The sequence below is a fragment of the Lelliottia sp. JS-SCA-14 genome (genome assembly GCF_035593345.1).
GTDB classification, from domain to species: Bacteria; Pseudomonadota; Gammaproteobacteria; order Enterobacterales; family Enterobacteriaceae; genus Enterobacter; species Enterobacter wanjuensis.
Map to the genome: position 1 here is coordinate 4,822,961 of NZ_CP141606.1, position 57,671 is coordinate 4,880,631.

A 57,671-nucleotide genomic window follows, 5' to 3' on the forward strand; every position below is an offset into this window, starting at 1 on the left:
AGTGCGGAGCTGAAAGAGGTGTTTTTCCTCGAGTAAGGTGTTGTGTGATTGCCGGGTGGCGGCTGCGCCTTACCCGGCCTACGAAAGATTATGCTGCCGCTCTTGCGGCAGCGATTTCCTGCCTGCTGCTCAGCGTAAACGCCGAGATGACCGTCACCGCCAGCACGAAACATCCGAGCATCAGATAGGTGTCCTGGAAACCGATCCGGTCATACATATTCCCGGCGAACGCCGAAAGGAATATGGCCGCCGACTGTTTGGCAAAGTTGAAGCCAATCAGATAGATGGTCGCTGACAGACGGGTATCAAACACACCGGTGATGTATTTAAACGCCCCCACCAGCAGGAAGGGTACTTCCAGCGCATGGAGCATTTTCAGAGCGATCACTTCCACCACGGTGGTGGCGAAGGACGAACCGATAATGCGCGTCGCCATAATCAGCCCGGCAATCAGCAGGGTGTTTTTCGCGCCGATGCGGTTAATGATCCACGGCGAGCAGAACATGATGATCGCGTTACAAATCTCCCCGGCTGTGGTCGCAAAACCAAAGGCGCGCGTTCCCTCTTCCGGCGTCGCAAAGAACGATTTGAAGAAGGTGGCAAACTGCTGATCGAAGACGTCATACACGCAGGCCACGCCAATTACGTACAGAATAAACATCCACATTTTGCGCTGACGGAACAGGGTGAAGACGGTTTTGGCGGTGATTTGCGGCTGGTTCGCCCCCAGCGCGTTCATCACTTCAGCGGTCTGGTTTGGCTTCGGTTTGGCGACCACCAGCAGAAGCATCAGCAGCAGCGCCGCGCCGGAGCCCATCCAGAAGACATACGACGGATCGATGCTGAACAACACCCCGCCCGTCGAAGCACACAGCCCCCAGCCCAGGCAGCCGAACATTCGCGCTTTGCCGTATTCGAAGAAGCTGTTGCGACTCACGCGCTCGATGTAGGCCTCAATCGCCCCCGATCCCGCTGAGAAGACAAAGCCGATATACAGCCCGCCGCTCAACGCCCCGAGCCAGATATTCATCTTCAGCAGCGGCGCGAAAACGTAGAGGAAGAACGGCGCGAACAAAAAGAGTAAAACCGCGATGATCCACAGCAGGTGTTTTTTCAGCCCCAGCTTGTCGGAAATGACGCCCAGCACCGGCTGGAAGGCAATCGCCGAGAGCGAAATGCAGGAGAAGACAATCCCGGTATGGGTTTTATTCAGGCCGATGATATCCGACAGCCAGATCGGCAGGAACGGAAAGCAGGTGGCCATAATGAAGAAGTAGAGAAAGAAGAACGCCCCGAAAATCCAGAAATTAGGGTTGTCTTTGTGGGTACAGGCAGTCGTGTTCATTATTTTTATCCTCAACTCAGGGCCAGTCGCCCGGCCCATCACCCTTACACGCGTTCAACGCCAATCAGAATGGCGGTTTCCGGGTCCAGAATCGGCAGGACGAGCCCCGCCTGCATCAGCCATTCGCCGCTCACCGTTTGCGGCGCTTCCATCCATGCCGGGAGTTTGCGCATGGTGTGGCCGCCTTCCCCGGTCAGGCGGATATTCGGGTGATCGAGCAACGAGATGCGGTACTGCGCGTCTGGCGCCAGGCCCGGCATGCGCAGCGGCATCATCAGGGTGTAATCCGGCATCGCCAGCTGGCTGACGATAAACAGCCCCTGCCGCTGGTCTTCACTCACTATACCCTGCGCCTGGGTGGTGGCGTCCGGCATATCCACGCGCCACTGGGTGCCGTGGTGAATCACCTCGCGCCACTGTTTGTGCAGCGCGGCATAGCGGCGGTAGCCTTCGCGCTCGTGCTCGTCGACGGTGAGCGGGTCCAGCTCCAGCCCCATATGCCCAAACAGCGCCGTCAGCCCACGGAATTCAATGCTGTGCTGGCGGAAGGTAGCGTGGCATTTATGATGACCGATATGCGCGCCCATCACCTCCGGCGGGAAGAAGTAGCTCATTCCGCGCTGGATAGTGTTGCGCTCCAGCGCGTCGTTATTATCGGAGGCCCAGAAGCGATGGCAGCGGGTCAGCACTTCGTAATCAATACGTCCGCCGCCGGACGAGCAGGATTCAAACTCCACCTGCGGGAAGCGCTGACCCAGCGTCTCAAGCAGACGATAATACTGGCGCGTTTGCGCATCGGCGGCGGCTTTGCCGAGATGGCCCGGCTGCACCAGCTCGCGGTTCATGTCCCACTTCACGTAGTCCACCGGGTGCTCGCCCAGCAGCCAGCTCATGCGCTCCAGCAGATACTCGAAGGCTTCAGGTATGTTCAGGTTCAGCACCAGCTGATGTCGCCCCGTCGCCTGCGGATATCCCGGCAGGGCCAGCACCCAGTCAGGATGGGCGCGGTAGAGATCCGAGTCCGGGTTAATCATCTCCGGCTCCACCCAGATGCCAAACTCCATCCCGAGATTTTTGACGTGATTGATCACCGGCATCAGGCCGTTGGGGTATTTTTTCTCGTCGAGCGTCCAGTCGCCGAGGGCGGCGTGGTCGTCGTTGCGCCCTTTAAACCAGCCGTCGTCGATGATGAAACGCTCCACGCCCAGCGCCGCGGCTTCGTCGGCCATGCGCATGATGTATTCCGGATCGTGGTTGAAGTAGATCCCCTCCCAGGTGTTGAGATGCACCGGGCGCGGTTTGTTTTCCGGGAAGCGAATAATATTGTCACGCAGATAGCGGTGGAACTGCTGGCTCATGCCGTTCAGCCCCTGCGCGGAGTAGCTGGCGTAGAGCTTAGGCGTCCAGAGGGTTTCGCCCTCGGCAATCGCCATTTCCCCTGGCAGATAAAGCGCTTCGGCCTGCACGTAGCGGCGGCCATCGGTTTTGACTTCGGCGCGCAGGCGGTGGTTGCCGCTCCAGCCGAGATGCACACCCCACACGTCGCCGTGCATTTCGCCAAACGCCGGCGTGCCGGTCATCAGCGCCGGGAAATGTTCGTGAGAGGTGCGCCCGCGGCGGTTCTCAATCACAAAACTGTCGTGCTCAAGGGTCAGACGATGCGGCTGGAATTCGCGGATCCAGCGGCCATGAAACGCCATCACCTCTTTCGCGCGCTCCGAAACCGGCAGCGTCACGGCCAGGCGATCGACTTGCCACGGCTGTGCCCGCAGGTTGGTCAGACCGTGGCGCACCACCAGCACGCCGCTCTCATCGAGGGCCAGTTCGCTGGTCAGGCGTAGCCCGGCGTGTTCATCTTCTGCGGTAATGGTCAGGCTCTGGCCCTGCTGCTCTATGGCGACGGTCCTGAAAACCGGCGACCCGTCCAGCCCCTGACGGTGGCCTTCGATGCCCGGCGCACCGAACAGACCCTGGCCCAGTTCGGCCATCAGCGTCAGCGGAATATCCACATCCAGCCTGCCGTTGGCCACCGGACGAATCAGGCTTTGCGCATCCTGCGGCGAAAAGTGGCGAAGGTGTGGCCCCCAGTAGACAATTTCGGCGAACGGGTGAGTTTTGATCACCACGTCTGTCGTCGGGCTTTCGAGTCGTAAAATGGAATCTTGCATCGGACATCTCCTGTCATCAGATGTCCTGAGTGTTGATCCGAAACGTTTCGGATACCAACCCAAACGTTTCGGATCTGTGATCGACTTTTGAATTTTGCGGAGATTTAGGCCGTCTGGCCCGGTGAAAATTCAGGCTGCCACAGCACCTGTAGCCGGGAAATATCCTCGCCATTGATGAGCTGGCGCACCATGTCAGCGATTTGCTTGCCGACGCCCTCGCGGGTGGACTGGATCACCGCCGCCACGTCGGCCTCGACAATGCTGTCCTGCGGCAGACCGTCGTACACTACCAGCGAAACTGCGTCGCTGCCGGTCAGTCGCCCCTGCTGGGCCAGCGCCATGGCGGCTCCGTCACCGTGGGTGTTGCAGTCGGTGACAATCGCGGTGGGCGGGTTGGACAGTGAAAGCAGCTCCAGCGTCGCGGTATAGCCCGCGCGGCGCGACGGCGGCATGGTGCGCAGCCATTCGCTGGAAAGCCCCGCTTCGCGCAGGGCGTCGAGATAGCCCAGACGGCGCTGGGTGATAAACGCCTGACTGTTGTTTTCGCCTAACAGGGCGATGCGCTGATGGCCTTTGTCGATCAGCCAGCGTGTGGCGCGATAGGTGCCCGCGTAGTTATCGAAATCAAACCACGCGTAGGGTTTCGGCAACTGGCTGCGGCCAAGGGCGAGGAACGGGAAACCGGCGTTTTGCAGCTGCGTGAGGCGCGGGTCCTGATCGAGGGTATGGGCGACAATCAGGGCATCCACGCGGCGACTTTGCACCATGCGCATATAGCTGTGTTTGTCGGCGAGGTCATCGTCGGCGATCAGCAGCAAATCAATCTCATGTCGCGCCAGTTCGTGGCTAATTTCGCCGACCATGTCCATAAACACGCTGTTATTAAGCGGAACCGGATGCACGGGAAACACCAGCCCGACGGCGTCAATTTTGCCCATCTTCAGACGACGGGCAAAGGTGTTCGGTCGATAGCCACGGCGCTGCGCTTCGGCTTCCACGCGGGCGCGCGTCTCGCGAGAAACGTCATCATATCCGTTGAGGGCGCGGCTGACGGTGGTAACCGACAGCCCCAGTTCTTTGGCAATGGCTTTGAGCGACATGATTTCCGTGTCCGAAGAAGTTAGTTTTGTTCCGCCACTAAAAGCGCGTGGGTGTCCGGTTCCAGCGCCTTAAAGATGTGCGGCTGGTCGGCGGGATAGCAGATGTAATCGCCCGGACCGAGCTCTTCCGGCGCGTCCGTCAGGCCGATCAGCGCCCGCCCCTGGGTGACAATAATGTGCTCCACAGAACCCGGCGGATGCGGCTGCGAAATGCGGTCCGCGCCCGGCTGGGTCATCAGGAGATAGACATCCCGACGCGCGCCCGGCGGGCAGGACGCCAGTAAAATCGCCTGATAGTTCGCCTGCTCGGCAATCACTTTGGTGCCTTCGCCCCGGCGGATCACCTGGGTGGTCGGCTGCTGCGGCTCCAGCAGACGCGCGAAGGGAATTCCGAGCGCCACGCACAGCGACCAGAGCGTTTCCAGGCTAGGATTGCCATTGCCCGACTCCAGTTGTGACAGCGTGGATTTGGCGATCCCGGCGCGGCGCGCGATTTCCGCCAGCGACAGCCCGGTTCGCAGGCGTTCCCGCACCAGGCTTTTGGCGATCACGCTGATTGGCTGCGTCATAAAACGGCCTCTTGTTCTATATATCGAACGAATCGTTCATCTTGAAAAACGAAATAGTTGCGTTCATTATAATGGAATCTCGTTCGATATGGCTAAAATTGTATGAAGAACTCCCTCTCCTGCCTGAAAGGCGACACGATAAAAGCGATCGTGCTGGTGTGCCTCGCCGTCGGCGTGGTCGGCATGTCCTACGGCTCGCTGGCGATGGCTTACGGCTTCCCGGTGTGGGTGCCGTTTTTACTCTCGATTACGGTGCTTGCGGGTGCGTCAGAATTTATGTTTATCGGCATCGTTGCCAGCGGCGGTAATCCCCTTGCGGCAGCGGCGGCGGGTTTGTTGGTCAATGGCCGCCACGTGCCGTTCGGCGTGACGGTGCGGGAGCTGGTGGGAAAACGCGGCCTGAGCTTCCTCGGCTGCCACATCATGAACGACGAAAGCGTGGTGTTTGGCCTATCGCAGAAAACGCCCGAGCAGCGCAAAGCCGCCTACTGGCTGTGCGGCATGGGCGTGGCGATCGTCTGGCCACTCGGCACGCTTTTAGGGGCGATGGTCGGCAAACTGCTGCCCGCGCCGGAAACCATCGGTCTCGACGCCGTATTCCCGGCGATTTTGCTGGCGTTAGTGGTTCCGGCGTTTAAAAACCGCACTACGCTGATTCGCGCCTGCAGCGGCGCGGCGCTGTCGCTCGCCGCGGTGCCGTTCGCGCCGGTCGGTTTGCCGGTGTTGTTGTCATTGCTGGGTCTCGCCGCGAGGAAGAAATAATGGGAAATATGACGGTCTTTATCCTCGGCATCGCGATTTTGTCGGCGGGTACCTATCTGATGCGCCTCGGCGGAGCGAAACTCGGCAGCCGCCTGGCGCTGTCCGAGCGTTCTCAGGCGTTGCTCTCAGATGCGGCAACGGTGCTGCTGTTTTCCGTGGCGCTGGCAACCACCTTCTACGAGGGCGATCATTTTGCCGGTATGGCGCGCGTGCTCGGCGTGGCGTTTGCCGTGTTTCTGGCCTGGCGCAAAGTGCCGCTGATCCTGGTGATTATCTCCGCGGCGGTAGTGACGGCGCTGCTGCGGGTGGCCGGAATCCATTGATAAAACACATTCCCTGATGATGAAAGATTCATCAGGGAAAGATCACGCAACAGAATGTGGGTTCGCCCACAAAACGCCCCTTTGATTCCCTGCTCTGTTGTCACACCGCGCTGACATATTCCCTCTCATAGCCCCCGCCTTGCCCTCGTAGAATGGCTGCAGACATTTTCTGCTGGAGTGGCACCATGGCTCTACTGACTTCCCGCTGCATTAACCTCGATATTCACGGCAACAGCCCCTATTCGGTGCTGAAAGCTCTCTCCGATATGGCCTTTCAGAACGGTTTTATCACCGACCGCAGCGCCTTTTTGCAGACGCTGTTACTGCGCGAAAAACTGCATTCCACCGGGTTTGGATCCGGCATCGCCGTGCCGCACGGCAAGAGCGCGACCGTCAAACAGCCCTTTATCCTCTTCGCGCGCCAGACGGCGGGCGTGGAGTGGAAAGCCAGCGATGACGAGCCCGTCACCTGCTGGATCTGCCTCGGCGTGCCGCAGGAGGGCGAGGACGATCAGGTGAAAGTGATCGGCAGCCTGTGCCGCAAAATCATCCACGCCGATTTTATCGCCCAGCTCAAACAGGGCGATGCCGACCAGATCCTGGCGCTGCTCAACCAGACGCTCAGCCATTAGAGGGGTTACCCATGGAAAAATCCTTACGCCTGGTGGCGATCACCAACTGCCCGGCAGGCATTGCCCACACCTACATGGTGGCCGAGGCGCTGGAGCGCAAAGCGAGCGATCTGGGCCACAGCATTCAGGTGGAAACTCAGGGTTCGAGCGGGGTGGAAAATCACCTGAGCGACGCCGCCATTCACGCCGCGGATTATGTGATTCTGGCGACCGGCCGCGGCCTGAGCGCCGATGACCGCGCGCGCTTTGCAGGCAAGCAGGTGTATCAAATCCCGATCTCCCAGGCGCTAAAAAATATCGACGCCATTTTTGAACAATTAGCCTCGCAATCACAGCTTTTCAGCGCCGATAGCAGCGTAAAGCTGGGCAAACAGGATGTGCAGCAGGGCAGCGTGATGAGCCACCTGATGGCAGGCGTGTCGGCGGCCCTGCCGTTTGTGATTGGCGGCGGTATTCTCGTCGCCCTCGCCAATATGCTGGTGCAGTTCGGCCTGCCGTACACGGATATGGCGAAGGGGGCGCCGTCGTTTACCTGGGTGATCGAATCCATCGGTTATCTGGGATTCACCTTTATGATCCCGATTATGGGCGCGTACATCGCCCTGTCGATTGCCGATAAACCGGCGTTCGCCCCTGCCTTTTTGGTCTGCTATCTGGCGAACGACAAAGGGCTGCTCGGCACTCAGTCCGGCGCGGGTTTTCTCGGCGCGGTGGTGCTGGGGCTGGCGATCGGTTATTTCGTACTGTGGTTCCGCAAGGTGAAACTGGGCAAGGCGCTGCAGCCGCTGCTCGGGTCGATGCTGATCCCCTTTGTCACTTTGCTGGTGTTTGGCGTGCTGACGTATTACGTGATTGGCCCGCTGATGTCCGACCTGATGGGCGGCCTGCTGCATTTCCTCAACACCATTCCACCGTCAATGAAGCTCGGCGCGGCCTTCCTGGTCGGCGCAATGCTGGCCTTTGATATGGGCGGCCCGGTCAACAAAACCGCGTGGTTCTTCTGCTTCTCCCTGCTGGAAAAACATATCTACGACTGGTACGCCATCGTCGGCGTGGTGGCCCTGATGCCGCCCGTCGCGGCAGGGATTGCGACCTATCTTGCGCCGAAACTCTTTACCGCGCAGGAGAAAGCGGCGGCCAGCAGCGCGATTGTGGTGGGCGCGACCGTCGCCACCGAACCGGCGATTCCTTACGCCCTCGCCGCGCCGCTGCCGATGCTGACCGCCAATACCCTGAGCGGCGGTATCGCGGGGATGCTGACCATTTCGTTTGGCATTCAGCGCCTGGCGCCGGGGCTGGGCGTATTTGACCCGCTGATCGGCCTGATGTCTCCGGGGGGTTCTTTCTATCTGGTGCTGGCCATCGGCCTGGCGCTGAATGTTTCGCTGATTATTTTACTGAAAAGCTGGTGGCTGAAGCGTCAGGCCGCTCGTCTGGAGATGTCCCATGAACATTGAGCTACTGAAAACCCTGTGCGATTGCAGCGCGGTCAGCGGGGATGAGCAGGAGGTGCGCGATGTGCTTATCCACACCCTGGAAAAACACGCCGATGAAATCCGCTTCGACGGACTGGGGAGTTTTATCGCCCGCAAAGGTACGCGCGGCCCGAAAGTCGCCATCGTCGGGCACATGGACGAAGTGGGGTTGATGGTCACCCATATCACCGACGAGGGTTTTATCCGCTTCGACACCATCGGCGGCTGGTGGAGCCAGTCGATGCTCAATCATCGCGTGACCATTCGCACCCGCTGCGGGAGCAAAATCCCCGGCGTGATCGGCTCAGTCGCGCCCCATGCGCTAAGTGAAAAACAAAAGCAGCAGCCAATGACTTTTGACGAGATGTTTGTCGATATTGGCGCGAACAGCCGCGAAGAGGTCGTCAAACGTGGCATTGCGATGGGAGATTTTATCAGCCCGGAAGCCAATTTCGCTCAATGGGGCGAGGACAAAATCGTCGCCAAGGCGCTGGATAATCGCGTCGGCTGTGCGCTGATGGCGGAGCTTTTCCAGCGCGTTGATAACCCGAATATCACCCTTTATGGCGTCGGGAGCGTGGAAGAAGAGGTGGGTCTGCGCGGGGCGCAAACCTCCGCCGAGTCGATTAAACCGGATGTGGTGATTGTGCTGGACACCGCCGTGGCGGGCGACGTGCCGGGCATCGACGCGGTGAAATATCCGCTCAAACTCGGTCACGGGCCGGGAGTGATGCTGTTCGACAAACGCTATTTCCCGAATCAGAAACTGCTGGCGGCGCTGAAAGCCAGCGCAGAAATACGGGAAGCCGTGCTGCAATTTAGCACCATGAAAACCGGTGCCACCGACGGCGGGCGGTATAACGTGATGGGCGGGGGCCGTCCGGTGGTGGCACTTTGCCTGCCGACACGTTATCTGCACGCCAATAGCGGTATGATTTCGGCAACGGATTACGATGCGGCGTTCACCATTGTGCACGAGCTGTTGATGTCCCTCGACGAGGAGCACGTCGCCGCGTTTACGCAGTTTCGCTAAGGATGCAGCATGTTGAATGAGCGCCAGTTTTCCCTGCTCGATGCCATCGAATCACAGCCCGTGTCCCTGAGCGTGCTGGCGCGGCAGACTGGCGTTTCGGCGCGCACCATTCTGCGGGATATTGATTATCTCAACTTTACCCTGAGCGGAAAGGCGCACATCCGCACGGCGGGCAACGCGCTGTATCAGCTGGATATTATTGATCGAAAAAGCTATTTCCAGCTTTTGCAGCGCCATGATAATGATGACCGGATGCTGGCCCTGCTGCTGATCCACCCGGTGATTTCCCGCGCGCAGCTGGCCGATGCGCTCAACTTGCCCGACAGCTGGGTCGCCGAGCGTTTACCCCGCCTGAAAACCCGCCACCTGCGGGCGTTCAGCCTGGCGAGTCGCCCCGGTGCGGGTCATTACATCGACGTCGATGAACACAAACGTTTTCTCCTGCTCGCCAATGTCTTTCGCAAAGACCCGTTCGTTTATCCCCTCACGGGTATGACGCCGGACGCTTACGCTCAGCTTCAGGAAGAGTGTCGTCGGCAGACGGACTGGCCGAATATCTCCCCTGACTATCGGGTGAGCATGATCCTCGCGGCCTGCGCGCTGCGGGAATGTCCACAATGCCCCGGCCCAACGATTCCAGAGAAAGTGCGGCAGCGGCTCAATCATCTGCAGCACCAGGCCGAGAGCATGACTCCCGAGTATGTCAGGGAACTACTCGCCGCCAGTTCCAGCGCGGGCTCGCCGCATGTGGTCGATGCGCAGCTGATTGAGGATCTGACCGGACATCTCAAACGCTGCGTGGCGATGCCGCAATGGCTGGCGGAAAATCGTCAGGGATCGATGAATCATCTGAAAGCCGCCTGGCCTGCCGCCTTTGATATGAGCGTGAAATTTATCAATCATCTGCGAACGGTGATGGATATTCCGTTAATCGACAGCGATCTGCCGGGGCTGTACTTTGCCTGTGCGCTGGAGCGCCATCAGCACGAATCGACGCCGGTGATTTTATTGGCCGACCAGAACGCTATCGCCGCTATCAACAAAATGGCGATTGAGCGCGAAGTGCTGAACTGCCGGGTGATTGTGGCGCGCACGCCTGACGAACTTGATGCCATCTGTGAAGAGCTGACGCCTGCGCTTATCATCAACAACGGTCATGACACGCTGGATAACGGGCCGCGCCACGTCCTGACTATCCGCAATATCATCACTTCAGCCGGTATCGATCAGATCAAAGACTTCCTCGCTTCGGCGTTTATTCGCCAGCAGCCGGAACGGTTTTTCCCGCCGGAGGGCTATTTTCATTACCCCAACGCGGCAGGCGAAAGTTGGGCGCAAATTGTCGCGGCGATTGCGGCGCGGCTGTGCGCCAAAAAGCGGTTAACGCCCGAAGAATCACAGCGGATTTGCCAGCGCGAGCAGGAAGGGGAAAACCTGATTGTGAACCGCATCGCCATCCCCCACTGCTGGAGCGATCGTCAAAAACCCTTTCGCGGATTTTTCATCACCCTTGAGCGCGGACTTCTGGTGAACGGGGAAGAGGTGCAACATCTGCTGATGGCCTGCGCCAGCACGGCGAACCGGCAGGAGCTGAAAATTTTTAGCTTTCTGGCCAGCCAACTGAACAGCCATTCGGCGGAGACGATTGAGAAAATCAGAGACTACGAGGGGTTTGTGGCGTTACTGCGTTAAGACCTGTCCCTGCTCCGAAGAGCAGGGGACAGTGGCGGCATGGCTTATTTGTTCAGTTCAGCCGTCATGTGCACACGGTTACCGGTGAATGCCTGGGTAATAGTGTAAGACGATGCGCCAGCCTGCTGTGCCTGAGCGGCAATTTTCGCTTCTGCACCATCGATGGTAGAAGAGGTGGCGGTCACGGTTTCAGCAGCGAAAGAACCGAAAGAAGCGGCCAGAGCGATAACTGCAACAAAAGTTTTGATGTTTTTCATGATGTAAATCCTTCATTTGGTTGTTTAGATAAGGCGTTGTGCCTTGATGTGATAATAATAGGCCTCATCATCAACAACGAAAAGCGGAAGGATTTGCTAAAGTCTTTCAAATTTACTGATTAATAATTAAGCGCTGCGGATGGGTGTAGATGGTGACGCGTCCCGGCTTGCAGAACCCCACCAGCGTCAGATTGCAGCGCTGGGCCACTTCCACCGCGAGGGTGGTCGCCGCCGAGACGGCAAACAGGATTTCGACGCCGCACATGGCCGCCTTTTGCACCATCTCATAGCTCGCCCGGCTGGAGACCAGCGCCGCGCCCTGCTGCCAGGCTTCACTCTCTCCGGCGCGACGCCCGAGCAGTTTATCCAGCGCAACGTGACGACCCACATCTTCATGACCGCCCGCAATTTCTCCCGATGGCAGGACCCACGCCGCCGCGTGCGTGCAGCCGCTCAGCTGGCCGATCGGCTGCACGTCGTTGAGATGCTCAAGGGCGCGATCGAGGTGTTTGAGATTGAAAGTTTGGGTGAACGGCAGCGGGACAATCGGCTTGCCGATATCGTTGAGTTGCTCGACGCCGCACACGCCGCAGCCGGTGCGCCCGGCCAGCGCGCGACGGCGCTCTTTGAGGCCCATAAAGCGGCGGCTGGAGAGCTCGATTTGCACTTCCAGACCGTTGCAGACCTTCACCACCTCCATGCCGTAGATCTCCTGCGGGCGCTCGATAATGCCCTCGGAGAGCGAAAAACCGATCGCAAACAGCTCGAGATCTTTCGGCGAGGCCATCATCACCACGTGGGAGATACCGTTGTAGACCAGGGCAACAGGCACCTCTTCCGCCAGAAAATCGGGGACGCCGTGGGTAATGTGAGGGGGTCTGTGTACCACCTGCTCCACAACGCCGACGGGCAGTGGAGACGAATGGGTATCACGATTCTGTTTTGACACAACGGTATTCCTGAGCAACCACAAAGGTGAGCCTGCTATTGCATCACAAACCGCAGGCCTTGCGCATAGTATGGATCAACTTTTCGGCAGCCATACTCATCAAGTTTACCTACTCATTTGGGAGTGGCACAACCGAAGCGCTGATACAGCTCTTTAACAAGCCAGGGCTGAATTGTGATCAATATCACACTTTATAATCATCAGAGTGATAATACGTTCACTTTGTATTAACCCCACCGGAACAGGCTTACCGACATTGTGGTATTCTCAAATCATATCCCTCGTGGAATTGAGGGAATACATCAAATTTTGAGCGTTATGGTTGTTTTGCAATCATGCGCGAAAACAAAAATGAGCATTGTCAGAAAGAACAAAAAAGGAGTGACCCATGCAGGTCAGCAGAAGGCAGTTCTTTAAGATCTGCGCTGGCGGTATGGCAGGCACAACGGCAGCGGCGCTGGGCTTTGCCCCTGGTGTAGCGCTGGCGGAGACGCGGCAGTACAAACTGCTGCGCACCCGCGAAACCCGTAATACCTGTACGTACTGCTCTGTCGGTTGTGGGCTGTTAATGTATAGCCTCGGCGACGGCGCGAAAAACGCGAAAGCTTCCATCTTCCATATCGAAGGTGACCCGGACCATCCGGTCAACCGTGGTGCGCTGTGCCCGAAAGGGGCCGGTCTGGTGGACTTCATCCACTCCGAAAGCCGCCTGAAATTCCCCGAATATCGCGCCCCAGGCTCCGATAAATGGCAGCAAATCAGCTGGGAAACGGCGTTCGACCGTATCGCCAAACTGATGAAAGAAGACCGTGATGCGAACTTTGTCGCGCAGAATGCCGACGGCGTCACCGTTAACCGCTGGCTCTCCACCGGCATGCTCTGTGCCTCTGCATCCAGCAATGAAACCGGGTATTTAACCCAGAAATTTACGCGCGCACTCGGTATGCTCGCGGTCGACAACCAGGCGCGTGTCTGACACGGACCAACGGTAGCAAGTCTTGCTCCAACATTTGGTCGCGGTGCGATGACCAACCACTGGGTCGACATCAAAAACGCTAACCTCATCGTCGTGATGGGTGGAAACGCGGCAGAAGCGCATCCAGTCGGGTTCCGCTGGGCGATGGAAGCCAAAATCCACAATGGCGCGAAACTGATTGTGATCGATCCCCGCTTCACGCGTACGGCGTCAGTGGCGGATTTCTACACCCCTATTCGTTCAGGTACTGACATTACTTTCCTGTCAGGCGTTCTGCTGTACCTGATGACCAACGAAAAATATAACCGTGAATATACCGAGGCTTACACCAACGCCAGCCTGATTGTGCGTGAGGATTACGGCTTCGAAGACGGTCTGTTCAGCGGTTATGACGCCCAAAAACGCAAATACGATAAAACCAGCTGGAACTACGAGCTGGACGAAAACGGCTTTGCGAAACGCGATACCACCCTCGCCCACCCTCGCTGCGTGTGGAACCTGCTGAAAACGCACGTTTCCCGCTATACGCCGGAGGTGGTCGAAAACATCTGCGGCACGCCGAAAGCCGACTTCCTGAAAGTCTGCGAGTACATCGCCGAAACCAGCGCCCACGATAAAACCGCGTCGTTCCTCTACGCGCTGGGCTGGACGCAGCACTCCATCGGCGCGCAGAACATCCGCACCATGGCGATGGTTCAGCTGCTGCTCGGCAATATGGGGATGGCAGGCGGCGGCGTGAACGCCCTGCGCGGTCACTCCAACATTCAGGGCCTGACCGATCTCGGCCTGCTGTCGCAGAGCCTGCCGGGCTACATGACGCTGCCGAGCGAAAAACAGACCGACATCCAGACCTACCTGACCGCCAACACGCCGAAACCGCTGCTGGAAGGCCAGGTGAACTACTGGGGCAACTACCCGAAATTCTTCGTCTCGATGATGAAAGCCTTCTACGGCGATAAAGCGACGGCGGAAAACAGCTGGGGCTTTGACTGGCTGCCGAAGTGGGACAAGGGTTACGACGTTCTGCAGTATTTCGAGATGATGCACCAGGGCAAAGTGAACGGCTATCTGTGCCAGGGCTTTAACCCAGTCGCCTCGTTCCCGAATAAAAACAAGGTGGTGGAGTCCCTGTCGAAACTGAAATTCCTGGTGACGATTGACCCGCTCAACACCGAAACGTCCACGTTCTGGCAGAACCACGGCGAATCGAACGACGTCGATCCGTCGAAAATTCAGACCGAAGTGTTCCGCCTGCCATCCACCTGCTTCGCAGAAGAGAACGGCTCGATCGTTAACTCCGGTCGCTGGTTGCAGTGGCACTGGAAAGGCGCGGACGCCCCGGGCATCGCCCTGAACGACGGCGAGATCCTGGCCGGTATCTTCCTGCGCCTGCGCAAGATGTATGCGGCAGAGGGCGGGGCGAATCCGGAGCAGGTTCTGAACATGACCTGGAACTATTCGACGCCTGACAATCCCGCCCCTGAAGAGGTGGCGATGGAGAGCAACGGTAAAGCGCTGGCGGATGTGATTGATCCGGCTACCGGCACCGTGCTGGCGAAGAAAGGCGATCAGCTGAGCACCTTTGCGCATCTGCGTGATGACGGGTCCACCGCCAGCGGCTGCTGGATTTTCGCCGGAAGCTGGACGCCGAAAGGCAACCAGATGGCGAACCGCGATAACGCCGATCCGTCGGGCCTCGGCAATACCCTGGGCTGGGCATGGGCGTGGCCGTTGAACCGCCGCATTCTCTATAACCGTGCTTCCGCTGACCCGCAGGGTAAACCCTGGGATCCGAAGCGCCAGCTCCTGAAGTGGGACGGCGCGAAATGGGGCGGTGTGGATATTCCGGACTACAGCGCAGCCGCACCGGGCAGCGACGTCGGGCCGTTTATCATGCAGCCAGAAGGTATGGGCCGCCTGTTTGCCATCGATAAAATGGCAGAAGGACCGTTCCCGGAACACTACGAACCGTTTGAAACGCCGCTGGGGACCAACCCGCTGCACCCGAACGTGATCTCCAACCCGGCTGCCCGTATCTTCAAAGGCGATTTTGAAGCGCTGGGCAAAAAAGATAAGTTCCCGTACGTCGGCACCACGTACCGTCTGACCGAGCATTTCCACTACTGGACCAAACACGCGCTGCTTAACGCCATCGCGCAGCCGGAACAGTTTGTGGAGATCGGTGAGAAGCTGGCGAATAAGCTCGGCATCGCGCACGGCGATACGGTGAAAGTCTCCTCCAATCGTGGCTACATCAAGGCCAAGGCGGTGGTGACCAAACGTATTCGCACGCTGAATGTACATGGGCAAGAGGTGGATACCATCGGCATCCCGATTCACTGGGGTTACGAGGGCGTGGCGAAGAAAGGTTTTATCGCCAACACCCTGACGCCGTTCGTCGGTGATGCGAACACGCAGACGCCGGAGTTCAAAGCCTTCCTTGTGAACGTGGAAAAGGTGTAACGGAGACGACTTATGGCTTATCAATCGCAAGACATCATTCGTCGTTCCGCGACTAACGGTCTCACGCCCGCGCCTCAGGCGCGGGACCACCAGCAGGAAGTGGCGAAGCTCATCGACGTTACCACCTGTATCGGCTGCAAAGCTTGTCAGGTGGCGTGTTCGGAGTGGAACGATCTCCGTGACGAAGTCGGTCATAACGTCGGGGTGTACGACAACCCCGCCGATTTGACCGCCAAGTCCTGGACGGTGATGCGTTTCTCGGAAGTGGAACAGAACGACAAACTGGAGTGGCTGATCCGCAAGGATGGCTGCATGCACTGCGCCGATCCGGGCTGCCTGAAGGCGTGTCCGTCAGAAGGGGCTATCATTCAGTATGCCAATGGCATCGTCGACTTCCAGTCTGAGCAGTGCATCGGCTGCGGCTACTGCATTGCGGGCTGTCCGTTCAACGTGCCGCGACTGAACCCGGAAGACAACCGCGTCTACAAATGTACGCTGTGCGTCGACCGCGTGAACGTCGGCCAGGAACCGGCCTGCGTGAAAACTTGCCCGACGGGTGCTATCCACTTTGGCTCCAAAGAGGATATGAAAACCCTGGCGGGCGATCGCGTGTCCGAGCTGAAAACCCGTGGTTACGACAACGCCGGTCTGTACGACCCGGCGGGCGTTGGCGGTACGCACGTGATGTATGTGCTGCACCATGCCGACAAGCCGAATCTGTATCACGGCCTGCCGGAGAACCCGGAAATCAGCGCCACGGTGAAATTCTGGAAAGGTATCTGGAAACCGCTGGCCGCCGTTGGCTTTGCCGCGACCTTTGCCGCCAGTATCTTCCACTACGTCGGCGTCGGTCCGAACCGCGCGGAAGAGGAAGACGACAATCTGCATGAAGAGAAAGACGAGGTGCGCAAATGAAAAGACGTGACACCATCGTGCGCTACACGGCGCCGGAACGTATCAACCACTGGGTCACCGCCTTCTGCTTCATGCTGGCGGCGATAAGCGGGCTGGGGTTCTTCTTCCCCTCCTTCAACTGGCTGATGCAAATTATGGGCACTCCGCAGCTGGCGCGCATTCTGCACCCGTTTGTCGGCGTGATCATGTTTGCCTCGTTTATCATCATGTTTTTCCGCTACTGGCACCATAACCTAATCAATCGGGATGATATCTTTTGGGCGAAGAATATTCGTAAGATCGTCGTCAACGAGGAAGTGGGTGATACCGGGCGTTATAACTTCGGTCAGAAATGCGTATTCTGGGCGGCGATTATCTTCCTGGTCCTGTTGCTGGCAAGCGGCGTGATCATCTGGCGTCCGTATTTTGCGCCTGCTTTCTCAATCCCGGTGATCCGGTTTGCGCTGATGCTGCATTCATTTGCCGCAGTAGCATTAATTGTGGTTATCATGGTGCATATCTACGCCGCCCTTTGGGTGAAAGGCACCATTACCGCGATGGTGGAAGGATGGGTAACCAGCACGTGGGCGAAGAAGCATCACCCGCGCTGGTACCGTGAGGTCCGCCAGAAACAGGAAAAGTCATCTGAATGAGTATTCGCATAATCCCGCAAGATGAGCTGGGTTCGAGCGAGAAACGCACGGCGGAGTATATTCCGCCGCTGTTATTCCCCAGACTCAAGAACCTCTACAACCGCCGTGCAGAGCGTCTGCGCGAGCTGGCAGAGAACAATCCGCTCGGTGAGTTTCTGCGCTTTGCGGCGCTGATCGCCCATGCGCAGGAAGTGGTGCTGTACGACCATCCGCTGCAAATGGATCTCACCGCGCGTATCAAAGAAGCCAATGAACAGGGCAAGCCGCCGCTGGATATCCACGTCCTACCGCGCGACAAGCACTGGCAAAAGCTGCTGCACTCGCTGATTGCCGAGCTGAAGCCGGAGATGAGCGGCCCAGCGCTGGCGGTGATCGAGAATCTGGAAAAAGCCTCTGACCTTGAGCTGGAAGAGATGGCGAGCGCCCTGTTTGCCTCTGACTTTTCTCTGGTCAGCAGCGATAAAGCACCCTTTATCTGGGCCGCACTGTCGCTCTACTGGGCGCAGATGGCGAGCCTGATTCCGGGTAAAGCGCGTGCAGAATACGGCGAAGCCCGCCAGTTCTGCCCGGTGTGCGGCTCAATGCCGGTCACCAGCATGGTGCAAATCGGCACCACGCAAGGTTTGCGCTATCTGCACTGCAACCTGTGTGAAACCGAGTGGCACGTAGTGCGCATCAAATGCAGCAACTGCGAGCAGACCCGCGATCTGAACTACTGGTCTCTCGAAGACGAGAATGCGGCCATCAAAGCGGAAAGCTGCGGCGACTGCGGGACTTACCTGAAAATTCTCTATCAGGAAAAAGACCCGAAAGTGGAAGCCGTCGCCGACGACCTCGCCACGCTGGTGCTGGACGCGCGCATGGAGCAAGAGGGCTTTGCCCGCAGCTCCATCAACCCGTTCCTGTTCCCGGGTGAAGGGGAGTAGTTTTCTGTGATAGTGCCGGGCAGCGCTTGCTTGCCCGGCCTACAGAACGTACGGCGTTTCTACTCCATTAATTCCGGCAAAATCTTTCGTGTTGCGCGTGATCAGCTGGCAATTTCTGACCTGAGCGCTGGCCAGGATAATGGCATCCGGTAGCTTCATCCCGAACTCTGCACGCAGTAAGACACTCCGCTCCGCCACATCCCGCGAGACATCAATCACTTCAAACGCACCCAGCACCGCTGCGGTTTTGGCTTCCTGATGATATTTTCGTGCACCGACCATCACCTCCATCCAGGTGATCATACTGATAGCTCGGTGAGCCGCCCCATTTTCAATGGCATCCGCAGCCTCAACCTTATTGTTCAGGAGATCGATCAGAATATTGGTATCGAAAACCGCCATACGCTCCATGCCTTACCACTCCTCACGCAGCTTACGCTCATACTCAAGGCCATCTTCCTGGCTATCGCCCCATAACCCTAACGCCTCCCGAATCACCGATGAACTTTGCCTGTCGAGATACTGCTCTACCGCTTCTCGTAGCAATTCGGCGCGCGGCTTATTTCGCAGCTGCTTGAGATCATCAAGCCGCTGAAGGACATCGTCTGACAAATCGAGGAGTATTCTGCCCATATCCATTCCAGCCATTATGCTCATATATACTCCGAGTATATCATCGTGGTTATTTTGCAAACAAAATACACATCGAAAATGGGGTTTTAAAGCTCAATTTTGCAGCTGCGATCGTTTTTGCGAGCCTCTTTCCAGATTTTCAATCCCCTTAAAATCGTTCGTTTTCATCTGGTAAAAACCAGGTTATAACGCTGTGTATTCATACAGCCTTCAGGGAAGAATAATGATGACCGATTGTGTTCCCACGAATCGCGCGCTAAGGGTATTCCAGCCTGACGATGCCGGTGCTATCTTGTGTTGATAGATAACACAGAAGGATATCACTATGCCCAGAACCACAAGTATCACCATCGGTGAACACCTCGATCGCTTTATTAGTGAAATGATAGAAAGTGGGCGCTACGGCTCAACCAGTGAAGTCGTTCGCTCTGCTCTGCGTTTACTGGAAGAACAAGAGTTACGAACCGGCAAGCTTCGCGAAGCACTTGAAGAAGGGCTTCGCAGTGGTGAAAGCTCACTGTCATTACAAGAAATCGCGGCAAGGAAGAAACGCCATTTAAATGTATAAACTTTCAAACCTGGCAGCGGATGACTTCGGCGCTGTATATGAATATACGTGGAGGAAATTCGGCCCAGGGCAGGCTGATAAATATACTGACGAGTTGGATTTATTTCTCAGGTTACTGTCGGCCAATCCACAGATGGGTCGGGACTGCTCAAATCTCATAGAAGGGGTTCGACGCCATGATCATCGCCATCACAGCGTTTTCTATCAGCCATCGGATGACGGTATTTTTGTCATCCGTATCTTGCATCAGCAGATGAACCCCTTACTCCATCTGAAATAGAAGGATCACTCCTCCTCGTTCCCACCCTCTTCATACGGACCAAACGGCTTAGCAGGCAGCACGAGGTAAGTACCCTCGAAGATGGCACCGGAGGATTCATCGCCAAACAGCTCGACCTGCATCTGCACGCGCGCTTTTCGTCCGCGCGCCAGGCGGTCCAGATCGCCGCTGAGGGAGCCTAAGTCCGCGACTGCGCTCGGTTTGCCGCTGATAGGGCTGCTGTACCGGATATGGGCGTCGGCGAGAATAATGGTGCCGCCGAGGTGGCGCTCGCGCAGCATCAGCCAGATCAGCCCCCAGCCGGTCAGGGTGGCAAGTGAAAACAGGCTACCGGCGAACAAGGTATGGTGCGGGTTCTGATTGCCGATTTCCGGCATGGTGGTAATGAATTTCTGTCCGGTGTATTGCTGGATACGCACGCCCATCTTTTCGCTCAGCGGAATGTGCTGATACCAGGCCTGCTGCAGCTGACCGCACCAGTCGGCGCGGTGGAGAATATCGTCAAGGGTGGCGATGGGTTTGATCATCAAAAAATGACGAATCGGGGTAGTTTGTGGCGCGGTGATTTCGCCTTCGTTGACGAAACCGAGCTTGGAGAAAAACTCCACCGCATCTTCGCGGGCGCTACAGGTGACGCGTTTCACGCCCTCCTGACGGGCAACGGATTCGAGCGTCATCGCCATCAGGGTGCCAAGTCCTTTGTCCTGCACGGACGGGTGCACGGCCATAAAGCGGATCGAGGCTTCGTTATCGGCATTGATATACAAACGCCCGACGGCAACCAGATTGCCCTCTTCGTCGACCACCATCTGATGATGCGCCATCGCATCCCAGGCGTCGCGCTCGGAGCCTTTCGGCTGATGCAACGGTTTACGCAGCATTTCCCAGCGGAAGTGGTAGTAAACCTCTAATTCTTCTTCTGTTTGCGGTACTCGAAGGTGATACATAGCTGTACTCTCTCTTGTTACCCGCGGCCATGCCGCCAGCTGGCTCATACCTGGAGCCAGAACGTGACGGGGCCATCGTTCACCAGCGAAACCTGCATATCTGCAGCGAACCGTCCGGTTTGCGTGTTCATTTCCTGTTGGCGACAACGTTCAACAAAGTATTCGTAAAGCGCTTCTGCGCGGTCCGGTGCGGCGCCTTTAGAGAATCCCGGACGCATGCCGCGCTCCGTGTCGGCGGCCAGGGTAAACTGCGACACCACCAGCACGCTGCCACCTGCCTGCTGAACGTTAAGATTCATCTTCCCTTCGGCATCGCTGAAAATGCGATACCCGAGCGCACGCTCGCACAGACGGTTTGCTTTTTGTTCGTCGTCATCCCTTTCGACACCTAACAACACCAAAAGTCCTGGGCCAATTTCACCCGTCACCTCATCCTCCACGGTGACGCTGGCACGGGTTACGCGCTGAATCAATGCAATCATGGTTGGTCTGCTTCTTCTTGTTCTGCGGCTTGTTTGAGTTTGCGGTATTCACCGAGAGTGACAGTTATTTCGGCACCTAGCAAGACGATACACCAGGTCCAGTACACCCAGACAAACAAAATCGGGATCACCGCCAGCACGCCATAAATCAGCTGATATGAGGGGAACATGGTGATGTAGACCGCGAATCCTTTCTTGCCCAGCTCGAAGAGGACCGCCGCTACCAGCGCCCCGACGATGGCGTCCCGGTTGGGCACGCGCGTGGTCGGTACCACGCTGTAAAGCAGCCAGAAAGAGAGCCAGGAGAGGATCAGCGGGAAGATGCGTAACACGTTGTCGATCACGCTGTTGAGATCGCTCGCCCAGCGTAACGACAGAAGATAAGAGCTGATCGCCAGACTGGCCCCGGCCAGCAGCGGGCCCAGCGTCAGGATCATCCAGTACACGGCAAAGGAGTAAACTTTGGGCCGCGCCTTTTTACTGTGCCAGATGGTGTTCAGTGCGCTATCAATGGCGTACATCAGCAGCAGCGCCGTGACGATTAAGCCACATGCGCCCACGGCGGTCATCTTGCTGGAGTTCGCCACGAACTGCTCGATGTAGCCCTGAATCACATCCCCGGTAGCGGGAATAAAGTTGGCAAAAACGAAATGCCGCAGCTGCAGGCTGACGTCGGCAAACATCGGAAAGGCAGAGAACAAGGCAAAAATCACCGCCACCAGCGGCACCAGTGAGAGCAACGACACGTAGGCGAGATTGCCCGCCAGCGTGGTCATGTTGTCCTCATCGATGCGCTGCCAGAGCAGTTTGATCCACGCCCGAAACGGACGCGTGTGATGAGTGGCTTTTTGATGAACGGTTTTTAGCATAACTGCTTCGCAAAGTAGTTCGGTATCGTCTCTTTCCCGGTCACCAGGATCGACGTGATACCCAACTGGTTAGCTCCCTCTATATTATCGGCATTATCGTCAAAAAAGACCGTATCGGACGCGGAGAAACCTTCAGCCTGTAAGACGGCCTGGTAAATGCGCGCCTCGGGTTTGCGCATGCCCATCTCCTGCGACAGGTAGATTTTGTCCGCTGCGGCCTGGATTTGCGGGTATTCGTCAGGCCAGAAGGTGGTGTGCAGACGGTTGGTATTGGACAGGACGACCACGCGATGCCCCTGCTCGCGCAGTTTGTTCATGGTGTCGACAACCTCCGGGCGGAGCGCCACAAACACCGCCTGCCAGCCGTGAGCAAATTGCTCGTAACTTAAAGGCAGGTCCATCTCGTGACACATGGCTTCAGCGAAGGCTTCATCGCTGATTTCACCCCGCTCATGCTGATGGAACGCCTCTCCCATGGTGAAATTCTGCTTAAGCGTCGCCAGCGGCACACGGCTAAAATCGCTCCATGCCCCCAGCACTCGATTGAAATCGATATCGACGATGACATTTCCTAAGTCAAAGATATAAAGCATGTTTATCCCCTTCGCGCCGTGGAGAAATAACTGTAGCGGGAAAGAGAGGCTTTGGCTATGCGCCAGATTCAGGTTAGAGCAAGAGAGGATATTCCCCGACGCATCAGTCGCCGGGGATGGAAATGCAGGGATTAACCGGCCTGCTGTTCATCGCTTGAGCTGACTTCGACCAGTTCGACTTTGCTGGATTTCAGCAGGCTTTGCAGCCCAGAGCCGGGAAGTTCGTCGGTGAACAACGCCGTGACCTGCGAAACATTACCAATTTCGACGGCTGCCGAGGCCTGATATTTGGTGTGATCGGCCGCGAGTAAGACATGCCGCGAATGAGCGATCATTGTTTTCACAACGCTGGCTTCATTGACATCAAACTCCATCATCGCCCCATCGCTCTCGATAGCACCCACGCTGGTGACCAGATAATCCGCCCGGAAACCGGAGACAAACGCGGTCGCGGCGGGCCCGATAATCCCACCGTTGTGCGCGCGCAGCGTGCCGCCCGGCACCATCACTTCAAAGCGCGGATTTTTATACAGGATATGCGCCACCCGCAGGCTGTTGGTGATGATGCGCAGGTGGTTGTGATTGAGCAGCGCGCGCGCGACGTGTTCCACAGTGGTGCCGATGGTGATAAAAATCGTCGAGCCGTCCGGGATATAGTCGGCAATGGCTTCCGCGATGGCGCGCTTCTCTTCCGTTAACGAGACTTCACGCTGCTCAAACGCCGTATTGACCACGCTGGAGGCGCGGCCTGCGCCTCCGTGATGGCGCGTAATTAAGCCCTGCTCGCTGAGTTTGCGGATATCCCGACGCACGGTCTGCGTGGAGACATCCAGCAGTTGCGCCAGTTCATCAATGTTCATGTAGCCGCGATCGGCGATCAACGTCAGCAGTTGATCGTGTCGCGGATTACCGGTCAGTTCAGTCAGGCTCATGGGCTGTCCTCGAAATACCATCACGCCCCGCATTTTATACAAAAAGTGACAAGAAAGAGCGGGTTTGATCACAGTCAGGGATGCCAGCACGTCCGCCGGGACGCGTACATTTCAGCGCGGCAACGGCGCTGGCAAACTGAACCGCCTCTTCCACCCGCGCTTTCTGCGCCAGACTCACCGCCAGAGCGCCATGAAAAACGTCGCCCGCGCCCGTGGTATCCACCACTTCCACGCTAAAACCGGGCTGATGACAAAGCTCTCCGGCATCAAGCCAGTAACAGCCCTCTTTGCCCTGAGTGACGTAAACATGTCCATTTGTGAGCGTTTGTGCTTTTTTCAGTGCGTCGAAGGGTGAAGAGAGGCTGGTCAGGCGCTGCAGGCCCGGTGCGGAGAAAGCCGCGTGATCGCTCAAGGCCACCAGCTCGCTGATATCCTGCGGCGTGATATCCGCATCCAGCACCGTCGTCACGCCCTGCTCACGTGCGCAGGTGAAAGCCTGCTTTGCCCCGTCGTGCCAGCGCACATCCGTCAGCACCACGTCCCATTGAGAGAAGTCGATTTCGCGCAGCCAGTCCGCCTCCGCCGGGAGATCCGGGCTGGGATAGTTGGCAATAATGCGCTCGCCACTGGCATCCACCAAAACCGCAGATTGCGAAGAGCGCGCCCCTTTCACGACGCGGGTGTAGCGGGTGTTTACCCCCAGGGACTCCAGCTCCGCGAGGAGTCGGTTGCCAGTATCGTCGTCACCCACGCGGCCAATGAAGTCCACCTGTGCGCCCAGTTTTGCCGCGGCCACTGCCGCCGTCGCCGCCGGGCCACCGCCCACTTCCGTATAGTTATTCGCGACATACTTTCCGCCTTCCTTCGGTAAATCACTGAGATACCAGATGCGATCCAGCACGGTGATGCCAACACACACGATTCGAGTCATGGTTTTTCCTTATGCGTTTTTGATGCCTCTCATTTTAATTTCACAAAATGTTTAAAAAGTGACCCATGTCTATTTTTTGACTATAAATTACAAATACGATCAAAAACAGACACCACAAACGCTCACTAATTGACAATTTGTGACAAGCAGGAGAGAGGAATGTCAGCAATCGCATTTATAGGTTTAGGGCAGATGGGCGCGCCGATGGCGAGCAATCTGCTTAAGCAGGGCCACCAGCTGAAGGTATTTGATGTGAATCCTGAGGCGGTTCAGGCGCTGGTCGCAAAGGGGGCGCAAGCGGCGACGACGCCCGCGGATGCAGCAATCGACGCCGAGTTTGTTATCACCATGCTGCCCAACGGCGATTTGGTTCGTGCGGTTCTGTTTGGTGAAAACGGTGTTTGCCAGAGGTTATCTCGCGAAGCGCTGGTCATTGATATGTCGACCATTCACCCGCTGCAAACAGACAAGCTCATTGCAGAGATGGCGGAGCGCGGGTTCAGCATGATGGATGTGCCCGTCGGCCGCACCTCTGACCATGCCATTGCCGGAACCTTGCTGCTGCTGGCAGGCGGCACGCCTTCGCAGGTCGAGCGCGCGACGCCGGTGCTGATGGCGATGGGGAGCGAACTCATCAACGCGGGCGGTCCCGGCATGGGGATCCGCGTCAAGCTCATCAACAACTACATGAGTATCGCCCTGAACGCCCTTTCCGCAGAAGCCGCGGTGCTGTGCGAAGCCCTGGGGCTCTCTTTCGACGTGGCGCTGAAAGTGATGAGCGGCACGCCCGCAGGCAAAGGCCATTTCACCACCTCCTGGCCGAACAAAGTGCTGAAAGGCGATCTTTCCCCGGCGTTCATGATCGACCTTGCCCATAAAGATCTGGGGATTGCGCTGGACGTTGCTAACCAGCTGCACGTCCCGATGCCGCTCGGGGCAGCTTCCCGTGAAGTTTACAACCAGGCGCGCGCCGCCGGACGCGGCCGCGAAGACTGGACCGCGATTCTCGAGCAAGTTCGGGCGTCTGCCGGGCTGAACCACACACGTTAATGAAAAGGACTGAAGAATGACCCCTTATACCCTGAAAGATATCACCCGACCTTCCGGCGGTTTCGCCATGCTGGCCGTCGATCAGCGTGAAGCGATGCGCCTGATGTTTGCCGCTGCGGGCGAAAAACTGCCGGTCACTGACCAGCATTTAACGGATTTCAAAGTCAACGCGGCAAAAATCCTCTCGCCTTACGCCTCGGCCATCCTGGTCGATCAGCAGTTTTGCTATCGCCAGATCGTCGAGCAACACGCCGTCGCCAAAAGCTGCGCGATGATTGTCGCTGCCGATGAGTTTATTCCGGGGAACGGACTTCCGGTCGACAGCGTCGTTATTGATAAAAGCATCGATGCCCAGGCGGTACGACGCGACGGCGGCAAAGCGCTGAAACTGCTGGTGTTGTGGCGCAGCGATGAAGATCCGCAGCAGCGCCTTGAGATGGTAAAAGCCTTTAATCAGCTGTGTCACAGCCAGGGGCTGCTCAGCATCATTGAACCAGTGGTGCGCCCACCGCGCCGCAGCGCGGCCTTCAACCGTGAGCAGGCCATCATCGATGCGGCGAAAGAGCTGGGTGATAGCGGGGCCGATCTCTACAAAGTCGAAATGCCGCTGTTCGGCAAAGGCACTCAGCAAGAGCTGCTGGCCGCCTCGCAAAAGCTGAATGAGCAGATCGCCATGCCGTGGGTGATCCTCTCTTCCGGCGTTGATGACAAACTCTTCCCGCGCGCCGTCCGCGTGGCGATGCAGGCGGGCGCCTCCGGCTTCCTGGCTGGTCGCGCCGTGTGGTCGTCCGTGGTGGGTCTGCCGGACACGGAGCTGATGCTGCGCGATGTCTCTGTGCCGAAACTGCAGCGTTTGGGTGAGATTGTTGACGAAATGATGGCAAATCGCTGAAAGAGGGATTGAACAATGAAATGGTTTAACACACTGAGCCACAACCGCTGGCTGGAACAAGAGACCGATCGCATTTTTGATTTTGGCAAAAACGCCGCCGTCCCGACCGGTTTTGGCTGGCTGGGTAATACCGGGCAGGTGAAAACGGATATGGGGACGCATCTGTGGATCACCGCCCGCATGCTGCACGTCTACGCCGTAGCCGCCGCGATGGGCCGCCCTGGCGCGTATGCCCTGGTGGAGCACGGGATTAACGCCCTGAACGGTGCGCTGCGCGATAAAGAGTACGGCGGCTGGTACGCCTGCGTGAACGACGAAGGCGTTATCGATGCGTCCAAGCAGGGCTATCAACACTTCTTCGTGTTACTCGGTGCGGCCAGCGCCGTGACGACGGGCCATCCGCAAGCGCGCCAGCTGCTGGATGATGCCATCGAGGTGATCGAGAAATATTTCTGGAGCGAACAGGAGCAGATGTGCCTGGAATCCTGGGATGAAACCTTCAGCAAAACCGAGGATTACCGCGGCGGCAACGCCAATATGCACGCCGTTGAAGCCTTCCTGATCGTCTACGACGTCACCCACGACCGCAAATGGCTGGACCGCGCCCTGCGCGTCGCCTCGGTGATTATTCACGATGTCGCCCGCAAAGGGGAGTATCGCGTTAACGAACATTTCGACACCGACTGGAACCCAATTCGCGATTACAACAAAGACAATCCGGCGCACCGTTTCCGCGCTTACGGCGGCACGCCGGGCCACTGGATCGAGTGGGGCCGCCTGATGCTGCATCTGCGTGCGGCGCTGGAAGCACGCTTTGAAACCCCGCCGGAATGGCTACTGGAAGATGCGAAAGGCCTGTTCCACGCCACCATTCGTGACGCCTGGGCACCGGACGGCGCGGACGGGATCGTCTACACCGTCGACTGGGACGGCAAACCCATCGTCCGCGAACGCGTGCGCTGGCCGATCGTCGAAGCCATGGGGACAGCCTACGCGCTCTATACCGTCACCGGCGATCCGCAGTATGAAGCCTGGTATCAGACCTGGTGGGAGTACTGCATCAAGTACCTGATGGACTACGAAAATGGCTCGTGGTGGCAGGAGCTGGATACCAACAACGAAGTGACCACCAAAGTCTGGGACGGCAAGCAGGATATTTACCATCTGCTGCACTGCCTGGTGATCCCGCGTCTGCCGCTCGCTCCGGGTCTTGCACCTGCCGTCGCGGCCGGGCTGCTGGACTGCAACGCGAAGTAATTCCAGGAGAAGGGCATGCATAAAAGTGGCAAAACCCTCGTCCTGAATGCGGGCGATTACCGGGCTGAAATCGTCACCGTGGGCGCTGGGCTGGCTTCCCTGACGCATCGTGGGCGTCACCTTGTGATCCCGCACGCGCCGGAAGAGATGCCGTTAGCCCATCTGGGAAAAGTCCTGATTCCCTGGCCCAACCGCATCACGGATGGCCGCTATACGTTCGACGGTGAAACGCTGACGCCCGCCATCAACGATCGCGCCTCGAATACGGCGATCCATGGGCTGCTGGCATGGCAGAACTGGCAGATTGCCGGGCAGACGCCCTCAAGCGTTACGCTGACGGCCTTTTTGCCGCCGACCTACGGCTACCCTTTTATGCTTGCCGCTGAGATCACTTACCAGCTGGTTGAGTCTGCGGGCCTGAGCGCCCGTATTCTCAGCAAAAATCTCGGGGATCGTGCTGCGCCTTATGGCGCAGGCGTTCACCCCTATCTGACCTGCAATCAGCAGCCTATCGACCGCTGCGAGTTGCAGCTGCCCGCCTGCGATATTTTTGACGTTCCGACATCAACGCGCGGCGCGGTCAGGGAACTGGATTTCCAGGCACCGCGCACCATCGGCTCGACGCAGATCGACCACACCTTTCACCCGTTGGACGTCGGGTCTCGCTGGGAAGTCAGGTTAACGGACCCGCAAAGCGCGATGGCCGTTTGGCTGCGCTCGAACCAGCCGTGGATCCAGATTTACTCCGGCGAAAAGCTGGAACGAAGAGGCCTTGCGGTGGAACCGATGAGCTGTCCGCCGGATGCCTTTAACTCAGGCGTTGACCTGGTGGTCCTCGGACCGGGCGACGCCCATCAGATGAGCTTTGAAATTGGCTGCGAATAACTAAAACAAAGAACCCTTACCCTACAACGGAGGTCAAAATGGCTTCGCAATACCCTGATGTGAAAGTGATAACCCGTGACGATGGTTTTAGCCTGTCGTTTCAGGACCGCCTGATCCTGTGCCACACGCCGCAATCGCCTTGCCTGTGGATGGGTTCGGGCGCGGCAGATATTGAGATGTTTCGCGGCAACTTCAGCATCAAAGACAAACTCAACGAGAAGATTGCCCTGACGGATGCGACGGTCACAGCGCAAGGCGCAGGCTGGACGATTCGTTTTACCCGCGGGGATGCGGTGAGCGCCACCTTGCTGGTCGGCACGGATAAACAGGGCCGCCTTGAGCTGAAACTCAAAAACGAGCTTCCCAGCCATAACCGCATCTGGCTGAGACTGGCGGCGCAGCCAGCGGACCATATCTATGGCTGCGGCGAGCAGTTTTCATATTTCGATCTGCGCGGCAAACCTTTCCCGCTGTGGACCAGCGAACAGGGCGTGGGGCGTAACAAACAGACCCTCGTCACCTGGCTTGCCGACTGCAAAGAGAATGCGGGCGGGGATTATTACTGGACCTTCTTCCCCCAGCCGACCTTCGTCAGCACGCAAAAGTATTACTGCCACGTCGATAACAGCTGCTACATGAATTTTGACTTCAGCGATCCTGATTTCCACGAGCTGGCGTTCTGGGAGGATAACGCCACGCTGCGCTTCGACTGTGCTGAAACCTATGTCGATCTGCTGGAAAAACTGAGCGGATTACTGGGCCGACAGCCGGAGCTGCCGGACTGGGTTTACGACGGCGTGACGCTGGGCGTTCAGGGCGGGACCGAGGTGTGCCAGCAAAAGCTCGATACGATGCGTAACGGCGGCGTGAAGGTGAACGGCATCTGGGCGCAGGACTGGTCCGGCATCCGCATGACCTCGTTCGGCAAGCGCGTGATGTGGAACTGGAAATGGAACCGCGAGCTTTATCCGCAGCTTGATGAGCGCATCCCGCAGTGGAAACGCGAAGGCGTGCAGTTCCTCTCCTACATCAACCCGTACGTTGCCAGCGATAAAGATCTCTGCGAAGAGGCAGCGACACGCGGCTATCTGACCAAAGATGCCGACGGCAAAGACTATCACGTCGAGTTCGGCGAGTTTTACGCGGGCGTGATCGACCTGACCAACCCGGAAGCCTACGACTGGTACAAAGAGGTCATCAAACGTAACCTGATCGAACTCGGCTGCGGCGGCTGGATGGCGGACTTTGGCGAGTATCTGCCTACCGACACCTTCCTGCACAACGGCGTGAGCGCCGAGATCATGCATAACGCCTGGCCTGCCCTGTGGGCGAAGTGTAATTACGAGGCGCTGGAAGAGACCGGCAAGCTCGGCGAGATCCTGTTCTTTATGCGCGCGGGTTACACCGGGAGCCAGAAGCATTCGGTGATGATGTGGGCGGGCGATCAGAACGTGGACTGGAGTCTGGACGACGGCCTGGCGTCAGTGGTTCCGGCGGCGCTGTCGCTGGCGATGACCGGGCACGGTCTGCATCACAGCGATATCGGCGGTTACACCACTTTATTCGAGATGAAACGCAGCAAAGAGCTCCTGCTGCGCTGGTGCGATTTCAGCGCCTTCACGCCGATGATGCGCACCCATGAGGGGAACCGCCCTGGCGATAACTGGCAGTTCGACAGCGACGCAGAAACTATCGATCACTTCGCCCGAATGACATCCATCTTCACCACCCTGAAGCCCTACATCAAAGACGCCGTGGCGCAGAACGCGAAACGCGGCCTGCCGGTGATGCGCCCGCTGTTCCTGCATTACGAGGATGACGCGCAAACCTATTCCCTGAAATATCAGTATCTGTTTGGCCGCGATCTGCTGGTCGCGCCCGTGCATGAAGAAGCTCGCCGCGACTGGACGCTTTATCTTCCGCAGGACAGCTGGATCCACGCCTGGACGGGAGAAGAGTACACCGGCGGAGAAGTGACGGTGCAGGCGCCATTGGGCCAGCCGCCGGTCTTTTATCGGGCTAACAGTGAATGGCGCAAGCTGTTCGACCAGCTTATCGCTCTGTAATTCAAGGAAAGAACATGGACTTCTTTACTCTGTTTACTCCAGACGGTGTGCCTCTGGATTACGGCGTGATGGCTATCGTGATTGCCATTATGTTTATGTACACCTTCGTTGGGATCTGCGCCGGTTTCGGCGGCGCACTCACCACCATGCCGCTGATTACCCTGCTCCTGCCGCTGAAAATGGCGGCACCGATGTCGGTAATTGTCGGCACGGCGACGGCGCTGTACGCCACCTGGCTCTCGCGCAAAGAGACGCAGTGGAAATCAGCGCTGGTGCTGATTCTGTTCTCCTTTGCCGGGATCCCGGTCGGCATTTACGCGCTCTCTTATCTGCCCGATCACATCATGAAAATCGGTCTCGGCGGTTTCCTGATCCTCTACTCCTTCTACAGCCTGTTTATTTCGCGTCTGCCGGTGTATGACAAAAACTGGATCGCCATGCCGATTGGCGTGATTGCCGGTGCGCTGGGTTCAGCCTTCTCCACCAACGGGCCGCCGGTGGTGATTTACGGCATGCTGCGCAATCTGGCTCCGGCGGCGTTTCGCGGCACCCTGAATGCGTTCTTTACCGCCAACAACATCGCCATTATTGGCGGGCTGACCACCAGCGGTATTTTGACAGTGTCGACCATCAAGCTGGTGCTGTTCTGCGTGCCGACCATGATCCTGGGGTCGCTGGTGGGCCAGTACGTGCACAAGCGGATCTCCGTTAACGTCTTCCGGGTGATGGTCTTTTTACTGCTGATTGCCTCGGGCGCGATGCTGATCAAAGGCGCCACGGGCATCTCCACGCTGAGTGCGTTACTGCCGGTGTTTGGTTTGCTGCTGGTACTGCAGATCCTGTTTGGCAAAAAAGTGGCCGCCATTCGCGCCGCCAGTCAGAGTTAGCGGAGAAGAGACGATGAGTCAGTCAATGACCGAAAACGGTAATCCGGCCAGTCTGCGTTTGCCGTTTAAAGAGAAACTGGCCTATGGAATGGGCGATCTGGGTTCCAATATTCTGCTGGATATTGGCACACTCTATTTGCTGAAGTTTTACACCGACGTGCTGGGGCTGCCGGGCACCTACGGCGGCATTATCTTTTTGATTGCCAAGTTCTTTACCGCGTTTACCGACATGGGCACCGGGATTATGCTCGACTCGCGACGCAAGATTGGGCCAAAGGGGAAATTTCGCCCGTTTGTGCTGTACGCGGCGTTTCCGGTCACGCTGTTAGCTATCGCCAACTTTGTCGGCACCCCTTTTGATATCACCGGCAAAACGGTCATGGCAACCCTGCTGTTCATGCTCTACGGGTTGGTTTTCAGCATGATGAACTGCTCCTACGGGGCGATGGTGCCTGCTATCACCAAGAACCCCGATGAGCGTGCCGCCCTCGCCGCCTGGCGTCAGGGTGGAGCAACGCTCGGTTTGCTGCTCTGCACGGTCGGTTTTGTACCGGTCATGAACCTGATTGAAGGCAGCTCGCAGGCTGGATACATCTTTGCCGCCACGCTGTTTTCCCTCTGCGGATTGCTCTGCATGTGGTGCTGCTATCGGGGCGTGAAGGAGCGCTACGTCGAGGTGCAGCCTGCCCATATGGCGCAGAAACCGGGCCTGCTCCAGTCGTTCCGGGCTATCGCCGGGAACCGGCCACTGTTTATCCTCTGCATCGCCAACCTGTGCACCTTAGGCGCATTCAACGTCAAACTCGCGATTCAGGTTTACTACACGCAATACGTGCTCAACGACCCGATTTTGCTGTCGTACATGGGTTTCTTCAGTATGGGCTGCATTTTTGTCGGCGTATTTATGATGCCCGGCGCGGTGCGGCGCTTTGGCAAGAAAAAAGTCTATATCGGCGGGCTGCTGATCTGGGTGGCGGGCGATCTCCTGAACTACTTCTTCGGCGGTGGGCCGGTCAGCTTTGTCGCATTCTCCTGTCTCGCTTTCTTCGGGTCGGCATTCGTGAATAGCCTGAACTGGGCGCTGGTGTCGGACACGGTGGAGTACGGCGAATGGCGAACCGGCGTGCGATCGGAAGGGACGGTTTACACCGGATTTACCTTCTTTCGCAAGGTGTCGCAGGCGCTGGCCGGTTTCTTCCCGGGCCTGATGCTGACGCAAATCGGCTATGTGCCCAACGTGGTTCAGTCCGCCGGTACCGTGGAAGGCTTACGCCAGCTGATATTCATCTATCCGTGCATTCTGGCCGTCGTCACCATTGTGGCCATGGGCTGCTTCTATAACCTCAACGAGAAGCTGTATGTGCGCATCGTTGAAGAGATAGAGCTACGTAAGGCGCTATGAGGATCGCGTATGACTAAGACCCCTGATCCGTTAACCCTGAAACTGAGCCTGCGCGAGAAGTTTGCCTATGGAATGGGTGATTTTGGCTCGAACCTGATTCTGTCGATTGGCACGCTGTACCTGCTGAAGTTTTATACGGATGAGCTGGGCATGCCGGCGTTTTACGGTGGGATTATTTTTCTGGTGGCGAAGTTCTTCACCGCCTTCACCGACATGCTAACCGGTGTGCTGCTGGATTCACGGCGCCATATCGGCGCACGGGGGAAATTCCGGCCCTTTATTCTGTACGCCTCCGTTCCGGTCGCGCTGGTCGCGACGGCACAGTTCATCGCCAATGATTTCAGTCTGACGGTCAAAACGGCCATCGCCACCGTGTTATTTATGCTCTTCGGCCTGTTCTACAGCCTGATGAACTGCTCGTACGGGGCGATGGTTCCGGCGATCACCAAAAACCCGAACGAGCGCGCGCATCTTGCGGCCTGGCGTCAGGGCGGAGCCACGGTGGGGCTGCTGCTGTGTACGGTGGGCTTTATGCCCATACAGGCGCTGTTTGCCAGCCAGACGTCGCTGGGGTATCTGGTGGCCGCGTTGCTCTTCGTGACTACCGGGCTGTTCTGCATGTGGTATTGCTACAGCGGCGTGCAAGAGCGTTACGTCGACATCACGCCCGAGCACCATAAGCCTGGGATCATGAAATCGTTTTATGCGATTTTCCGCAATCCCCCGCTGCTGGTGCTGTGCATCGCCAATCTCTGCACACTGGCGGCTTTTAACATCAAACTCGCAATCCAGGTCTATTACACCCAGTACGTGCTTAACGATATTCATCTCTTGTCGTGGATGGGTTTTTTCAGCATGGGCTGCATTCTGGTGGGCGTACTTATGGTGCCGGGCGCAGTGAAACGCTTTGGCAAAAAGCAGGTGTATTTGGGTGGGCTGACCCTGTGGGCAGTGGGCGATGTGCTGAACTTTGTCTGGGGAAGCAGCTCGCTAACGTTCGTACTGTTTTCCTGTATGGCGTTTTTCGGCACGGCTTTCGTGAACAGCCTGAACTGGGCGCTGGTGCCGGATACCGTTGAGTATGGGGAGTGGAAGACGGGGATCCGCGCCGAAGGCTCGGTCTATACCGGCTATACCTTTTCGCGCAAGATTTCGGCGGCGCTCGCCGGATTCTTACCAGGGATTATGCTCACGCAAATCGGTTATATCCCGCACGCGGTACAAAGTGCAGGCACCCTGCTTGGCCTGCGTCAGCTGATTTTTCTTTGGCCGTGCGGGCTGGCGATTATCGCCGCCATCACCATGGGACTGTTTTATAAGCTCAACGAGCAACGCTTCGCGTTTATTATTGAGGAGATAGGAAAACGGAAACAACCGCCGGAACCGCAACCCGATGCCCCGGCAAACAATAAACCGTCTACTGTGACCTTATACTGACATAAAAAAAGCCGCTGAATATCAGCGGCTTTTCGCATTACGCACCTCAGAGAGGTATCGTATTAGTCTTTGCTGCCACGGCCCGCACGTTTACGGTCGTTCTCAGTCAGGTGACGTTTACGGATACGTACGGAGGTAGGGGTAACTTCTACCAGTTCGTCGTCATCGATAAATTCCAGAGCCTGCTCAAGAGACATTTTCTGTGCTGGAACCAGCGTGGTGGCTTCGTCAGTACCGGAAGCACGCATGTTGGTCAGTTTCTTACCGGTCAGGCAGTTTACAGTCAGGTCGTTAGAACGACTGTGAATACCGATGATCTGGCCTTCGTAAACTTCTGCACCGTGACCCAGGAACAGCTTACCGCGGTCCTGCAGGCTGAACAGTGCGAACGCAACTGCTTTACCCTGACCGTTAGAGATCAGCACGCCGTTCTGGCGCTGGCCGATTTCACCCGGTTTAACGTCATCGTAGTGGCTGAAGGTGGAGTACAGCAGACCAGTACCGGAGGTCATGGTCATGAACTCGGTACGGAAGCCGATCAGGCCACGTGCCGGGATCAGGTAATCCAGACGAATACGGCCTTTGCCGTCAGGGATCATGTCTTTGACATCGCCCTTACGCTCGCCCATTGCCTGCATCACAGAACCCTGGTGCTGTTCTTCGATATCCAGCGTCACGTTCTCGAACGGCTCTTGCATACGGCCATCGATCATACGGTTGATAACTTTCGGACGGGACACAGCCAGTTCGAAGCCTTCACGACGCATGTTTTCGATAAGAACAGACAGGTGCAGCTCGCCACGACCGGATACACGGAACGCGTCCGCATCTTCGGTTTCTTCAACACGCAGTGCCACGTTGTGCACCAGCTCTTTGTTCAGGCGGTCAAGGATCTGACGAGAGGTAACGTATTTACCTTCTTTGCCACAGAACGGAGAGGTGTTGACGTTGAAGAACATGGTAACGGTTGGTTCATCAACAGACAGGGCTGGCAGCGCTTCGACGTTTTGCGGATCGCAAAGAGTGTCGGAGATGTTCAGCTCGCCCAGACCGGTGATCGCGATGATGTCGCCCGCTTCGGCTTCGGTGGATTCAATACGCTCCAGACCGAGGTGAGTCAGTACTTTACCGACTTTACCGTTACGAGTTTTACCTTCGCTGTCGATGACAGTGACTTGCTGGTTAGGCTTCACTTTACCGCGCTTGATACGACCGATGCCGATAACGCCAACGTAGTTGTTGTAGTCCAGCTGGGAGATCTGCATCTGGAACGGACCATCGAGGTCAACGCTTGGTGCTTTAACGTGGTCAACAATCGCCTGGTACAGCGGAGTCATGTCTTCCGCCATCTCATTGTGATCGTTACCCGCGATACCCATCAGTGCTGATGCATAGATGATTGGGAAGTCGAGCTGCTCGTCGCTCGCGTCCAGGTTCACGAACAGGTCGAAGACCTGATCCACAACCCAGTCAGGACGCGCGCCAGGACGGTCAACTTTGTTGATAACCACGATTGGCTTCAAACCATGGGCAAATGCCTTTTTGGTTACGAAGCGCGTCTGCGGCATTGGGCCATCCATTGCGTCAACGACCAGCAGAACGGAGTCTACCATGGACATTACACGTTCAACTTCACCACCGAAGTCGGCGTGCCCAGGGGTATCAACGATGTTGATACGGTAGTCATTCCATTTGATAGCGGTGTTTTTAGCGAGGATGGTAATCCCACGCTCTTTCTCCAAATCGTTGGAGTCCATCACGCGTTCGGTGGCTTCAGCACGTTCATTACTGAAGGTACCGGATTGCTGCAGCAGCTTGTCAACCAGGGTAGTTTTACCATGGTCAACGTGCGCGATGATGGCGATATTACGCAGATTTTCGATCACAACTTTGCCTCAGGCATTTAGAAATAGCGCGTTATTGTACACGGATTAATCGCAGGACTAAACAGGATCACAAACATCCTCCGCAAACAAGTATCGCAGAGTTGCTTTGTGACCGCTTTCACGCAGCGTAAAAAGCGCACTTTAACGAAAATTGCACCAATATGGTGCTCAGTGTTCACACTGAAGCACTATACTGGTGCAAGATGACTATCGTGGTGCAGTTCATTTGCACTATGACGTGCATGATAACGCCTTTTTGGGGTGATTTAAAAGTTGGCACAGATTTCGCTTTATAAAAATACGGCAAAAAGATGGCAACCCTGCCTGCCATAAACAGAATTGAAGACCTCGTTACCACGACGACAATGACCAATCCGGGAGAGTTAAGTATGTCCGCTGAACACGTTTTGACGATGCTGAACGAACACGAAGTGAAGTTTGTTGATCTGCGCTTCACAGATACCAAAGGTAAAGAACAGCACGTCACAATTCCTGCTCACCAGGTAAATGCCGAATTCTTCGAAGAAGGCAAAATGTTTGACGGCTCCTCAATCGGCGGCTGGAAAGGTATCAACGAATCCGACATGGTTCTGATGCCAGACGCAACCACTGCGCTCATTGACCCGTTCTACGAAGAGTCTACCCTGATTATCCGTTGCGACATCCTCGAGCCAGGCACGCTGCAGGGCTACGACCGCGACCCACGCTCCATCGCTAAACGCGCTGAAGAGTACCTGCGTTCTACCGGCATCGCGGACACCGTGCTGTTCGGGCCAGAGCCAGAGTTCTTCCTGTTCGACGACATCCGCTTTGGTGCGTCTATCTCCGGTTCTCACGTGGCTATCGACGATATCGAAGGCGCATGGAACTCCTCCACCAAATACGAAGGTGGTAACAAAGGTCACCGTCCAGGCGTGAAAGGCGGTTACTTCCCGGTTCCTCCGGTCGATTCTTCTCAGGACATCCGTTCTACCATGTGTCTGATCATGGAAGAGATGGGTCTGGTTGTTGAAGCGCATCACCACGAAGTGGCGACGGCGGGTCAGAACGAAATCGCCACCCGCTTTAACACCATGACCAAAAAAGCGGATGAGATTCAGATCTACAAATATGTGGTTCACAACGTGGCGCACCGCTTCGGCAAAACCGCAACCTTTATGCCAAAACCAATGTTCGGCGATAACGGTTCCGGTATGCACTGCCACATGTCCCTGTCCAAGAACGGGACTAACCTGTTCTCTGGCGACAAATATGCGGGTCTGTCCGAGCAGGCGCTGTTCTACATCGGCGGTGTGATCAAGCACGCTAAAGCGATTAACGCCCTGGCGAACCCAACCACCAACTCCTACAAGCGTCTGGTCCCAGGCTACGAAGCACCGGTCATGCTGGCTTACTCTGCCCGTAACCGTTCTGCTTCTATCCGTATCCCAGTGGTTGCGTCTCCAAAAGCGCGTCGTATCGAAGTGCGCTTCCCGGACCCAGCGGCTAACCCATACCTGTGCTTCGCAGCGCTGCTGATGGCGGGTCTTGACGGTATTAAGAACAAGATCCACCCTGGCGAAGCGATGGACAAAAACCTGTACGACCTGCCGCCAGAAGAAGCGAAAGAGATCCCACAGGTTGCCGGTTCTCTGGAAGAAGCACTCAATGCGCTCGACGCTGACCGTGAGTTCCTGACGGCTGGCGGTGTGTTCACCGACGACGCTATCGATGCTTACATCGCCCTGCGTATCGAAGAGAACGACCGTGTGCGCATGACGCCACACCCGGTTGAGTTCGAACTGTATTACAGCGTTTAAGTTTTAACGATGACCCGCGACCTTTTCCGCGGGAAATCGAAAGCCGTTTTTTGTTGCCGTGGAAACTTTTTAGCCCATCTCCGGATGGGCTTTTTTCTCCACCAACAAACTGATCTCACGCGCTTTTTACAACGAAAAAGCTATACTGCACTAAATTAGTGCACCCAACTCCAGGAGACTGCTTAATGGCAACTGGCACGCTGCCCGATGCTGGGCAGATCCTCAATTCTTTAATCAACAGTATCTTACTGGTCGACGATGAGCTGGCGGTGCATTACGCCAACCCTGCGGCGCAGCAGCTGCTCGCCCAAAGCTCGCGTAAATTATTTGGTACGCCGTTACCCGAACTGTTGAGCTATTTTTCGCTGAATATTGCCCTGATGCAGGAAAGTCTCGCGGCGGGCCAGGGGTTCACGGACAACGAAGTGACACTGGTGATCGACGGGCGCTCGCATATTCTTTCGCTGACGGCGCAGCGTCTGCCGGACGGGCTCATTCTGCTGGAAATGGCGCCGATGGATAACCTGCGTCGGTTGAGTCAGGAGCAGCTCCAGCACGCTCAGCAAATCGCGGCACGCGATCTGGTGCGTGGCCTTGCCCATGAGATTAAAAACCCGCTTGGTGGCCTGCGTGGCGCAGCACAGCTGTTAACCAAAGCTCTGCCCGACCCTACGCTTGCGGAATACACCAACGTCATCATTGAACAGGCCGATCGCCTGCGCAATCTGGTGGACCGTCTGCTGGGGCCTCAGCAGCCGGGTATGCACGTGACAGAAAGCATCCACAAAGTGGCTGAGCGCGTGGTGAAGCTGGTCTCGATGGAGTTACCCGCGAACGTCACGCTGGTGCGCGATTACGATCCAAGTCTGCCGGAATTGCCGCACGATCCCGACCAGATTGAACAGGTTCTGCTGAACGTGGTGCGTAACGCCCTGCAAGCCCTGGGCGCAGATGGCGGGCAGATCGTTCTGCGTACGCGGACCGCATTCCAGTTAACGCTGCATGGCGTGCGCTATCGCCTCGCCGCTCGTATCGACGTTGAAGACAACGGGCCAGGCATTCCCTCGCATCTTCAGGACACGCTGTTTTATCCGATGGTGAGTGGCCGCGAAGGCGGGACCGGGCTGGGATTATCCATCGCCCGTAATTTGATCGACCAACACTCCGGCAAAATTGAATTTACCAGTTGGCCGGGTCATACCGAGTTTTCGGTTTACCTGCCAATTAAAAAATAAAGGTGACGACGATGCAACGAGGGATAGTCTGGGTAGTCGATGATGATAGCTCCATCCGCTGGGTGCTTGAACGCGCGCTCACGGGCGCAGGGTTAAACTGCACCACCTTTGAAAGCGGCAGCGAAGTGCTCGATGCGCTCATCACCAAAACCCCGGACGTGCTGCTTTCGGATATTCGGATGCCAGGCATGGACGGGCTGGCGCTGTTAAAACAGATCAAGCAGCGCCATCCGATGCTTCCGGTCATCATAATGACCGCTCACTCTGACCTGGATGCCGCCGTCAGCGCCTACCAGCAGGGTGCATTTGATTATCTGCCAAAACCCTTCGATATCGATGAAGCCGTCGCCCTGGTGGAACGCGCAATTAGCCACTACCAGGAACAGCAGCAGCCGCGCAACGCGCCTGTGTTTGGCCCGACGACGGATATTATTGGCGAAGCGCCCGCGATGCAGGATGTGTTTCGTATCATTGGCCGTCTGTCGCGTTCGTCCATCAGCGTGCTGATTAACGGTGAATCCGGGACCGGTAAAGAGCTGGTCGCTCACGCCCTTCACCGCCACAGCCCGCGCGCGAAAGCGCCGTTTATCGCCCTGAATATGGCCGCCATCCCGAAGGATTTGATCGAATCGGAGCTGTTTGGTCATGAGAAAGGCGCGTTTACCGGCGCGAACACCATTCGTCAGGGGCGCTTCGAACAGGCCGACGGCGGGACGCTTTTCCTCGATGAGATCGGCGATATGCCGCTGGACGTGCAAACGCGTCTGCTGCGCGTGCTGGCCGACGGACAGTTTTACCGCGTCGGCGGGTATGCGCCGGTGAAAGTCGATGTGCGTATTATTGCCGCCACGCACCAGAACCTGGAGCAGCGCGTCCAGGAAGGCAAATTCCGTGAGGACTTGTTCCACCGTCTGAACGTCATTCGCGTTCACCTTCCGCCGCTGCGCGAACGCCGGGAAGATATTCCGCGTCTGGCGCGCCATTTCCTGCAGGTTGCCGCCCGCGAACTGGGGGTCGAAGCCAAACTGCTGCACCCGGAAACTGATGCGGCGCTGACGCGTCTGGCATGGCCGGGGAACGTGCGTCAGCTGGAAAATACCTGCCGCTGGCTCACGGTGATGGCTGCCGGTCAGGAAGTGCTGATTCAGGATCTGCCGAGCGAATTGTTTGAAGCCACCGCGCCCGAAAGCAGCACCGGCCAATCGTTACCCGACAGCTGGGCGACGCTGCTGGCGCAGTGGGCGGATCGTGCGCTGCGTTCCGGTCATCAAAATCTGCTTTCCGAAGCACAGCCTGAAATGGAACGCACCTTGCTGACAACGGCATTGCGCCATACGCAGGGGCATAAACAGGAAGCCGCTCGGCTGCTGGGTTGGGGGCGAAATACTCTGACGCGGAAGCTGAAAGAGCTGGGAATGGAATAACGCCTGTTGGCGCTGCGCCGATCAGGCCTACCATCTGTAGGCCCGGTCTGTGTAGCGCCTAGATCACGCGAGAGAATTGCTGCAGCCGCGCTTTCTGACGCAGATAGGCGTCAAAGCACATGCAGATATTACGAATCAACAGGCGTCCTTTTGGCGTCACCTGAATCGCGTTATCCGTCACCTCCACCAGCCCGTCTTTCGCCAGCGGCGCGAGCAATTTCAGATCTTCCGCAAAGTAGTCGGTAAAAGCGAGTTCCCACTGGGATTCGACGTCGGCAAAATCGAGGCGGAAATTACAGATCAGCGCCTTAATGACATCCCGGCGGATACAGTCATCGCGCGTCAGCGCAATTCCGCGCCACAGAGCGTTGCCGGTTTCATCCACCTGCTGATAGTACTGTTTCAGCTCTTTCTGGTTCTGCGCGTAGCAGTCGCCAATCATGCTGATCGCCGACACGCCCATCCCCAGTAAATCCGTATCGCCCTGAGTGGTGTAACCCTGGAAGTTGCGATGCAAGACACCTTCACGCTGGGCGATGGCCAACTCGTCATCAGGACGGGCAAAGTGGTCCATGCCGATAAACTGGTAGCCGGTTTCCGTCAGAGAAGTAATGGTCTCCTGCAGGATATCGAGCTTTTGCTGCGCAGACGGCAGGTCAGCATCTTTGATTTTGCGCTGGGCAGCAAACAGCGTCGGCAGGTGCGCATAGTTAAAGACGCTCAGGCGATCGGGGTTCAGCTCCGCCACGCGTTTCAGCGTAAAAGCGAAGCTTTCTGGCGTTTGCTTCGGCAGGCCGTAAATCAGGTCAATGTTGGTCGAGGTAAAACCGATTTCACGCGCGTGGTTCAGCAGCGCAAAAATAAACTCTTCGTCCTGCTCGCGGTTGACCAGGCGCTGCACTTCTTTGTTGAAGTCCTGCACGCCCATGCTCAGACGGTTGAAGCCCTCGGCACGCAGGTGATCGAGCACGTCCAGTTCGATTTCACGCGGATCGACTTCAATCGAGATTTCAGCATCGGCATCAAAACGGAAATTGGCGCGCAGCAGACTCATCAGGCGGCTGATTTGCGCTTTGTTGAGATAGGTTGGCGTACCGCCGCCCCAGTGCAGCTGGCTCACGTGACGCCCGGCCACCAGCGGCGCGCGGTGCAGGATCTCCTGCTCTAACGCATCCAGATACTGATCGGCTTTGTGCTGCTGGCGGGTGACGATTTTATTGCAGCCGCAGAAATAGCAGAGCTTATGGCAGAAGGGGATGTGAACATACAGCGACAGCGGGCGCTCAGGATAGCGCGCAACCGCCTGCAAAAAGTCGGCCTCGCCGAAGGATTCCGAGAACTCCAGCGCGGTCGGGTATGAGGTATAACGCGGCCCGGAATAGTTATATTTCTGGATCAGGGCCAGATCCCAGTCGATGCTTGGTACAGACATGCTCACTCCTTCCGTTGGTGTCGCGTTCGTATACGGCGGCCCGTTTTGACCCCACTGCGGGTCAACATTCGGGTGCGCAGCCACCTCTGTCGCCGCGACAACCGCCGTAGTTTAACGAATAACCACACCAGATAACATATAACCGGAAGGGTTATAAGCAGGACTATAGAGCCCGCCGGGTGCAAATGTTAGTTTCCACCTTTCAGCAGACGCATCATGTCGTCCTGCTTCTCTTCTTCTTCGTCTTCTTCATCGTCGTAAGAGAGACCGAGCTGCTGCATCAGTTCATCAATACGATCCAGTTTGGCATCAACCCATTTCTGCTCTTCAGCATTCAGCGCTTCGCCCTGTTCAAGACGTTCCAGCAGCGCATCCAGGCGCTCATCATTCTCCAGCATATCCAGCTCAGCCTGCGGTGAAAGCATAGGTTTCTCGCTCTTTTTAGGTTTTTGCTGCTTGATAACCGGGGCGTCGGTGACGCCCAGTGGAATTGGCGTTTTGCTCCCGATGCGCGGGTCTTTCTGTTTGGATTGCTGCGCAGCGGAACCTGTAACACTGCTACCGCTCGCGCGGCTACCCGATGCATGACCACTATGCTTTTTCGCACGTTTACGATCGCGAGCTTCCTGATTCAGTTCTTCACGGGTTTTGCGGTGTGCTTTTGCCGGGCGTTTAGCGCCCGCTGTGGATGTCGGTTTTTTCATGATGCCTTGTCTTTAAGCCATTTTATTCAGTATAGAATTGCGGCGAAATCTAGCAGAAAGCAAGCAAAGAAAAAAGGCGACAGAGCAATCTGTCGCCTTTTTTCCTGACTCTCAACCCTTAACGGGTCAAACATTCCATGTTTGCCAACAACTAACCCTGTTTATCCTTTAGCGGATACCGTCCATGATACGGTTCCTTTTCCTTTCAAACGCCTCCAGGCGTGTCACCATCCTGGTTATCCTGAGTCTTCGCCTCCTGGCGCTCCTGACCCTTCATCCTGAAGTCGTTATCCTGCTGGCATCCTCGCCTTGGTTGCTACTTTACCTTTTTCAGGTTTTCTGACAAGCCACCTGCGCGTCCAAATTAGAACTTTCGGATAATTCCTTATCGTCAACATTATGATTTTAAAGGTTTTGCTATTTTTACTGCATGAGGATCCTCTTAAATATCCCATAGCAATAATGGTCAATGTCTTACATTTATAATGGTTTTAATCTACAGCCCGAACGCGAAGAGAAAAGCCTTTTGCCTGCATTCAGGTATACTCCCCATCAGATTACGATTTTTGGAGACGACCACGTGACTACCTGGAACTACCAACAGACGCATTTTGTCACCAGTGCGCCTGATATTCGCCACTTACCGCCTGATACGGGTATCGAAGTGGCATTTGCTGGCCGCTCCAATGCGGGAAAATCCAGCGCCCTGAATACGCTGACAAACCAGAAAAGCCTGGCGCGTACCTCAAAAACCCCGGGTCGTACTCAGCTGATTAACCTGTTTGAAGTTGCCGACGGAAAACGTCTGGTGGATTTACCCGGTTACGGCTACGCCGAAGTGCCGGAAGAGGTCAAAATCAAATGGCAGCGCGCGCTGGGTGAGTACCTGGAAAAACGCCAGTGCCTGAAAGGTCTGGTGGTGCTGATGGACATCCGTCACCCGCTAAAAGATCTCGATCAGCAGATGATCCACTGGGGCGTTGCGAGCGATATCCCGGTTCTGGTGCTGCTGACCAAAGCCGATAAACTGGCGAGCGGTGCGCGTAAAGCGCAGCTGAAACTGGTGCGTGAAGCCGCGGTGGAGTTCGGCGGTGATGTGCAGGTTGAGACGTTTTCATCCCTAAAAAAGCAGGGTGTAGACGTGCTGCGTCACAAGCTCGACAGCTGGTATAACGGACTGGAACCCGCGACAGAAGCGGAAGAGTGATGAAGAGCGCGGCGATGACCGCGCTTTTTTTTGGTCCAAATATTTTCTTTGCCGCAATAAAAAACGCCCCAGTCATTACTGACTGGGGCGGCTAAAATATTCAGCCAAATCCGATTACGTGAAGTAAAAGGTCTGAAAGATAGAACATCTTACCTCTGTACCCTACATCGATAACTCTACTCTTTTTTTATCGCTGGACAAAGCACTTTTTGTAGTTTTTTTTCACTCTTTACATAGGTAAATCTAATGGTTGTCACAAAAAGCGGGCTGTTATGTTGCTTACTTACATAATCAGCCGCTTGTTCATCGAACCCTTAGTGAGCCTGATCCCAGTTCGCCCCACTCCCCACTTCCACCAGCAATGGCACATCTAATTTCATGCTGCTTTCCATCAGTTCGTGGATCTTTTTCGATACGGCTTCCAGATCGTCTTTGTGCACTTCGAACACCAGTTCATCGTGCACCTGCATGATCATTTTCACGCGTGGTTTATCGTTTTCCAGCCAGGCATCAACCGCAATCATGGCGCGCTTGATGATATCCGCGGCCGTCCCCTGCATCGGGGCGTTGATGGCCGCGCGCTCTGCACCAGCACGACGCGCCGCGTTGCTGGAGGTGATATCCGGCAGATACAGACGGCGACCATCCAGCGTTTCAACGTAGCCCTTATCTTTTGCCTGGGCACGCGTGCGTTCCATGTATTCCAGTACGCCCGGATAACGCTCGAAGTAGAGATCCATGTACTTCTGCGACTCTTTACGCGGAATATTCAGCTGGCGAGAAAGGCCAAAGGCGCTCATACCGTAGATCAGGCCGAAGTTGATCGCTTTCGCGCTGCGGCGCTGCTCGCCGGTTACGCTCTCTAATGGCAGACCAAAAACTTCTGCCGCCGTCGCGCGGTGGATATCTTTCCCTTCCGCAAACGCGGTCAGCAAACCCTTGTCACGCGACAGGTGCGCCATGATGCGCAGTTCGATTTGCGAGTAGTCGGCAGAGACGATCAGGTAATCTTGCGGAGCGATGAATGCCTGACGAATGCGTCGCCCTTCTTCGTTACGCACCGGAATGTTCTGCAGGTTAGGATCGGTGGAGGACAAACGCCCCGTCGCCGCTACTGCCTGATGATAGGAGGTGTGAACGCGACCGGTTTTTGGGTTGATCATTAGCGGCAGCTTATCGGTGTAGGTCGATTTAAGCTTCGCGAGGCCACGGTATTCCAGAATCACTTTTGGCAGCGGGTAATCCAGCGCCAGCTCTTCCAGTACCTCTTCAGACGTCGACGGCGCACCGCCCGGCGTTTTCTTCAGCGGTTTAATACCTTGTTTTTCAAACAGAATGGTTTGCAGCTGTTTGGTCGACGCCAGGTTAAAGGGCTCGCCCGCAATGTCATGAGCTTTCAGCTCCAGCTCATTCAGACGCAGGGTGATCTCTTCCGAATGCTTGTGCAGAACGGCTGGATCGATTTTGACGCCGTTGCGTTCAATACGAGACAGCACAGGCACCAGCGGCATTTCGACATTCTCGAAAATGTTCAGCGGCCCTTCCTGCTTTTGCAGTTTCGGGTACATTTTCAGGTGTAACTGCAGCGTCACGTCAGCATCTTCTGCCGCGTAGCGACCCGCCTCTTCCAGGGCAATCTGGTTGAAGGTCAGCTGATTTTTGCCTTTGCCGGCAATTTCTTCGAAGGTGACGGTTTTGTGCTTAAGCCAGCGATCGGAGAGCGAATCCATATCATGACGGCCCGCGACGCTGTTCAGAATGTAGGATTCCAGCATGGTGTCGTAGGCGATACCGCGCAGCTCGATGCCGTAGTTCTGCAAAATGCCGCGATCATATTTCAGGTTTTGCCCAACCTTGAGCGCTTTGTCATCTTCCAGCAGCGGCTTGAGCAGCTCAAGTACGCGGTCACGCGAGATTTGATCCGGCGCGTCGAGATAGTCATGCGCGACAGGGACATAGGCGGCGATGCCCGGCTCTGTCGCAAAGGACAGACCAACCATATTGGCGGAGATATTATCGAGGCTGTCGGTTTCGGTATCGAACGCGAAGACCGGCGCTTTTTTCAGTTTCTCAATCCATGCGATGAGCTGCGCTTCGTCGAGTACCGTTTCGTAGTTTTCGAAGGAGAGCTGACTCGCCGCCTCTTCGACTTCCTCTTCGGCATTAACAACGAGGGTCTCTTTTGGCTTGGCGGCAGGTTTGGCACCTTTCGCCTGCATCCATTTCCCGGCTTCGACGTCGGTTATCCAGCGTTTGAACTCATACTGCTTAAACAGGCCAAGGAGCTCTTCCGCGACCGGCTGCTGCACTTCAAGCTGCTCGCAGGTAAGTTCCAGCTCGACGTCAGTTTTGATGGTGGCCAGCTTATAGGAGAGGTAAGCCACATCTTTATTTTGCTCGAGCTTCGCGGCCATGGTTTTGGCACCACGGAACGTCAGCCCGGCGATTTTGTCGGATTCGGCATACAGCGTATCCAGTCCGCCGAGGCCCTGCAGCAACGCCTGCGCGGTTTTCTCGCCCACGCCTGGCACGCCCGGAATGTTATCCGAGGAGTCACCCATCAAGGCGAGGAAATCGATGATCAGTTCTGGCGGCACGCCATATTTGGTGACGACCTCTTCCGGCCCGAGGATGGTGTTGGTCATGGTATTGATCAGGGTGATCCCAGGAGTCACCAGCTGCGCCATGTCTTTATCACCGGTACTGATCAGCACCGGACGGCCCATTTTCTCCGCTTCACGCGCCAGGGTACCGATGACGTCGTCAGCTTCCACCCCAGAAACCGCCAGCAGCGGCAAGCCCATCGCTTTCACCATGGTGTGCAGCGGCTCGATCTGCGCACGCAAATCATCCGGCATCGGCGGACGGTGGGATTTGTAATCCTCGAATAGCTCATCGCGGAAGGTTTTGCCCTTCGCATCAAACACCACCGCCGCATGGGACGGCTGGTATTGCAGGATCAGGCTGCGCAGCATATTCAGCACGCCATACATCGCGCCGGTTGGCTCCCCCGCGCTGTTGGTCAGAGGAGGAAACGCATGATACGCCCGATACAGGTATGAAGAGCCGTCGACGAGAATAAGAGGGTTTTCTGGAATCTGAACCATAATGTCCGTGCCTTTAATCAATTTATGGCTAAAGGATGCCACAGAAGGATGAAAACATCAGTTTTTAGCGCCGAATACAGGAAAAGATTTTGCGATCGTCAGGATCGATCGCAAAATCAAACTGTGGATAAGTTTGTGCATACTTTTAATTCATATGAAGAATCGAGTCATAGCTGGATCTTATTTAAATTTTTTATAAAATGAAATCAGCAAGTTATAAATAGATCCGATCGGTATATTTCCAATTGATGACTATTTGCTCTATGTGGATATAAGAAGAGTCAAATAGGCTATCGCAGACAAATACTCTGTTAAGGCACATATCCCACACTATCGCAGAGTGAAAGCCCCCTGCTTTAATTCGTTTTCTGGTAAAATCAGCGCCCTGCGCAGCGATCTGGCCGCCAGATTCCAGCTAACTATCTGAAAAAACTCATCATGTCGAGATTACTCGCTGCGATAACATTACTGTTAAGCATCATTTTAACCATCCTGGTGACCATCGCCTGTTCTGTGCCGATCATCGTCGCCGGAATCATTAAACTTCTGCTGCCCGTTCCAGTCGTCTGGCGCGCGGTATCCGCATTCTGCAATTTTATGATGTACTGCTGGTGTGAAGGGCTGGCGCTGCTGCTGCGTCTTAACCCTCATCTGAAATGGGATATCGAAGGGCTGGAAGGCCTGAACAAGAAAAACTGGTATTTGCTGCTCTGCAATCACCACAGCTGGGCCGATATCGTGGTGTTATGCGTGCTGTTTCGCAAACATATTCCGATGAACAAGTACTTTCTTAAGCAGCAGCTGGCCTGGGTGCCGTTTATCGGGCTGGCCTGCTGGGCGCTGGATATGCCGTTTATGAAACGCTACTCGCGCAGCTATCTTATTCGACACCCGGATCGCCGTGGCCGTGATGTTGAAACAACGCGTCGCTCCTGCGAGAAATTCCGCGCACACCCGACGACCATCGTTAACTTTGTTGAGGGCTCCCGTTTTACGGAACTGAAGCGTCAGCAAACTCGCTCCCCTTATAAGAATCTCCTGCCGCCGAAAGCCGCGGGGATTGCGATGGCGCTTAATGTGCTGGGCGCGCAGTTCGATAAATTGCTGAATGTCACTCTGTGCTATCCAGAAAATGACGGCACGCCGTTCTACGATATGTTGAGCGGGAAGCTGACTCGAATTGTGGTGAGAGTTAATCTGGTGCCCGTGGATGAAGAACTACACGGGGATTACATCAATGATAAGAATTTCAAACGTCGCTTCCAGCTGTGGCTGAATACGCTGTGGAACGATAAAGATGTGCTGATAAACGATATTAAATCTGCAAACAAAAACGCCGGTCAATGACCGGCGTTTTCACTTTTATTTCTTCTCAACCAGATATTTCACGGTCTCGGCATACTGCTGCACGAAGATATCCATGCTGCTGGTATCCATACCCTGTGGATTCACCTGGTATTTACCGTTAACGAACATCGCAGGAACGCCCTGCAGCTGGAGATCGGCTGCGGCTTTCTCCTGCTGAGCCACCAGAGATTTCACCACAAAGCTGTTCCAGGCTGCGTCGTAATCTTCGCCTTTCACACCGGCATCAACAAAGACTTTACGAATATCCGCAACGGTCTGAACGGTCTGGGTTTTCTGTACGGCTTCAAACATTGGCGCCGTCACCTGATCTTCCACGCCCAGCGCCAAAGCAACCGCCCAGGCTTGCGTCAGATCTTTACCCAAAGGACCCAGGAATTCGACATGATACTTGGTCATTTTGGTGCCTTCAGGCAGCTTTTTCTTCACGTTATCGGAAACGTGCAGAACTTCTTCAAACTGGTAGCAGTGCGGGCAATAGAATGAGAAGAACTCCAGCACCTGAGGCTCACCGGCGACCGGCTTTTCAAGGGTAGTGAACTGCTTGCCATCGCTGAATTGAGCAGCAGATGCGCTAAATGCCAGAATCATACCTGCCAGCGCCAGCCATATTTTTTTCATGATCAACTTTCTCCTGATGTGTCCGATTAATACATTGGCGTTAATTGTAGTGGCGGTTCCTGCAGAACCTTAACTTGCTGAATAAAGGTGGTTGTCTGGCTGCGCCAGTAATCTTCCCCGGTCAGCCATGGGAAGTTTTTAGGAAACGCGGGATCGTCCCAACGCCTGATTAACCATGCGAGATAATATACAAATCGCATGGCGCGTAAAGGTTCAATCAGGGCGATTTCGTCTGAATTGAAGGGGCTAAACTCTTCATAGGCTTCAATGATGGTTTCGAGCTGCATGCGCTGTTCGGCTTTATCACCATTAAGCAGCATCCAGAGATCCTGAATCGCTGGCCCCATGCGGGCATCGTCAAGATCCACAAATAGCGGGCCGTCGCGCCAGAGGATATTCCCGGCGTGGCAGTCGCCGTGCAGGCGCAGAATGTCCGTTTGATCGTCCCAGCGCTCAGTCACCGCCGCAATAAGCGCATCGGTGGCTTTCAGGAAATCCGCTTTCAATGCCTTCGGAATGAGTGTTGATGTTTCGAACACCTGGCGGGGTTCGGTCAAATATTCCTGAATCCCGATCGTAGGGCGTACGTTGAAGGTTTTTTTACGTCCCGTCTGATGGATTCGTCCCAGATAACGGGCAACCCACTCCATCTGATCGATATTATCCGCCTCAAACTGGCGGCCACCCAGGCTCGGAAAAACAGCAAAGTAATATCCCTGATGCGTGAGCAGTGACTGGTTATTAAACTGAATGGGTGCGGCAACCGGAACATCATCGTTGACCAAATCGAGAGCGAACTGATGCTCTTCCTGAATTTGCTCAGCCGACCATCGCTTTGGGCGATAAAATTTAACGACGAAGCGCTGACGATCCTCGTCCTGGAATTGATAGACGCGGTTTTCGTAGCTGTTTAAGGGAGTTAGCCCGGAATCCACCCGAATACCCTTTTCGAAGAGGGCATCCATAATGGTATCCGGGTTTAATGTCTGGAAAGTAAAAGCCGTGTCGTTCATCCGATCATCCGGAAATTATACGAATGATTCAGGATATCATTTCACAGCGATTTCGGTGGCGCCGCTTACAAGGTTTTACTCTTTAATTACGCCACGGGCGCGCAACAGCGCGGTTTTGAAATCTTCCTCATAGTCTTTCTTAATGCCCGGAATAGCAGCATCTTTATCAGAATCACGCATTTTGAGATGGTAGATCAGGATGTCATCAGAAAGGTCGGTCAGTTCACCGTCATAACCTGACTCTTTCGCCAGTTTCTGTAAAAATTGCATTAGGTTGAGCTCAGGCTCTTTTTGCCAGGCGGGCTGGAGAAGTTCGATAACTTCGTTCAGGCGTTTACATTTCATCGTAGTGCTCCTTTCATTGATAGGGACACGTTAGCAGGGTCAATCCCACAATAAAAGAGGCGACATTCGTGAATCAGTGCCGAGGAGTGACTGGCATCGTGCTTGCCGGGGGAAGAGCGACGCGCATGGGCGGGAAAGATAAGGGTTTACAGTTACTTAATGGCAAACCTCTATGGCAGCACGTTGCCGCTACGCTGAGTGGACAGGTTGAAACGATGGCTATCAGCGCTAACCGCCATATCGAGATTTATCAGCAAAGCGGGTATCCGGTATTTCGGGATAGTTTAGCGGATTACCCTGGCCCACTGGCCGGTATGTTGAGTGTTATGCAGCAGTCTGACGGGGAGTGGTTTCTCTTTTGTCCGTGCGATACGCCGTTTATTCCATCCTGTCTGGCTGAACGTCTTACTCAGCAGCGCAAAGACGCGCCCGTGGTCTGGGTTTATGACGGTGAGCGCGATCATCCCACTATTGCGTTAATGAATCGGGCATTGATTCCTGAACTGCAGGATTATCTGGCAGCAGGAGAGCGGCGTGTGATGGTGTTTATGCGCCAGTCTGGCGGCCACTCCGTTGATTTCAGCGATCTGAAGTCTGCTTTTATTAACGTCAACACGACTGAGGATTTGCAAACGATGCAGGGGAAAGAATGAAACCTGTTCTAGCGATCGCCGCCTGGAGCGGCACCGGGAAAACGTCGCTTTTGAAGAAGCTGATACCAGCCCTGTGCGCGCAGGGGATCCGTCCTGGGCTGATTAAACATACTCATCACAACATGGATATCGATAAGCCGGGGAAAGACAGCTACGAGCTGCGCAAAGCCGGTGCGGCACAAACCATGGTCGCCAGCGATCAGCGATGGGCATTGATGACGGAAACACCTGAGGAAGAGGTGCTGAATTTGGATTATCTGGTGAGTCGAATGGACCATTCTACGCTGGATCTGGTGCTGGTTGAGGGGTTTAAACATGAATCCGTGGCGAAGATTTTGCTTTTCAGAAGCGATGCGGGGCATGAGATCGAGGAACTAACTGTGGATCAGCATGTGATTGCGGTCGCCAGCGACGTTTCGTTATCGCTTGAAGTTCCGGTGCTGGATTTGAATGATACTGATGCGATTGTAGGGTTTATTCGGGGATGGATGGCAGGATGCTGACGCGTTGTCAGCTTTTTATTAACGACAAAAACGCAAAAAGGCCATCCTTTCGGATGGCCTCTTCACTTAATTGATGCCTGGCAGTTCCCTACTCTCACATGGGGAGACCCCACACTACCATCGGCGCTACGGCGTTTCACTTCTGAGTTCGGCATGGGGTCAGGTGGGACCACCGCGCTAAAGCCGCCAGGCAAATTCTGTTATCAACCCGCTTTGGCCGGTTGATTAATCTGTTATCAGGCTGAAAATCTAAGTCTCTGCTTTCGCCAAAACATCTTCGGCGTTGTAAGGTTAAGCCTCACGGTTCATTAGTACTGGTTAGCTCAATACATCGCTGCACTTACACACCCAGCCTATCAACGTCGTAGTCTTCAACGTTCCTTCAGGACCCTTAAAGGGTCAGGGAGAACTCATCTCGGGGCAAGTTTCGTGCTTAGATGCTTTCAGCACTTATCTTTTCCGCATTTAGCTACCGGGCAATGCCATTGGCATGACAACCCGAACACCAGTGATGCGTCCACTCCGGTCCTCTCGTACTAGGAGCAGCCCCCCTCAATTCTCCAGCGCCCACGGCAGATAGGGACCGAACTGTCTCACGACGTTCTAAACCCAGCTCGCGTACCACTTTAAACGGCGAACAGCCGTACCCTTGGGACCTACTTCAGCCCCAGGATGTGATGAGCCGACATCGAGGTGCCAAACACCGCCGTCGATATGAACTCTTGGGCGGTATCAGCCTGTTATCCCCGGAGTACCTTTTATCCGTTGAGCGATGGCCCTTCCATTCAGAACCACCGGATCACTATGACCTGCTTTCGCACCTGCTCGAGCCGTCACTCTCGCAGTCAAGCTAGCTTATGCCATTGCACTAACCTCCTGATGTCCGACCAGGATTAGCTAACCTTCGTGCTCCTCCGTTACTCTTTAGGAGGAGACCGCCCCAGTCAAACTACCCACCAGACACTGTCCGCAACCCGGATTACGGGTCTACGTTAGAACACCAGCCATTAAAGGGTGGTATTTCAAGGTCGGCTCCACGCAGACTGGCGTCCACGCTTCAAAGCCTCCCACCTATCCTACACATCAAGGACCAGTGTTCAGTGTCAAGCTATAGTAAAGGTTCACGGGGTCTTTCCGTCTTGCCGCGGGTACACTGCATCTTCACAGCGAGTTCAATTTCACTGAGTCTCGGGTGGAGACAGCCTGGCCATCATTACGCCATTCGTGCAGGTCGGAACTTACCCGACAAGGAATTTCGCTACCTTAGGACCGTTATAGTTACGGCCGCCGTTTACCGGGGCTTCGATCAAGAGCTTCGCGTTGCCGCTAACCCCATCAATTAACCTTCCGGCACCGGGCAGGCGTCACACCGTATACGTCCACTTTCGTGTTTGCACAGTGCTGTGTTTTTAATAAACAGTTGCAGCCAGCTGGTATCTTCGACTGGTTTCAGCTCCGTCCGCAGGGACTTCACCTACACACCAGCGTGCCTTCTCCCGAAGTTACGGCACCATTTTGCCTAGTTCCTTCACCCGAGTTCTCTCAAGCGCCTTGGTATTCTCTACCTGACCACCTGTGTCGGTTTGGGGTACGATTTGATGTTACCTGATGCTTAGAGGCTTTTCCTGGAAGCAGGGCATTTGTTACTTCAGCACCGTAGTGCCTCGTCATCACACCTCAGCGTTAAAAAAGGTCCGGATTTACCTAAACCTTCCGCCTACATGCTTAAACCGGGACAACCGTCGCCCGGCTAACATAGCCTTCTCCGTCCCCCCTTCGCAGTAACACCGAGTACAGGAATATTAACCTGTTTCCCATCGACTACGCCTTTCGGCCTCGCCTTAGGGGTCGACTCACCCTGCCCCGATTAACGTTGGACAGGAACCCTTGGTCTTCCGGCGAGCGGGCTTTTCACCCGCTTTATCGTTACTTATGTCAGCATTCGCACTTCTGATACCTCCAGCACCCCTCACAGGACACCTTCAACGGCTTACAGAACGCTCCCCTACCCAACAACGCCTAAGCGTCGCTGCCGCAGCTTCGGTGCATGGTTTAGCCCCGTTACATCTTCCGCGCAGGCCGACTCGACCAGTGAGCTATTACGCTTTCTTTAAATGATGGCTGCTTCTAAGCCAACATCCTGGCTGTCTGTGCCTTCCCACATCGTTTCCCACTTAACCATGACTTTGGGACCTTAGCTGGCGGTCTGGGTTGTTTCCCTCTTCACGACGGACGTTAGCACCCGCCGTGTGTCTCCCGTGATAACATTCTTCGGTATTCGTAGTTTGCATCGGGTTGGTAAGCCGGGATGGCCCCCTAGCCGAAACAGTGCTCTACCCCCGAAGATGAGTTCACGAGGCGCTACCTAAATAGCTTTCGGGGAGAACCAGCTATCTCCCGGTTTGATTGGCCTTTCACCCCCAGCCACAAGTCATCCGCTAATTTTTCAACATTAGTCGGTTCGGTCCTCCAGTTAGTGTTACCCAACCTTCAACCTGCCCATGGCTAGATCACCGGGTTTCGGGTCTATACCCTGCAACTTAACGCCCAGTTAAGACTCGGTTTCCCTTCGGCTCCCCTATACGGTTAACCTTGCTACAGAATATAAGTCGCTGACCCATTATACAAAAGGTACGCAGTCACCCCATAAAAGAGGCTCCCACTGCTTGTACGTACACGGTTTCAGGTTCTTTTTCACTCCCCTCGCCGGGGTTCTTTTCGCCTTTCCCTCACGGTACTGGTTCACTATCGGTCAGTCAGGAGTATTTAGCCTTGGAGGATGGTCCCCCCATATTCAGACAGGATACCACGTGTCCCGCCCTACTCTTCGAGTTCACAACGTGTGCATTTTTGTGTACGGGACTATCACCCTGTACCGTCGGACTTTCCAGACCGTTCCACTAACACACGCGCTGATTCAGACTCTGGGCTCCTCCCCGTTCGCTCGCCGCTACTGGGGGAATCTCGGTTGATTTCTTTTCCTCGGGGTACTTAGATGTTTCAGTTCCCCCGGTTCGCCTCATGCCACTATGTATTCATGACATGATAGTGTGTCGAAACACACTGGGTTTCCCCATTCGGGTATCGCCGGGTCAAAGGTTCATATCACCTCGCCGACGCTTATCGCAGATTAGCACGCCCTTCATCGCCTCTGACTGCCAGGGCATCCACCGTGTACGCTTAGTCGCTTAACCTCACAACCCGAAGATGTTTCGTAAAACATCTCGTGTTGCGAAAATTTGAGAGACTCGAACACACCGTCACTCTGTTCTTATTACGGAGAACAGACGCAGCGTGTCGTTTCAATTTTCAGCTTGATCCAGATTTTTAAAGAGCAAATATCTCAAACATGACTCGGAAGTCAGTTTTGAGATATTGAGGCAGGTGACTTTCACTCACAAACCAGCAAGTGGCGTCCCCTAGGGGATTCGAACCCCTGTTACCGCCGTGAAAGGGCGGTGTCCTGGGCCTCTAGACGAAGGGGACGTGTAGTCTCAATCGCAAGACGCCTTGCTATTTACTTTTCATCAGACAATCTGTGTGAGCACTACAAAGGCAGGTTCTTTCAGGTAAGGAGGTGATCCAACCGCAGGTTCCCCTACGGTTACCTTGTTACGACTTCACCCCAGTCATGAATCACAAAGTGGTAAGCGCCCTCCCGAAGGTTAAGCTACCTACTTCTTTTGCAACCCACTCCCATGGTGTGACGGGCGGTGTGTACAAGGCCCGGGAACGTATTCACCGTAGCATTCTGATCTACGATTACTAGCGATTCCGACTTCATGGAGTCGAGTTGCAGACTCCAATCCGGACTACGACGCACTTTATGAGGTCCGCTTGCTCTCGCGAGGTCGCTTCTCTTTGTATGCGCCATTGTAGCACGTGTGTAGCCCTACTCGTAAGGGCCATGATGACTTGACGTCATCCCCACCTTCCTCCAGTTTATCACTGGCAGTCTCCTTTGAGTTCCCGGCCGAACCGCTGGCAACAAAGGATAAGGGTTGCGCTCGTTGCGGGACTTAACCCAACATTTCACAACACGAGCTGACGACAGCCATGCAGCACCTGTCTCACGGTTCCCGAAGGCACTAAAGCATCTCTGCTAAATTCCGTGGATGTCAAGAGTAGGTAAGGTTCTTCGCGTTGCATCGAATTAAACCACATGCTCCACCGCTTGTGCGGGCCCCCGTCAATTCATTTGAGTTTTAACCTTGCGGCCGTACTCCCCAGGCGGTCGACTTAACGCGTTAGCTCCGGAAGCCACTCCTCAAGGGAACAACCTCCAAGTCGACATCGTTTACGGCGTGGACTACCAGGGTATCTAATCCTGTTTGCTCCCCACGCTTTCGCACCTGAGCGTCAGTCTTTGTCCAGGGGGCCGCCTTCGCCACCGGTATTCCTCCAGATCTCTACGCATTTCACCGCTACACCTGGAATTCTACCCCCCTCTACAAGACTCTAGCCTGCCAGTTTCGAATGCAGTTCCCAGGTTGAGCCCGGGGATTTCACATCCGACTTGACAGACCGCCTGCGTGCGCTTTACGCCCAGTAATTCCGATTAACGCTTGCACCCTCCGTATTACCGCGGCTGCTGGCACGGAGTTAGCCGGTGCTTCTTCTGCGAGTAACGTCAATCACTGTGGTTATTAACCACAATGCCTTCCTCCTCGCTGAAAGTACTTTACAACCCGAAGGCCTTCTTCATACACGCGGCATGGCTGCATCAGGCTTGCGCCCATTGTGCAATATTCCCCACTGCTGCCTCCCGTAGGAGTCTGGACCGTGTCTCAGTTCCAGTGTGGCTGGTCATCCTCTCAGACCAGCTAGGGATCGTCGCCTAGGTGAGCCATTACCCCACCTACTAGCTAATCCCATCTGGGCACATCTGATGGCAAGAGGCCCGAAGGTCCCCCTCTTTGGTCTTGCGACGTTATGCGGTATTAGCTACCGTTTCCAGTAGTTATCCCCCTCCATCAGGCAGTTTCCCAGACATTACTCACCCGTCCGCCGCTCGTCACCCGAGAGCAAGCTCTCTGTGCTACCGCTCGACTTGCATGTGTTAGGCCTGCCGCCAGCGTTCAATCTGAGCCATGATCAAACTCTTCAATTTAAGTTTGATGCTCGTGAATTAAACTTCGTAATGAATTACGTATGTTCACTCAGAGACTTTGGTATTCATTTAGCGTCTTTCGACGTTAGAATCCATGTCACTTTGAGTGCCCACACAGATTGTCTGATAAATTGTTAAAGAGCAGTGCAACGCGGCTTTCGCTCACCGTTGCGAGGTCCCGTATAATACGTTTTCCTCATTCAGAGTCAAGCGTTTAATTTCGCTTTTCTCTGTCGGCGTTCATCGCTGAACCTCTGCTGCTACGGCGGCTTGCGTGCCGTTGTTCCGTGTCAGTGGAGGCGCATTATAGGGAGTTATTCTGAGGTGACAAGAGGAAATGTAAAAAAACTTTCTAACCGTGTTTTTTTTCACCAATACGCCCGCGAATGAGCCATTAATTGCTCTATTTGCTGTTCCTGCAGCCACAATCACACTCCAGATGGCATACTAAATAGCATGAACCATTAAGGAATAAGAGCGATGCCCTTAAGCGCGCAACAGCTGGCAGCCCAAAAAAACCTCTCTTATGTGCTGGCAGAAAAACTGGCTCAGCGGATTCTGGCAGGAAAATACACGCCAGGAAGTATTCTCCCAGGCGAAATGGAGCTGGGTGAGCAGTTTGGCGTGAGCCGTACCGCCGTTCGTGAAGCAGTAAAAACCTTAACCGCGAAAGGAATGGTGCTCCCGCGCCCGCGCATCGGGACACGCGTGATGCCTCAGAGCAACTGGAACTTCCTCGATCAGGAACTGCTCTCCTGGTGGATGACCGAAGAGAACTTTCAGCAGGTCGTTGAACACTTCCTTATTATGCGTAGCAGCCTGGAGCCGCAAGCCTGCCTCCTCGCCGCCATGCAAGGCAGCGCCGAACAGAAAGCCCAGCTCAACACGTTGATGGACGAAATGACCTTCCTGAAGCAGCATTTCAACCGCCAGCGCTGG

General features: G+C 55.7%; 50 protein-coding genes, 1 tRNA gene and 3 rRNA genes (2 of these 54 running past the window's edge). 29 read left to right on the plus strand and 25 right to left on the minus strand.

Annotation, left to right across the window (positions count from 1 at the left end; genetic code table 11):
• Nucleotides 1-36, plus strand: the final stretch of a protein-coding gene (rhaM, locus tag U9O48_RS22505; protein ID WP_285146465.1) for an L-rhamnose mutarotase. Its footprint begins 279 nt before the window's first position; only the last 36 of its 315 coding nucleotides appear in the window; the start codon falls outside the window, past its left edge; it ends in the stop codon at nt 34-36.
• 52 nt (nt 37-88) lie between these two features.
• On the opposite strand, the gene U9O48_RS22510 is transcribed toward rhaM, so the two are convergent.
• From U9O48_RS22510 to U9O48_RS22525, 4 genes are all read right to left on the minus strand, one after another.
• Nucleotides 89-1,345 (minus strand): MFS transporter, encoded by a 1,257-nt coding sequence (locus U9O48_RS22510; protein WP_282492173.1) that lies wholly within the window; start codon nt 1,343-1,345, stop codon nt 89-91.
• A gap of 44 nt (nt 1,346-1,389) precedes the next feature.
• Complete coding sequence (locus U9O48_RS22515) at nt 1,390-3,513, minus strand: alpha-galactosidase (protein WP_324723230.1); 2,124 nt, start codon at nt 3,511-3,513, stop codon at nt 1,390-1,392.
• A 104-nt stretch (nt 3,514-3,617) separates the two neighbouring features.
• A complete protein-coding gene (locus tag U9O48_RS22520; protein ID WP_324723231.1) occupies nt 3,618-4,613 on the minus strand; it encodes a substrate-binding domain-containing protein in 996 nt (331 codons plus the stop codon).
• 20 nt (nt 4,614-4,633) lie between these two features.
• Nucleotides 4,634-5,182 carry a helix-turn-helix domain-containing protein gene (locus U9O48_RS22525; RefSeq protein WP_095284012.1) on the minus strand — a complete coding sequence of 183 codons (549 nt, stop codon included), beginning with the start codon at nt 5,180-5,182 and terminating at the stop codon, nt 4,634-4,636.
• A gap of 102 nt (nt 5,183-5,284) precedes the next feature.
• Here U9O48_RS22525 and U9O48_RS22530 point away from each other — a divergent pair, with 102 nt between their 5' ends.
• From U9O48_RS22530 to U9O48_RS22555, 6 genes are all read left to right on the plus strand, one after another.
• Entirely contained in the window at nt 5,285-5,944 is a 660-nt protein-coding gene (locus tag U9O48_RS22530; RefSeq protein ID WP_324723232.1) for an AzlC family ABC transporter permease, read from the plus strand.
• The gene (locus U9O48_RS22535; protein ID WP_282492178.1) at nt 5,944-6,267 is read left to right on the plus strand and encodes an AzlD domain-containing protein; all 324 of its coding nucleotides are present in this window, start codon (nt 5,944-5,946) and stop codon (nt 6,265-6,267) included. The genes U9O48_RS22530 and U9O48_RS22535 overlap by 1 nt, the downstream gene beginning before the upstream one ends.
• A gap of 185 nt (nt 6,268-6,452) precedes the next feature.
• Nucleotides 6,453-6,899, plus strand: coding sequence for a PTS fructose transporter subunit IIA (locus U9O48_RS22540; RefSeq protein ID WP_324723233.1), 447 nt, complete (start codon nt 6,453-6,455; stop codon nt 6,897-6,899).
• A gap of 11 nt (nt 6,900-6,910) precedes the next feature.
• Complete coding sequence (locus U9O48_RS22545; protein WP_324723234.1) at nt 6,911-8,356, plus strand: PTS fructose-like transporter subunit IIBC; 1,446 nt, start codon at nt 6,911-6,913, stop codon at nt 8,354-8,356.
• Nucleotides 8,346-9,407 carry an aminopeptidase gene (locus U9O48_RS22550; RefSeq protein WP_324723235.1) on the plus strand — a complete coding sequence of 354 codons (1,062 nt, stop codon included), beginning with the start codon at nt 8,346-8,348 and terminating at the stop codon, nt 9,405-9,407. Before U9O48_RS22545 ends, U9O48_RS22550 begins: the two co-directional genes overlap by 11 nt.
• A 9-nt stretch (nt 9,408-9,416) precedes the next feature.
• Complete coding sequence (locus tag U9O48_RS22555; protein WP_324723236.1) at nt 9,417-11,099, plus strand: putative frv operon regulatory protein; 1,683 nt, start codon at nt 9,417-9,419, stop codon at nt 11,097-11,099.
• 44 nt (nt 11,100-11,143) lie between these two features.
• On the opposite strand, the gene U9O48_RS22560 is transcribed toward U9O48_RS22555, so the two are convergent.
• Both U9O48_RS22560 and fdhD read right to left on the minus strand, forming a co-directional pair.
• Nucleotides 11,144-11,356, minus strand: a complete 213-nt coding sequence (locus U9O48_RS22560) for a YdgH/BhsA/McbA-like domain containing protein (RefSeq protein WP_285154591.1) — start codon at nt 11,354-11,356, stop codon at nt 11,144-11,146.
• 112 nt (nt 11,357-11,468) lie between these two features.
• On the minus strand, nt 11,469-12,305 hold the full coding sequence (gene fdhD, locus U9O48_RS22565; protein ID WP_285148608.1) for a formate dehydrogenase accessory sulfurtransferase FdhD: 837 nt from the start codon (nt 12,303-12,305) through the stop codon (nt 11,469-11,471).
• A 388-nt stretch (nt 12,306-12,693) separates the two neighbouring features.
• Between fdhD and fdnG the strand changes: the two genes are divergently transcribed.
• The 4 genes from fdnG to fdhE are packed head-to-tail and all read left to right on the plus strand — an operon-like array spanning nt 12,694 to nt 18,217.
• On the plus strand, nt 12,694-15,744 hold the full coding sequence (fdnG, locus tag U9O48_RS22570) for a formate dehydrogenase-N subunit alpha (protein WP_324723237.1): 3,051 nt from the start codon (nt 12,694-12,696) through the stop codon (nt 15,742-15,744).
• A gap of 12 nt (nt 15,745-15,756) precedes the next feature.
• Nucleotides 15,757-16,659, plus strand: a complete 903-nt coding sequence (fdxH, locus tag U9O48_RS22575; protein ID WP_324723238.1) for a formate dehydrogenase subunit beta — start codon at nt 15,757-15,759, stop codon at nt 16,657-16,659.
• The gene (gene fdoI, locus U9O48_RS22580; RefSeq protein WP_095284024.1) at nt 16,656-17,291 is read left to right on the plus strand and encodes a formate dehydrogenase cytochrome b556 subunit; all 636 of its coding nucleotides are present in this window, start codon (nt 16,656-16,658) and stop codon (nt 17,289-17,291) included. Before fdxH ends, fdoI begins: the two co-directional genes overlap by 4 nt.
• On the plus strand, nt 17,288-18,217 hold the full coding sequence (gene fdhE, locus U9O48_RS22585) for a formate dehydrogenase accessory protein FdhE (protein ID WP_282492186.1): 930 nt from the start codon (nt 17,288-17,290) through the stop codon (nt 18,215-18,217). The genes fdoI and fdhE overlap by 4 nt, the downstream gene beginning before the upstream one ends.
• Nucleotides 18,218-18,256: 39 nt before the next feature.
• Here the strand turns inward: fdhE and U9O48_RS22590 are convergent, their stop codons facing one another.
• Entirely contained in the window at nt 18,257-18,628 is a 372-nt protein-coding gene (locus U9O48_RS22590) for a type II toxin-antitoxin system VapC family toxin (RefSeq protein WP_282492187.1), read from the minus strand.
• A gap of 3 nt (nt 18,629-18,631) precedes the next feature.
• On the minus strand, nt 18,632-18,874 hold the full coding sequence (locus tag U9O48_RS22595) for a ribbon-helix-helix protein, CopG family (RefSeq protein WP_285148612.1): 243 nt from the start codon (nt 18,872-18,874) through the stop codon (nt 18,632-18,634).
• Nucleotides 18,875-19,175: 301 nt separating this feature from the next.
• Between U9O48_RS22595 and U9O48_RS22600 the strand changes: the two genes are divergently transcribed.
• Nucleotides 19,176-19,418, plus strand: a complete 243-nt coding sequence (locus U9O48_RS22600; protein WP_285146452.1) for a type II toxin-antitoxin system ParD family antitoxin — start codon at nt 19,176-19,178, stop codon at nt 19,416-19,418.
• Nucleotides 19,411-19,698 (plus strand): type II toxin-antitoxin system RelE/ParE family toxin, encoded by a 288-nt coding sequence (locus U9O48_RS22605; protein ID WP_285146451.1) that lies wholly within the window; start codon nt 19,411-19,413, stop codon nt 19,696-19,698. The genes U9O48_RS22600 and U9O48_RS22605 overlap by 8 nt, the downstream gene beginning before the upstream one ends.
• A 5-nt stretch (nt 19,699-19,703) precedes the next feature.
• Here the strand turns inward: U9O48_RS22605 and fabY are convergent, their stop codons facing one another.
• The 6 genes from fabY to U9O48_RS22635 all read right to left on the minus strand — a co-directional run bounded on the left by fabY (nt 19,704) and on the right by U9O48_RS22635 (nt 24,452).
• Nucleotides 19,704-20,645 carry a fatty acid biosynthesis protein FabY gene (gene fabY / locus U9O48_RS22610; protein ID WP_282492190.1) on the minus strand — a complete coding sequence of 314 codons (942 nt, stop codon included), beginning with the start codon at nt 20,643-20,645 and terminating at the stop codon, nt 19,704-19,706.
• Nucleotides 20,646-20,689: 44 nt separating this feature from the next.
• Nucleotides 20,690-21,127, minus strand: a complete 438-nt coding sequence (dtd, locus tag U9O48_RS22615) for a D-aminoacyl-tRNA deacylase (RefSeq protein WP_285148624.1) — start codon at nt 21,125-21,127, stop codon at nt 20,690-20,692.
• Nucleotides 21,124-21,996: a virulence factor BrkB family protein gene (locus U9O48_RS22620; RefSeq protein ID WP_282492193.1), complete on the minus strand. Its 873-nt coding sequence runs from the start codon at nt 21,994-21,996 to the stop codon at nt 21,124-21,126. Before U9O48_RS22620 ends, dtd begins: the two co-directional genes overlap by 4 nt.
• Nucleotides 21,990-22,589, minus strand: a complete 600-nt coding sequence (yihX, locus tag U9O48_RS22625) for a glucose-1-phosphatase (protein ID WP_285146450.1) — start codon at nt 22,587-22,589, stop codon at nt 21,990-21,992. Before yihX ends, U9O48_RS22620 begins: the two co-directional genes overlap by 7 nt.
• 131 nt (nt 22,590-22,720) lie before the next feature.
• A complete protein-coding gene (locus U9O48_RS22630) occupies nt 22,721-23,521 on the minus strand; it encodes a DeoR/GlpR family DNA-binding transcription regulator (RefSeq protein WP_285146449.1) in 801 nt (266 codons plus the stop codon).
• A 34-nt stretch (nt 23,522-23,555) separates the two neighbouring features.
• Nucleotides 23,556-24,452 carry a sugar kinase gene (locus U9O48_RS22635; RefSeq protein ID WP_324723239.1) on the minus strand — a complete coding sequence of 299 codons (897 nt, stop codon included), beginning with the start codon at nt 24,450-24,452 and terminating at the stop codon, nt 23,556-23,558.
• 159 nt (nt 24,453-24,611) lie between these two features.
• Here U9O48_RS22635 and yihU point away from each other — a divergent pair, with 159 nt between their 5' ends.
• The 8 genes from yihU to U9O48_RS22675 are packed head-to-tail and all read left to right on the plus strand — an operon-like array spanning nt 24,612 to nt 34,328.
• The gene (gene yihU, locus U9O48_RS22640) at nt 24,612-25,502 is read left to right on the plus strand and encodes a sulfolactaldehyde 3-reductase (RefSeq protein ID WP_324723240.1); all 891 of its coding nucleotides are present in this window, start codon (nt 24,612-24,614) and stop codon (nt 25,500-25,502) included.
• A gap of 16 nt (nt 25,503-25,518) precedes the next feature.
• Nucleotides 25,519-26,394 carry a sulfofructosephosphate aldolase gene (gene yihT / locus U9O48_RS22645; protein ID WP_285146446.1) on the plus strand — a complete coding sequence of 292 codons (876 nt, stop codon included), beginning with the start codon at nt 25,519-25,521 and terminating at the stop codon, nt 26,392-26,394.
• A 15-nt stretch (nt 26,395-26,409) separates the two neighbouring features.
• The gene (yihS, locus tag U9O48_RS22650; RefSeq protein ID WP_285148628.1) at nt 26,410-27,651 is read left to right on the plus strand and encodes a sulfoquinovose isomerase; all 1,242 of its coding nucleotides are present in this window, start codon (nt 26,410-26,412) and stop codon (nt 27,649-27,651) included.
• A 15-nt stretch (nt 27,652-27,666) separates the two neighbouring features.
• Nucleotides 27,667-28,536 carry an aldose-1-epimerase gene (locus U9O48_RS22655; protein WP_285148630.1) on the plus strand — a complete coding sequence of 290 codons (870 nt, stop codon included), beginning with the start codon at nt 27,667-27,669 and terminating at the stop codon, nt 28,534-28,536.
• A gap of 38 nt (nt 28,537-28,574) precedes the next feature.
• A complete protein-coding gene (locus U9O48_RS22660; RefSeq protein ID WP_285148632.1) occupies nt 28,575-30,602 on the plus strand; it encodes an alpha-glucosidase in 2,028 nt (675 codons plus the stop codon).
• A gap of 14 nt (nt 30,603-30,616) precedes the next feature.
• Nucleotides 30,617-31,489: a sulfite exporter TauE/SafE family protein gene (locus tag U9O48_RS22665; protein ID WP_324723241.1), complete on the plus strand. Its 873-nt coding sequence runs from the start codon at nt 30,617-30,619 to the stop codon at nt 31,487-31,489.
• 25 nt (nt 31,490-31,514) lie between these two features.
• A complete protein-coding gene (locus tag U9O48_RS22670) occupies nt 31,515-32,891 on the plus strand; it encodes an MFS transporter (protein ID WP_390888236.1) in 1,377 nt (458 codons plus the stop codon).
• Nucleotides 32,892-32,900: 9 nt separating this feature from the next.
• Nucleotides 32,901-34,328, plus strand: coding sequence for an MFS transporter (locus U9O48_RS22675; protein WP_324723242.1), 1,428 nt, complete (start codon nt 32,901-32,903; stop codon nt 34,326-34,328).
• A gap of 62 nt (nt 34,329-34,390) precedes the next feature.
• Here U9O48_RS22675 and typA read toward each other — a convergent pair whose 3' ends face one another.
• Entirely contained in the window at nt 34,391-36,214 is a 1,824-nt protein-coding gene (gene typA / locus U9O48_RS22680) for a ribosome-dependent GTPase TypA (protein WP_282492205.1), read from the minus strand.
• A gap of 389 nt (nt 36,215-36,603) precedes the next feature.
• Here typA and glnA point away from each other — a divergent pair, with 389 nt between their 5' ends.
• The 3 genes from glnA to glnG all read left to right on the plus strand — a co-directional run bounded on the left by glnA (nt 36,604) and on the right by glnG (nt 40,672).
• Entirely contained in the window at nt 36,604-38,013 is a 1,410-nt protein-coding gene (gene glnA, locus U9O48_RS22685) for a glutamate--ammonia ligase (RefSeq protein WP_095284040.1), read from the plus strand.
• A 185-nt stretch (nt 38,014-38,198) separates the two neighbouring features.
• Nucleotides 38,199-39,248: a nitrogen regulation protein NR(II) gene (gene glnL, locus U9O48_RS22690; protein WP_282492206.1), complete on the plus strand. Its 1,050-nt coding sequence runs from the start codon at nt 38,199-38,201 to the stop codon at nt 39,246-39,248.
• 11 nt (nt 39,249-39,259) lie between these two features.
• Complete coding sequence (gene glnG, locus U9O48_RS22695) at nt 39,260-40,672, plus strand: nitrogen regulation protein NR(I) (RefSeq protein ID WP_282492207.1); 1,413 nt, start codon at nt 39,260-39,262, stop codon at nt 40,670-40,672.
• 58 nt (nt 40,673-40,730) lie between these two features.
• Here the strand turns inward: glnG and hemN are convergent, their stop codons facing one another.
• Together hemN and yihI are read right to left on the minus strand one after the other, a co-directional pair.
• Nucleotides 40,731-42,104, minus strand: coding sequence for an oxygen-independent coproporphyrinogen III oxidase (gene hemN / locus U9O48_RS22700; RefSeq protein ID WP_282492208.1), 1,374 nt, complete (start codon nt 42,102-42,104; stop codon nt 40,731-40,733).
• Nucleotides 42,105-42,292: 188 nt separating this feature from the next.
• Nucleotides 42,293-42,808, minus strand: coding sequence for a Der GTPase-activating protein YihI (gene yihI / locus U9O48_RS22705; protein ID WP_282492209.1), 516 nt, complete (start codon nt 42,806-42,808; stop codon nt 42,293-42,295).
• 580 nt (nt 42,809-43,388) lie between these two features.
• Here yihI and yihA point away from each other — a divergent pair.
• The gene (gene yihA / locus U9O48_RS22710; RefSeq protein ID WP_282492211.1) at nt 43,389-44,015 is read left to right on the plus strand and encodes a ribosome biogenesis GTP-binding protein YihA/YsxC; all 627 of its coding nucleotides are present in this window, start codon (nt 43,389-43,391) and stop codon (nt 44,013-44,015) included.
• Between the two features lie 314 nt (nt 44,016-44,329).
• On the opposite strand, the gene polA is transcribed toward yihA, so the two are convergent.
• Nucleotides 44,330-47,122 (minus strand): DNA polymerase I, encoded by a 2,793-nt coding sequence (polA, locus tag U9O48_RS22715; RefSeq protein ID WP_324723244.1) that lies wholly within the window; start codon nt 47,120-47,122, stop codon nt 44,330-44,332.
• Nucleotides 47,123-47,560: 438 nt separating this feature from the next.
• Between polA and U9O48_RS22720 the strand changes: the two genes are divergently transcribed.
• The gene (locus U9O48_RS22720; RefSeq protein ID WP_282492213.1) at nt 47,561-48,469 is read left to right on the plus strand and encodes an acyltransferase; all 909 of its coding nucleotides are present in this window, start codon (nt 47,561-47,563) and stop codon (nt 48,467-48,469) included.
• A 15-nt stretch (nt 48,470-48,484) separates the two neighbouring features.
• Here the strand turns inward: U9O48_RS22720 and dsbA are convergent, their stop codons facing one another.
• From dsbA to U9O48_RS22735, 3 genes are all read right to left on the minus strand, one after another.
• Nucleotides 48,485-49,108, minus strand: coding sequence for a thiol:disulfide interchange protein DsbA (gene dsbA / locus U9O48_RS22725; RefSeq protein ID WP_282492214.1), 624 nt, complete (start codon nt 49,106-49,108; stop codon nt 48,485-48,487).
• Nucleotides 49,109-49,134: 26 nt separating this feature from the next.
• Nucleotides 49,135-50,121, minus strand: coding sequence for a serine/threonine protein kinase (locus U9O48_RS22730; protein WP_324723245.1), 987 nt, complete (start codon nt 50,119-50,121; stop codon nt 49,135-49,137).
• Between the two features lie 75 nt (nt 50,122-50,196).
• Nucleotides 50,197-50,466, minus strand: coding sequence for a YihD family protein (locus U9O48_RS22735; protein ID WP_282492216.1), 270 nt, complete (start codon nt 50,464-50,466; stop codon nt 50,197-50,199).
• Between the two features lie 68 nt (nt 50,467-50,534).
• On the opposite strand from U9O48_RS22735, the gene mobA reads away from it, so the two are divergent.
• The gene (mobA, locus tag U9O48_RS22740; RefSeq protein WP_324723246.1) at nt 50,535-51,119 is read left to right on the plus strand and encodes a molybdenum cofactor guanylyltransferase MobA; all 585 of its coding nucleotides are present in this window, start codon (nt 50,535-50,537) and stop codon (nt 51,117-51,119) included.
• A complete protein-coding gene (mobB, locus tag U9O48_RS22745) occupies nt 51,116-51,622 on the plus strand; it encodes a molybdopterin-guanine dinucleotide biosynthesis protein MobB (protein WP_324723247.1) in 507 nt (168 codons plus the stop codon). The genes mobA and mobB overlap by 4 nt, the downstream gene beginning before the upstream one ends.
• Nucleotides 51,623-51,697: 75 nt before the next feature.
• Here the strand turns inward: mobB and rrf are convergent.
• From rrf to U9O48_RS22765, 4 genes are all read right to left on the minus strand, one after another.
• Nucleotides 51,698-51,813 (minus strand): 5S ribosomal RNA (gene rrf / locus U9O48_RS22750).
• A gap of 96 nt (nt 51,814-51,909) precedes the next feature.
• Nucleotides 51,910-54,816 (minus strand): 23S ribosomal RNA (locus tag U9O48_RS22755).
• A gap of 216 nt (nt 54,817-55,032) precedes the next feature.
• Nucleotides 55,033-55,108: transfer RNA gene (locus U9O48_RS22760), tRNA-Glu, on the minus strand.
• An 84-nt stretch (nt 55,109-55,192) separates the two neighbouring features.
• Nucleotides 55,193-56,732 (minus strand): 16S ribosomal RNA (locus U9O48_RS22765).
• The 16S, 23S and 5S rRNA genes sit together here with 1 tRNA gene alongside, the layout of an rRNA operon.
• A gap of 480 nt (nt 56,733-57,212) precedes the next feature.
• Here U9O48_RS22765 and U9O48_RS22770 point away from each other — a divergent pair.
• A protein-coding gene (locus U9O48_RS22770; RefSeq protein ID WP_324723249.1) for a FadR/GntR family transcriptional regulator crosses the window boundary here: on the plus strand, nt 57,213-57,671 show its 5' portion. It continues 249 nt past the right edge of the window; 459 of the gene's 708 nt are visible here — the first part of the coding sequence; its start codon is at nt 57,213-57,215; the stop codon falls past the right edge of the window.

What these genes read in the sequence shown, in the direction of transcription:
- U9O48_RS22510 (WP_282492173.1), bottom strand. Translation starts at nt 1,345, where the DNA reads ATGAACACGACTGCCTGTACCCACAAAGACAACCCTAATTTCTGGATT.
- U9O48_RS22515 (WP_324723230.1), bottom strand. Translation starts at nt 3,513, where the DNA reads ATGCAAGATTCCATTTTACGACTCGAAAGCCCGACGACAGACGTGGTG.
- U9O48_RS22520 (WP_324723231.1), bottom strand. Translation starts at nt 4,613, where the DNA reads ATGTCGCTCAAAGCCATTGCCAAAGAACTGGGGCTGTCGGTTACCACC.
- U9O48_RS22525 (WP_095284012.1), bottom strand. Translation starts at nt 5,182, where the DNA reads ATGACGCAGCCAATCAGCGTGATCGCCAAAAGCCTGGTGCGGGAACGC.
- U9O48_RS22530 (WP_324723232.1), top strand. Translation starts at nt 5,285, where the DNA reads ATGAAGAACTCCCTCTCCTGCCTGAAAGGCGACACGATAAAAGCGATC.
- U9O48_RS22535 (WP_282492178.1), top strand. Translation starts at nt 5,944, where the DNA reads ATGGGAAATATGACGGTCTTTATCCTCGGCATCGCGATTTTGTCGGCG.
- U9O48_RS22540 (WP_324723233.1), top strand. Translation starts at nt 6,453, where the DNA reads ATGGCTCTACTGACTTCCCGCTGCATTAACCTCGATATTCACGGCAAC.
- U9O48_RS22545 (WP_324723234.1), top strand. Translation starts at nt 6,911, where the DNA reads ATGGAAAAATCCTTACGCCTGGTGGCGATCACCAACTGCCCGGCAGGC.
- U9O48_RS22550 (WP_324723235.1), top strand. Translation starts at nt 8,346, where the DNA reads ATGAACATTGAGCTACTGAAAACCCTGTGCGATTGCAGCGCGGTCAGC.
- U9O48_RS22555 (WP_324723236.1), top strand. Translation starts at nt 9,417, where the DNA reads ATGTTGAATGAGCGCCAGTTTTCCCTGCTCGATGCCATCGAATCACAG.
- U9O48_RS22560 (WP_285154591.1), bottom strand. Translation starts at nt 11,356, where the DNA reads ATGAAAAACATCAAAACTTTTGTTGCAGTTATCGCTCTGGCCGCTTCT.
- fdxH (WP_324723238.1), top strand. Translation starts at nt 15,757, where the DNA reads ATGGCTTATCAATCGCAAGACATCATTCGTCGTTCCGCGACTAACGGT.
- fdoI (WP_095284024.1), top strand. Translation starts at nt 16,656, where the DNA reads ATGAAAAGACGTGACACCATCGTGCGCTACACGGCGCCGGAACGTATC.
- fdhE (WP_282492186.1), top strand. Translation starts at nt 17,288, where the DNA reads ATGAGTATTCGCATAATCCCGCAAGATGAGCTGGGTTCGAGCGAGAAA.
- U9O48_RS22590 (WP_282492187.1), bottom strand. Translation starts at nt 18,628, where the DNA reads ATGGAGCGTATGGCGGTTTTCGATACCAATATTCTGATCGATCTCCTG.
- U9O48_RS22595 (WP_285148612.1), bottom strand. Translation starts at nt 18,874, where the DNA reads ATGAGCATAATGGCTGGAATGGATATGGGCAGAATACTCCTCGATTTG.
- U9O48_RS22600 (WP_285146452.1), top strand. Translation starts at nt 19,176, where the DNA reads ATGCCCAGAACCACAAGTATCACCATCGGTGAACACCTCGATCGCTTT.
- U9O48_RS22605 (WP_285146451.1), top strand. Translation starts at nt 19,411, where the DNA reads ATGTATAAACTTTCAAACCTGGCAGCGGATGACTTCGGCGCTGTATAT.
- fabY (WP_282492190.1), bottom strand. Translation starts at nt 20,645, where the DNA reads ATGTATCACCTTCGAGTACCGCAAACAGAAGAAGAATTAGAGGTTTAC.
- dtd (WP_285148624.1), bottom strand. Translation starts at nt 21,127, where the DNA reads ATGATTGCATTGATTCAGCGCGTAACCCGTGCCAGCGTCACCGTGGAG.
- U9O48_RS22620 (WP_282492193.1), bottom strand. Translation starts at nt 21,996, where the DNA reads ATGCTAAAAACCGTTCATCAAAAAGCCACTCATCACACGCGTCCGTTT.
- yihX (WP_285146450.1), bottom strand. Translation starts at nt 22,589, where the DNA reads ATGCTTTATATCTTTGACTTAGGAAATGTCATCGTCGATATCGATTTC.
- U9O48_RS22630 (WP_285146449.1), bottom strand. Translation starts at nt 23,521, where the DNA reads ATGAGCCTGACTGAACTGACCGGTAATCCGCGACACGATCAACTGCTG.
- U9O48_RS22635 (WP_324723239.1), bottom strand. Translation starts at nt 24,452, where the DNA reads ATGACTCGAATCGTGTGTGTTGGCATCACCGTGCTGGATCGCATCTGG.
- yihU (WP_324723240.1), top strand. Translation starts at nt 24,612, where the DNA reads ATGTCAGCAATCGCATTTATAGGTTTAGGGCAGATGGGCGCGCCGATG.
- yihT (WP_285146446.1), top strand. Translation starts at nt 25,519, where the DNA reads ATGACCCCTTATACCCTGAAAGATATCACCCGACCTTCCGGCGGTTTC.
- yihS (WP_285148628.1), top strand. Translation starts at nt 26,410, where the DNA reads ATGAAATGGTTTAACACACTGAGCCACAACCGCTGGCTGGAACAAGAG.
- U9O48_RS22655 (WP_285148630.1), top strand. Translation starts at nt 27,667, where the DNA reads ATGCATAAAAGTGGCAAAACCCTCGTCCTGAATGCGGGCGATTACCGG.
- U9O48_RS22660 (WP_285148632.1), top strand. Translation starts at nt 28,575, where the DNA reads ATGGCTTCGCAATACCCTGATGTGAAAGTGATAACCCGTGACGATGGT.
- U9O48_RS22665 (WP_324723241.1), top strand. Translation starts at nt 30,617, where the DNA reads ATGGACTTCTTTACTCTGTTTACTCCAGACGGTGTGCCTCTGGATTAC.
- U9O48_RS22670 (WP_390888236.1), top strand. Translation starts at nt 31,515, where the DNA reads ATGACCGAAAACGGTAATCCGGCCAGTCTGCGTTTGCCGTTTAAAGAG.
- U9O48_RS22675 (WP_324723242.1), top strand. Translation starts at nt 32,901, where the DNA reads ATGACTAAGACCCCTGATCCGTTAACCCTGAAACTGAGCCTGCGCGAG.
- glnA (WP_095284040.1), top strand. Translation starts at nt 36,604, where the DNA reads ATGTCCGCTGAACACGTTTTGACGATGCTGAACGAACACGAAGTGAAG.
- glnL (WP_282492206.1), top strand. Translation starts at nt 38,199, where the DNA reads ATGGCAACTGGCACGCTGCCCGATGCTGGGCAGATCCTCAATTCTTTA.
- glnG (WP_282492207.1), top strand. Translation starts at nt 39,260, where the DNA reads ATGCAACGAGGGATAGTCTGGGTAGTCGATGATGATAGCTCCATCCGC.
- hemN (WP_282492208.1), bottom strand. Translation starts at nt 42,104, where the DNA reads ATGTCTGTACCAAGCATCGACTGGGATCTGGCCCTGATCCAGAAATAT.
- yihI (WP_282492209.1), bottom strand. Translation starts at nt 42,808, where the DNA reads ATGAAAAAACCGACATCCACAGCGGGCGCTAAACGCCCGGCAAAAGCA.
- polA (WP_324723244.1), bottom strand. Translation starts at nt 47,122, where the DNA reads ATGGTTCAGATTCCAGAAAACCCTCTTATTCTCGTCGACGGCTCTTCA.
- U9O48_RS22720 (WP_282492213.1), top strand. Translation starts at nt 47,561, where the DNA reads ATGTCGAGATTACTCGCTGCGATAACATTACTGTTAAGCATCATTTTA.
- dsbA (WP_282492214.1), bottom strand. Translation starts at nt 49,108, where the DNA reads ATGAAAAAAATATGGCTGGCGCTGGCAGGTATGATTCTGGCATTTAGC.
- U9O48_RS22730 (WP_324723245.1), bottom strand. Translation starts at nt 50,121, where the DNA reads ATGAACGACACGGCTTTTACTTTCCAGACATTAAACCCGGATACCATT.
- U9O48_RS22735 (WP_282492216.1), bottom strand. Translation starts at nt 50,466, where the DNA reads ATGAAATGTAAACGCCTGAACGAAGTTATCGAACTTCTCCAGCCCGCC.
- mobB (WP_324723247.1), top strand. Translation starts at nt 51,116, where the DNA reads ATGAAACCTGTTCTAGCGATCGCCGCCTGGAGCGGCACCGGGAAAACG.